Origin of the sequence: Alteromonas sp. S005 (assembly GCF_036864475.1) — a bacterium.
In the GTDB taxonomy this organism is placed as follows: domain Bacteria; phylum Pseudomonadota; class Gammaproteobacteria; order Enterobacterales; family Alteromonadaceae; genus Alteromonas.
The window spans coordinates 57,672-115,342 of record NZ_JAZETN010000011.1; the positions used below are offsets into that span (position 1 = coordinate 57,672).

A 57,671-nucleotide genomic window follows, 5' to 3' on the forward strand; every position below is an offset into this window, starting at 1 on the left:
CTTCTGACAGAGTAAAAGCGCTAAAAGCGGGTTTCAATAACTACGTATCTAAGCCGGTTGATGGTGAAGAATTGCTAACCATTCTGGAAATGTATTTACCAGAAACATCGCACTAACGGCGTTTACTAAAATTATCTATGCGAACTGTTATTACCTACCAGCGGCGAAGCAGCTGCTGGTAGACAGTTTTGTCTAGAAGCGACTCGCGGGCTGATACACTTTCTTTAACAGAGAGTACTGTACGAGCCTCCTCCAACGATGCATACTGCTCACCGTCTACATAAAATACGCTGCTGTTAGAGGTAGGCTTACCGTCAAGAGAGTAGGCGGTGTTTAGCAAGTCAGCGGTTGTAGTTATGCTGCTGTGCCCAATAAAATCAGCTATGCCATCGCCATCCACATCCTTTGTTATCCACGCTAGTGCAAGAGACTGATTGAATTCTCCGTTATTCTGCAGCGTCGATACGGCCTGGTTAAATTTTTCAATAATGCTTTCAGCCCTCGCAACATTTTTACTAAGAGCTATTTGAAACCCTGTTTTTGCCAAAGGCTTTGCTGAAAAATGCAGTGTTTCTTCACTATCGTTAGCAAGCAAAATGTTTAGTTCCTGAGCGAGGAGCTGGGTGGTTATTAAATAAGGTGCTCTATCATCGGCAAGTTGGCGAAAGGCATCAAAAGTTGTGGGGTTGCGCGACCACTTTATATCTTTAAGCAATCGGAATGAGGGCGTGTTAGCAAAGCGGTTTTCAATGGCAACCCGATTGCCTTTTAAGTGTGGAAAAAGTCTAACTTCCTCTACGTTTGCCTCTTTACTTACCGCATAAAGATGAATAGGCAAGTAGACATCGGAAAGCACATAGTTGCTAATATCTTCGCCCAAATTCACGTAGGCAAACTCACCGTCTAGTTTTCCCGTTAAGACAGAGCTGCCTAGAAAAGCCTGACGCATAACCTGAAGCTGAATATCCAGCCCTGCTTCTTTGAACACCTTTTCAAGCAAGGCATTAATTCGAGCAGGCTCACCATCATCGCTAATGTAGGTTTCAAAGGTAGCGGCACCCAAAGTCGTGGGGGCGGCATGTAAAAGCGAAGTGTTAACAAAACAAATTGCTAGGCTGATACCTAACAAGGAAAGGCGTCGAGTGAAAAAAGAAAGCGAAAACGCGCTGAATTTTACCAAAAGTGAACTCCGAACTGCCATCATGCATTTACTACACTGTAATGCAGTTAGTCACGTAATTCCAATAAACACGCATTGGCTTAAATTAACAAAATGTAAGTCACATCAGTATTTTGTGCAGTATGTGTTGGGCTAGGTGAGTACTAACGGCACTCGTGACGATAAGCCTGTTTCGCTAATGGCTTACTGTCACGAGTATTAGCTTAAGCTAAATAAACTAGTCGCCGAAGCTTCCCGCGGGACCAGGGTAAACCACAACGCTTTCAACACCGTCTTTGTTCACGCTAGCAACGCCAAAAAAGTAGTTGTCGATAACGACGTTCTCAAGCATGGCCTCGGTCACATTGCCCACATACTTACTATATTCCCACTGCGGTGCATCGGTATGACGCCAATATATTTTGTAACCTTTAAGCTGAGGATTTTGTTTTGCATCCAGTGCATCCCACTTTAAGAAGGTTGAAGGCTGAACAGCGCCCGCAATTTGTACGTTTGCAGGTGGATTCGGTGCCCACGCCATCGCTGCAAGAGAAACCGCGTTTAGACCGGTAAGCTTAGCTGCGTAGTCAAAGTCAACGCCATCTAAGGTATCACCATAGGCAATCCCATCTTCTACGCGAAGGTCTTGGTGTTGGCGGGTATAGTTTTCGTTAGTCTCCATAATACGAATACCCGGATAGCCCAAGTCGTTAAACGGGCGATGATGTCCACCACGGCCAAAGCGGTCTAGGCGATAAATCACCATAGTGTCTAAGTTCTCAATGTACTTATCCGCGATTTTATCGATATAGCGGGCAAGGTTTCGGCTTGGTGAGTCTACTTCACCACCGGTAAAGCGGCGCATGCGAGCGTCTTTTTCGGTTTCGGTCACGCGTGTACCTTCGGCAAACAAGCGAGCGGTGGTGTTGTTAATTACGCCATTAACGCCTTCAATGTTGCCGATCATGTCGTTGTTTAGGACCGCTTTAATTCGCCATCCGTCTTTTTGGGCTTGCTTTGCCATGATACGTCCGCCGAAAAGCCCTTGCTCTTCACCTGATAATGCTGCGTAAACAATACTGCCGTTAAACTTATATTTCGACAACACCCGCGCGGCCTCAAGAGTACCGGCAACGCCCGAGGCGTTGTCATTTGCGCCCGGCGAATCAGAGGTGAAATCCATGACATCAGACACTCGTGAATCAATGTCGCCTGACATGATCACGTAACGATCCGGGTCAGTACTACCACGTTGAATAGCGATAACGCTGACCACTTCTACAGGCTCTGGAATACGTTTCTCACCGCTAATTACTTCTGATTGGTAGTACACCTCTAAGCAGCCACCGCACTCGGCTGAAATTTTATCAAACTCAGATTTAGTCCAGCGACGCGCAGCGCCTATACCACGGGTGTCAGACTCGGTTTCAGAAAGGGTGTGGCGAGTACCAAAATTGACTAACTTAGTAATGTCTTTTTCGATATTTTCAGCGGAAACACCGTCGGCAATATCGTAGAGTGCTTGCTGCTGCTCGCTCTGGGCGTGAGCGGCGAAACAAAATGTGCTACTCAATAAAACAGTAGATACCAGTAGGCTATTTTTTCTTATTTTTACGCTTATCTTAGCGAGTGAGGATAGGTTTTTTATCATTGTTCTCTCCAGTGTTTATCTTTTAACCATAACCAATACGTGGCTTGGCTACAATTGGAGTAACCGATTTAAACTAGCCAACTGTCGCAAGCTTAAAACTATCTATTCTTTACTTTCTGGTAAAAAGTAAAGATGGTAGTATAATAAATGAACAGTTGAGAGGTGTGGAGATTAAATAACAATGGCTAAAGTTAGTATGAAACGGCAGATAACGCTACCCGCAGAGTTGTGTAGCATTGCAAATATCTATGCGGGCGATGATGTTGAAAGCTTTGTTGATCGTCAAGGTGTTATCTCTATTGTGAAAAAACAAACTGGCGCAGCAAAAGGAATTTTGAAAAATATCACTGTTAATCACAGCTTCAGTGATGAAACGTCTCTCCAGAGCGCGATAGAGAAATGATAGCTATAGATACGAATGTCTTGCTTCGTTACTTACTACAAGACGACGAAATGCAAGCTTTGCAAGCAAGTAATTTGATTCTTAACTCTGAGAAAGTCTTGATTACAGATGTGGTATTAATTGAAACTATTTGGACGCTAAAAGGTAAGCGCTACAGTTTAAATAAAGAGAAAATTATTCAGGTTATTCATGCACTATTTGCCGAGCCAAATATTGTGTTTGAGGATAATCAGGCAGTCTGGGGCGCATTGAAAGATTTTATCAATGCTAAGCCAATAAAAGCGGGCGGGAAAACCAAGCAAGCAGACTTTCCTGACGCTCTCATCATTAATAAAGCCAAACGTCACGCGCAACTATATAAGTTTAACCTCACCAAAGTGTTTACCTTTGACAAAGCGGCTCAGGAGATTGAAGGTATGATTGATCCCCAATACTCCTGATAAAGCGCCAGCGACGATTCGATGGCGGTAGGTTTTAACAAGCCTCGTATACAAATGGCTTAAACAAACGCAAACGCATCGCCAAACAGGTTCTCAACCTTTAAGCCGCGCTGAGTAAAATCGTCGCGTACTACTTTTGCCATTTCGAAGCGACCGGCAACATATACTTGAACGTTCGCAAAGTCAGCATGGTCTGCCATTACCGCATGATGCACCCAGCCCGTTCTGCCTTTCCATTCATCACATGCAAACTCAACAACTGGCACAAAAGTGAAGTGCTCATTTGCCTCAGCAAGCGCTGTTAGCTCATCGGCTAGATATAAGTCATCCGCATGCTTCCCGCCCCAATAAAGGGTAAGTGGTGTTTTGTCACCGCCGTTAAGGTGCTCTTGCAGAATGGAGTAGGTATACGAGAAGCCAGTACCACCAGCAATAAGCACCATCGGCAGGCCATTGCTTTGCAAAAAGGCATTGCCATTACCCACATTTACAGTAATTTCGCCATCTGCACGCATGCGCTCAAGCACTTCGCCGGCGTAGCTGTTGCCAGGCTCTGCGCCAATGTGTAATTCAATGCGGCTGTTATCAAAGGCGGCGTTAGCAATTGAGAACGGACGCATATCTTTTTCGCCCATCACTACCATAGCGTACTGACCGGCCTTAAATTCCACAGGGCTTTCTGGCGTTAATTCAACTTTTTGAACCACTTCGGTTAAGGGCGTGATGCTTGCAACCTTACACTTAATTTCTGACATGTATTCTCTTTAAACCTTCTTGCTTAGCGTGTCGCCTTTTTATGCGCTTTAATACAAGCGCATGCTCAATACAAAATAAATAGCGCTAAAAATAATTGCTACATAATACCAAGACTGTCCCAAATATCATCAACCCGTTTTTTAACGTCTTCGTCCATCACAATAGGCACGCCCCATTCACGGTCGGTCTCTCCCGGCATCTTGTTTGTTGCATCCATGCCCATTTTAGAGCCGAGCCCTGAAACCGGTGATGCAAAATCTAAGTAATCGATAGGCGTATTTTCTATCATTACTGTGTCGCGGGCTGGGTCCATACGTGTAGTAATTGCCCAGATGACATCGTTCCAGTCGCGGGCGTTAACGTCATCATCACACACTATCACAAATTTGGTATACATGAACTGACGTAAGAACGACCACACACCCATCATCACCCGTTTCGCATGGCCAGGGTATTGCTTCTTCATGGTAACTACTGCCATACGATAAGAGCACCCTTCGGGGGGCAAGTAGAAATCTACGATTTCAGGGAACTGCTTTTGTAAAATAGGCACAAACACTTCATTAAGCGCGACACCTAGGATAGCTGGCTCATCGGGTGGACGGCCGGTATAGGTTGAATGGTAGATTGGATCTTTGCGGTGGGTTATGTGGGTGACGGTAAACACAGGGAATTCATCAACTTCATTATAATACCCGGTGTGATCGCCATAAGGACCTTCAGGTGCAGTTTCGTCCTGAGCTATATAGCCTTCAAGCACAATCTCGGCGCTAGCCGGAACTTGCAAATCGTTACTGATAGATTTAACCACTTCGGTTTTATCACCGCGCAGAAGGCCTGCAAAAGCATATTCTGAAAGTGTATCGGGTACAGGAGTAACCGCACCTAAGATGGTGGCTGGATCTGCACCAAGCGCCACAGACACAGGGTAGGGTTCGCCCGGATGGGTCTGACACCACTCACGAAAATCAAGGGCGCCACCACGGTGTGATAGCCAGCGCATAATGAGTTTGTTTTTGCCAATAACCTGCTGACGGTAAATGCCCAAATTCTGGCGCTTCTTATGCGGCCCTTTAGTAACACTTAAACCCCAGGTTACCAAGGGCGCAGCGTCACCCGGCCAACAGCGCTGTACCGGAATTTTTGACAAATCGACGTCGTCACCGGTAAGCACTACTTCCTGACAAGGGGCTTTTTTTAACACTTTAGCAGGCATGTTCAGCACCTGTTTGAACACAGGTAACTTTTCCCAAAGATCTTTTAGCCCTTTTGGCGGCTCTGGCTCTTTTAAGTAAGCCAGCAGTTTGCCCACTTCGCGCAGCGCTTCAACAGAGTCTTGCCCCATGCCCATCGCTACGCGCTCTGGCGTACCGAATAAATTGGCCAGTACCGGCATATCGTGGTTTTTTGGGTTTTCAAACAGCAACGCAGGGCCGCCAGCACGCAATGTCCTATCGGCAATTTCTGTCATTTCAAGATCGGTATCAATGGGCTGGCTAATGCGTACTAACTCGCCTTTTGCTTCAAGCTGGCGAATAAAGTCGCGTAAATCTTTATACTTCATCTGTTATGGCGTATCCACGTACGTTATTTATGGCAAGAATATACCATTTTAAGTCAAAGTCCGATCAGTAAGCGGTGTGAAACCAACATTAAACGTTCTACAGACAAAATAACCTTTACAGTGGCGTCATTTAGGTGTGATATTGGAATATGTTATGAAATTTAACAATTGCGGGCCAACGGTACATGGCGCGCGTATAATTACACAAGCCCTTGTATTATAGTGCTTTGTGATAACACGCAGCAGTAATGTGCGTATTAAAACCTTAATAACCCTTTCGCCTAAGGTGGTTACATGAGTTCATTCGATCAGGACATGCTAGACGAGTTAAATTTGCTACTGAAGTTTCCTGCAGACAGTCTGCTTCAGGGGTTGAAAATCCATCACGATGCTAGTCAAAGTATGGTGAACGCAGCATCAAGGCTGTATTCGAAAGGCTTAATCACCCAGCCTGATGGCGGTTACCTAACTGATTTAGGTATTGATTTAGCCGACCACGCCCGTCACATTCAATCGGCCATGTGCCCGCGAAAAAGTAGTCATTAGCCTAAACGTTTTTTGCTATACCCTTTAACCGAGAGGTCAAAGTTAAAATAACTTTGCCCTCTTGCGATTATTTATGCAAAGAAAAGTATGTCTTAGTTAAGTTAATCTATACTAGGTCGATAACTGAACTAAGTATGTGTGACCAACCTTTATTGCTTAGCTATGAAACGAATTATATCTACCGCTTTATTAATCTGTGTATCCGTAACCGGGTTTACTGCTCATGCGCTTGAGGGGGAGACGATAGAGGAGCTTCGTGCAGTTCAGCTCTACAGCCAAGACGCGCTCATTGACATGATTAACGCGAATACGCACCTAGATAAAGTGGTAGAAGACAGATGTCAGCTTGTTCAAGACATTGAAGCTCGCGCCGATGTGCTAAAAATTCCAGCCTACCAATTTTTATGGGGCGATATGCTGGCGTGGGGGGTGTGCGTAGATGTCGAACCTTCTCGTGGGATTGGCTATATGGAAGACGCAGCAAATCAAGGTTTGCCTGCTGCACTTGAGCAACTTGGACGTTATTACGCAAAAGGTACGCTGGTACAGCAGGATAAAGCACGTGCAGTGGTGTATTTACGGGAAGCTGCAGCCCTTAAAAACCTGAAGGCGCAAATTCGTCTGGTTGAATTGTTTTTAGAGGGGCACGGCAGCCCTTACGATTACGAAGAGGCGTACCACTGGCTGTATAACTCGGTGACAAACGACAAAACACAGCATCAGCAAATAGCGTCGTATCTTGCTCGTTTAGAAAAACTCATGCACCCCAAAGCTGTGCGTGAAGCAAAGCGCCCTTTGGATAGCTAAATATTACCCGTACGTAATCGATAGCAAACGTCTAAATCATTAAGAGAGTTTGCGGGGGCTTAGCGTTTCCGCCAGCCTGTGAGCATTGGGCGAACTAACTGAATATTTCCCATATATTGCACAGCAAACACCGCAACAATATGCACTAGCACGCATGCGTAGAGGGCATCGGCCATAATGCTGTGTACCCATTCCAGTGTACTATTGCCGAACATAGCATCTATTTCTTCCATCATAAAACCGGTAACTCCTAAACCCAGCAGTAGTGTGATAACAGCTATTATCATCAACCAGCCAAACGGGTTGTGACCATGGTGAGTGGGAATTTTCTTTTGTTTTACGTGTTGAATATGCTCAGCGAAGGCGTGTTGATGCAGTGACACATTAGAAAAGCTTGCATATTCAGTGGCAATCCTTTTACTTCGTGGAAGCTTGGCTGACAAAAAGCCCCAGCCAACACGCATGGATATAAGTGCTACCGCGATGTAACCAGCTATTTCGTGATAAAGGCGACCTGGCTCCACAATAAAATAGTTAGTCACAAAGGTAGCGACAAGGCCCCAGTGGCATAGTCGCACTATCCAATCCCAAATATAAATATCCGAAGGCGTATCTTTAGGTCTGTACATTAGATATCTTTCTCAAGGTAAAACAAAAACGCTGCAATAGATTGCAGCGTTTTTCTCGAGTATCAAAGCAACCGATCTATAAGTCGTTTGCTAAAGCATACTTAGTGCATTTCTTTTTTAACAATGCTGCCATCAACTGGATTAAAGTAAATTTCTACTTTGTTTTCTTCTTTATCGAAACCATAGATTTCGTAGCAGTTGCCGCCCGTTACTTTAAATTCGTTAATTTTGTAGCCCTGCGCTAACAGCTGAGCCTGAAACGCATCTTGGTTTTGCCATTCAGCTTCAGGCGCAGTTGTACACTGCGTAGTCCCGTGCTCTGCACTACAAGCACTTAAAAGGGTTGCAGCGCCAATAGCTGTAGCCATCATTAATTTTTTCATTGCAGTCTCCATTTCGCTTTTTAGTTAAAAGTTATTTCTGTCCTACGTGGAATGAGTGTACTTAGTTTGCTCTATGATTCAAAGGGGCGTTTTTTGCTATGCCAATTATCGCGGCGTAGATTTTTCCAATCGCATATATCTGTCACAAAATTGCCTTTCATTTGTAACCTATATTTCATCGTACCGTCTTAAAAGCGCTCTACATTCTTGTGCTTCGATGATTCTAAAAAGTAAGCAACATCGCCAATCTATCGGTGAATTGCTAATAAAAACACATAAAACACCCTATAAGCACACGAAAGGAATGATTTAATGCGCCCTCTGTATTCACGTCCGGTTTATTCACGCTCTTTGCTCGCCACAACCATTGCGTTTGCTTTATCAAGCGCAGCAATTGCGCAAGAAGTAACGCCCGACACGGAAAGCGAAACAGATTATATAGAAGAGATTACTGTAACTGCACAAATGCGAGAGCAGTCCGTAATGGATGTGCCAGTTACTATGGATGTTATAGGCAGCGAGTTTCTGGAGCGCACCAATATAATGGAGCTTGATGAGCTATCTCGTATTTTGCCTAACGTTCAAATTCAGGAACAAGCCGTAAGCTTACCGTCTTTCAATATTCGCGGTGTCACCGATGATGTTTCGTCAGTGTCGGCTACACCTCGCATTTCGGTATATCAAGATGGTTTCGATATCAGTAAGAAAACCGTAGCCAGTGTTGCGCTTTACGATATTGCTCGCGTAGAGGTTCTAAAAGGCCCACAGCCAACCTTATTTGGTGTGGCGGCAGCCAATGGCGCGGTAAGCATTCACTCTAATCTTCCTACCTTTGAACAAGAAGGCAAAGTGCAGGTTGGCTATAACTCAGAGCAGGGCCAAGAAGTAGAGTTTATGTATAACCAGCCTATTAATGATAATCACAGTTTCCGTATTGCTGGGCTTTACCGAGAGATGGACGGCATTGTAGAAAATAATGCGTGTAGTGCTGACTCTTACTATGGTAATGCAAACATGTATAACCACTTAGGTGAAGAAGTGCCGTGTAATGACGAGGATCTTCAAGGAGTGTCGGTGCAAGCACTTCGCGCAACTTGGCTTGCAAGCTATGAGAAGTTAGAAATCATTGCGCGCGCAGCTATGGAGTATAACGACCAGCCGGGCATCGCCTTCAAATCGGGCTCTATTGCCCCCAATGGTGGAGATACTAGCCCTTTTACTGATGCTGAATTTAGTTTAGGTAGCGAGTTAGGTATTGAGCGTACGCTTCAAGCCTATGATTTAACTGTAAACTACGATTTTAACCAAATGCTTAGTCTACATGCCGATGCCTATTATAAAGATGTAGATGTGAGCGAAGGCTTTGATGCAGACGGTTCTGCGCTTCGTATTCAAGATGCTTATTTCGATAACGACGCCACGCTTCAGGGTGCATCAATGCGCTTAGTATATGATTCTGGTGATAAGCTGGCCGCATTTGTTGGTGCGTCGATCACCCAAGACGATTCTATTTTACCGTATTATGTGATGGTAGACCCGTTTGTGCGCGGCACTTTCGACGCAGTGAGAGCACAGCTTGAAGCCAATTCCAACATTCCACTTAACCAAAATATCGCTACCGATGCGTCGTTAGAAGACATTGAAGCACTACGTGCCATGTTGGTGTCGCAACTGTTCAATGAAGATGGTTCACCTATTTCAAATCCTGCGCTGCCACCTATTTTTATACAAGGGCCGTTCACCTTTGAAGCTGAGCTAGACATTGCATCCTATGTTGCTGAAGTGTCGTATTACGTGACCGACAATGTTAATGTTACGGCTGGCGTTCGCTATATCGATGAAACCCGCTATACGCGTAATACCTTTACTACCGCAGACGGTGCGTTCACTTTCGATGCAGAGCGCGACTTTGACGATACCTTGCCACGCTTTGCCGTAAGCTACGATGTTAATAACAACTGGAACTTATATGCGAACTACGCCAAAGGCCGTCGTTCACCGGTTGTGGATGCAAACGCGGGTGGTGTTAACGTCACCAAGCCTGAAATCGTAGACAGCTATGATTTGGGTGTTAAGTATCAAAGCGCCAACTTCCTATTCTCGGGAGCCATTTTTACCTACGAATACAGCGATTATCAGCAAAGTTTTACCGATGCAGAAACCTTGCAGTCTATTACCGTAACGGTAGGCGACTCGACCATGTCGGGCATTGAAGGCATGGCGACCTATAACTACAGTGAAACGCTGACGCTAACAGCAAGCCTTGGTTTCCTTGATGCTGAGTTTGCAGACAATACAGCCGATGGTTCTGAGTTCCAGTACGGCGGCAATAAGTTCCGCTTAGCGCCAGAGGTTAGCGGCGCGATAAACATCAACAAAGTATTCAACATGAATAACTTCGACATTGATGTTAACTGGCTTACCAGCTTCCAGTCAGAAGTGTTTTTTGAAAGCAGTAATTATCCTGGCCTTTCTCAAGATACTTACTCACTAACCGATGTGTCGGTGAAGCTGCTTCAAGACAACAGCAAGTTTGCCTATGAGTTTTACGTGAACAACCTGTTTGATAAAGAGTTCTTGATTGATGCAGGTAACACGGGTGGTGGCTTGGGCATTCCTACCTTCGTTCGCGGTATGCCTCGTATTGCCGGTGTGCGCGTTTACTACGAGTTCTAGAAGTAGTTACAAATTAAGGCGCTTAACTTGGTTAAGCGCCTTAATCTAAATAAATACCAATTACTACGCGTTTATCTCATAACTATGCGTGTTAACCACTTTTCCTGACTTGGTTAAAATCGCATCCACATAATGCCAAGTGGCTTTTGCGCTGTCTTCGCTGACGGTTAGTGTCATAAAGCCGCGCTGGTGAAGATTACAGTACTGCAAATCTTCAATAAGAAGCGGTAGGTCATCGGCAAGCGTTTTTGCCATTTCATCATCCATACTTAAGTAATGTTCCATACCTGGCGATGTCACGCCTGGTGTAGCAAGCTCAACACCCACTTCTGTGCCATCTTTCAGGGTTAACTTATTGTGCCAAGCGTTATGTGTATCCCCAGCAAGGGCAATAACTGGCTTACCGATGGATTTTAGCTGCATCAAAACCTGTTCCCGCTCAACGGGGTAGCCGTCCCATGCGTCTAAGTTGTAAGGCATTACGGTATTGATAAGCGCAAGCTCTTGTTCACTAAGTGCGCCACCTTGCATTTGTTTGCGCTTGATATTTGCGAGCCTATGTACATGAGCAGGAATTTCTTTTCGTTCAACGCCGTTAAAAATAGATACAGGGAAGAGCATGCGGCCAATTAATAGCTGCTGGCCTAATACCTGCCATTTAGCCTGGCTTTGCTGCATTGAAGAATGTAGCCAGTTGCGCTGCGTTTCACCAAGTAAACCGCGATTCGGGTTACTGATGTCTTTCATGAAGCCAGCTTGGTCAAACGCTTTTGTTTCAGCATCGCGATAGTCGCCGTACTCAAGCTGCTTGTCGCGGGCAAGAACGCGGGTGTCGAGCATGTATAAGTCAAGAAGCTTACCAAAGGTAAACTGGCGATAAATTTCTAAACGTTCGGTGCCAAAGGGCGGGCGTATAGGTAACCACTCATAATAAGCTTGAACAGCTGCCGCGCGTCGTTCATAAAAGTCACCTTCATCTTCTTGGTGATTTTCCGCGCCGTCTTTATAGGTGTCGTTTGTAATTTCATGATCATCCCATACAACAATAAATGGCTTATTTTGATGCAACGACAGCAAGCCTTCATCTGTGCGATACAGCGCATAGCGATTGCGATAGTCGGTTAGCGTATAAAGCTCGGTATCGTTATCAGGCGCATAGGTACGGCCAATCTCTTTTGCATGCTCAGTGGCATAACCTTTACCGTCATACTCATAAATGTAGTCACCAAGGTGTAATACATAATCGATATTGTCGTTTTTCGCCGCTTCCATATAAGGCGTGAAAAAGCCGGCAGGGTAGTTAGAACAAGAAAATATGCCGAACGTAACGTCAGACACATCGGCCTCAGGCAGCGTGCGAGTTTCGCCTACTGGGCTTGTATTATCAGCGCTTTTAAAACGGTAAAAATAGCGGCGAGCGGGACTAAGGCCTGTTACGTCTACCTTTACGGTAAAATCATGGATTGCTTTCGCTTCAACTATCCCGCTGCTTACTATGTCAGTAAAGTCGGCATCGCTCGCCATTTCCCACAAAATATCGGCTTTGGCTAAACCTGAGCCAGAATCTGTTGTCGGCACGGCGCGTGTCCAAATAATCACGGCGTCTTTTAATGGGTCGCCACTGGCCACACCATGAGTAAAGGTTGCGTTGGTTTGCGGTTGGCTGTTTGCTGAAGTGCTAACGGTACAGCCTGCTAGCCCTGTAGACACCGCCACACTCGCGCCTGCGAATGACGACAGCTTTATAAACGTTCTTCTATCCATATGCCTGCTCTTTATAGGTTTGTAAGGTAACTGGTGATGTAACTGTTTTGTTGAACGCTCATGCAACAAAAACGAAAACCCATTTTTATACTGAGTGTTTGTGACATACAGATGTCAGGCTGAGAATCCATAATAACAGTCAATGTTTTACTGCAAATACTGTTATACTGTGCAGCAAATAACCACATGAACCAAAAATGGCTTATGTGTCTAAACAACCATATTTATGTTTTCTACAGGGCTTTGAAGAACTAAGCCATAAACGAAAACACATTGAATAAAATACGAAAGGTAAATTTAAAATACATGAGTGATGATCCGCATTATCAGCGCGAGAAAGAAAAGTACGAAAATCCGGTAGCCAGCCGCGAATATTTAATGAGTTTATTAAAAGAACACGACAAGCCTTTGTCGTTTCTTGATATCTGTAACTTGGTGAACGCCTTCGACGAAGAGGCGCGAATTGGTATTCAGCGCCGACTACGTGCTATGGAGCGCGAAGGTCAGGTGCAATTTACCAAGCAGAAAAAGTACATACTTCAAAATCGTGATGAACTCATTAAAGGTCGAATTATTGGTCACCGAGATGGTTACGGTTTCTTGCGTCCTGAAGACAAAAGCGGTGACTTATTTATTAGTGCAGGGCAAATGAACCTGTTCCTCCACGATGACGTGGTAGAAGCGCGCATTAGCGGTACTGACCGTCGCGGTAGGAAAGAAGCGTTTGTAACGCAAGTCATTGAGCCGCGCAGCGAGCCTATTGTTGGTCGTTATTTTGTTGAGCAGGGCTTTGGCATGGTAGTGCCAGACGACAGCCGTTTGCAGCATGAAATTGTAATTCCTCCAGAAAGCACTAACGGTGCCCGCATGGGGCAGGTAGTAGTGGTAGAACTTACTCAGCGTCCACGCCGTAAAATGAGCCCGGTGGGTAAAATAGTTGAAGTACTTGGCGAGCATATGGCGCCAGGTATGGAAATAGAAATGGCGCTTCGCACGTTTGATATACCACACCAGTGGCCGAAAGGCGTGACTAAACAGGTTGAAAAGCTAACAGACCAAGTGCCCGATGAAGCCAAAGAAGGTCGCATCGATTTACGCCAGCTTCCCCTAGTTACCATAGACGGCGAAGATGCCCGCGACTTTGATGATGCAGTATACTGCGAGCCGTTAGATGATGGCGGTTGGCAACTATGGGTAGCCATAGCCGATGTAAGTCACTATGTTAGAACAGGGTCAGCCCTTGACGATGAAGCGCAGCAGCGCGGTAACTCGGTGTATTTCCCTGACCAAGTTATTCCAATGCTACCGGAAGTACTGTCTAACGGATTGTGTTCACTCAACCCTGAAGTCGACCGGCTTTGCATGGTGTGTGAGATGACCATTAGCGCGAATGGTAAACTGGAAGAATTTCAGTTTTACGAAGCGGTAATGAATTCACATGCCCGGTTAACCTACACAAAAGTATGGAATATTCTGCAGGGTGACAAAGAGCTACATCAGCGTTACGAGCCTCATGTACCTCATTTACGCAACCTTCACGACTTGTACCGTGCGCTAAAAAAAGCACGTGCTAAGCGCGGAGCTATTGAGTTTGAAACTCAAGAAGTGAAGTTCGTGTTCAACGCCCAGCGCAAAATTGAAAATATTGTGCCGCTAGTGCGTAACGATGCGCATAAGCTTATTGAAGAGTGCATGATCATGGCAAACGTGAGTGCGGCTTTAATGTTAGAAAAGCACGAAGCGCCAGCATTGTACCGAGTGCACGATAAGCCAGATGCAGACAGACTTACCGCTTTTACCAGCTACTTAAGTGAAATTGGCATCCCTCATGCCATTGTAGAAGATGCAGAACCCGCCGCGTTTACCGATGTAGTGCTTAAAACCCGTGGTCGCGTAGATGAGGAGCTTATTCAAACTATGCTGCTGCGCTCCATGAAGCAAGCGGTTTACGATGGCGAAAACGTAGGTCACTTTGGTTTGGCATTAGAAGCCTATGCGCACTTCACGTCACCTATTCGTCGCTACCCTGATTTAGTAGTACACCGCGCGCTGAAGGGCATTATTGCTAAACAGCAAGGTAAAAAAGCGGTAAGCGGTGCTAAAAATTACACCGTAGAAGAAATTGAGCAGTTAGGTGAACAGTGTTCAATGACAGAACGCCGCGCTGATGATGCTACCCGGGACGTGGCCGACTGGCTTAAATGCGAGTTTATGCTTGATCACGTCGGTGACACTTTTGAAGGTGTGGTGAGTTCGGTCACTAACTTTGGCCTATTTGTCCGTCTTACTGAATACCATATCGACGGCTTAGTACATATAACATCTCTAGATGACGACTATTATCATTACGACGATGTGAAACAAGCGTTGGTTGGAGAGTCGGGCCATCGCCAGTTCAGACTGGGCGACACAGTAGAGGTAACCGTCGCCGCTGTAAACCTTGATGAAAGAAAGATTGATTTATTACTCGATAAGTCTATGCTGCGCAGCACTAAAGGCAAGAAGGTAAAAGTGAAGACAGCTAAAAAGTCTTCAGACAAACCTACTCGCTTTGATAGCAAGCCCCGCTCTGGAAAAGACTCCCGTTCTGATAAGAAAGGGAGCAAAGGTAAAGGCGGCTCAAGCTCGTCTGGTCGTAGCGGTGGAAAATCGTCAAGTCGCGGCAGCGCAAAAGGCGGTAGCAGCGGCAAAACACTGTCATTGAATAAAAGAGGTAAGCGTTAAATGGCGCAGCAAGAATGGTTATACGGTTTACATGCCATGCAGTCGGTACTTGAGAAAGAGCCGGAGCGTGTAATGGAAGTGTGGGTTCTAAAAGGGCGCAACGATGAACGCTTGACCAACATTGTTAACCAGGCGCGCCGTTTCGGCATTTCAGTTCAGTTCAGTCAGCGTAAGGCGTTAGATGATAAAGTGAACGGCGAACAACACCAAGGCGTTGTTGCTAAAGCGAAACCTGCCCGCGTAATGGATGAAGCAGACCTTGATAAAATACTTGAACGAGAGTCGCAGCCGCTAATTTTGGTATTAGACGGTATCACTGACCCTCATAATTTAGGAGCATGCTTACGCACGGCTGATGGTGCGGGTGTACACGCGGTAGTTGTGCCTAAAGATAAATCGGCAAGCTTAAATGGCACGGTAAGGAAAGTAGCCTGTGGCGCAGCAGAAGTTATGCCGCTAATTCAAATTACGAACCTTGCTAGAACCTTGAAGCATCTTCAAGATAAAGGGCTATGGATTGTCGGCACAGCCGGAGAAACTGACAAAACCCTTTATGATGTTGATCTGAAAGGTCCTACTGCATTAGTAATGGGGGCAGAAGGCAAAGGTATGCGTCGACTTACAAAAGAAACCTGTGACGAATTGGTTAAGTTACCTATGGCTGGCAGCGTAACAAGTTTGAACGTGTCGGTAGCAACTGGCGTTTGTTTATACGAAATCGTAAGACAGCGTAGTTTGTAAACACCGGCAGATTGTATAAGCAGTTTTCCTGCAATTACTGTAATAATGTCATTGAAAAAAGCGCGTGAGCCGAGGGGGTCACGCGCTTTTTGCTTTTAAGTAAAAATTATAAGTGTTTAATATTTTGTTACATTTGAATTTGTAAAATAAATGTTAATTATGAATTTTTATTCCTAACATGAATCTGCTCGTAGAACACATTGGGCGTGCTTTTCACTAAGTGTGGTGTTTTTTTAAGTATTTTAAAAGGTATAAAAAATACTTACCAGGGTTAAGGCAACATACTCAACCATTTGATTTGCCGCCTAATATGAGCTCTGTAGCTAACCTGCTTATCGGTGGTTATCTACAAACCTGGCAAACGGGTAGGTCGTTGCAACGCTGTTGCGTCGGTTGTCATGGATGAGCTTTTCGTATGAGGTAATGGTTATACCTGTATGTCATTTAATAACAAATAGCTTCAAAAGCACGGATAAAAACAGTGCTGAAGTTTATAAGACAGATAAAACAGGAAATAAATTTTGAACTCAAAATTAAATAAGAAACACACATGTCTAACAGCAGCTGCACTAGCTGTATCCTTTGGCTTAATGACTAACTCTGCAGTGGCAGCAGGCGAAGGTCTAGTCAAAGTCAAAGAAAAGCCGCAAACGCTAAAACAAGCGCTAGGCAAAAAACTCACTATTGACCGCCTTGTAACGGTGGATCAAGAGCGTTACATCATTAAGTTCAAAGACGAAATGGTAAGCGAAACGGTCGAAATAAGCGCTTCAAACGGTAAGTTACAAAGCGCAAAGGCGAAATCTAAGTCGAAGAAACCTTTCGATATCGCGTCTGCTAAGTCTGAAGTTAGAAAAGCAGGTGGTTCAATTAAAAAAGAGCTTAAGAAGCATAAAATGGTGGCAGCTACTATGAGTAAGTCTGCGCTGAACAAGCTTCGCAAAAACCCAAATGTAGAAAGTATTGAAGTGGATGTTCGTCGTAAGCCTATGGCACAAACCACGCCTTACGGCTACACCATGGTACAAGCTAATCAGTTTGGTCAGTCAGACACTACAGCTCGCAAGGTATGTATTATTGATACGGGTTATAACCTAGGCCACCCAGATCTTCCTGGAACCAACGATGGTGTTACGGGGCAAGCAAATAATAGTGCAGTTGGTAACTGGTATAACGACGGTAACGGTCACGGCACCCACGTAGCGGGTACAATTGCTGCGTACGACAATAATGAAGGTGTGGTAGGTGTTTATCCGGGTGTAGATATGCATATCGTTAAAATCTTTAACGATAATGGCCAATGGACTTATGCGTCTGACTTAATCGGTGCAATAAGTCAGTGTCAGGATGCAGGCTCAAATGTGGTTAACATGAGCTTAGGTGGCGGTAGTTCTTCTACTACCGAGCGTAATGCTATGCAAAGCTTCACTGATGCAGGCATGTTGCTAGTAGCCGCGGCAGGTAACGATGGTAACAGTGCAAAGTCTTACCCAGCTTCTTACGATGCAGTAATGTCTGTTGCAGCGGTAGACTCAAACGAAAACCGCGCAAGCTACAGCCAATATAACGATCAGGTTGAAATAGCTGCACCAGGTAGTGCAGTACAGTCTACTTATCCGACGAATACTTACGCAGCGCTAAGTGGTACATCTATGGCTACGCCACACGTAGCCGGTGGTGCAGCACTGGTGTGGAGCTACTTCCCGCAATGTTCTAACAATCAGATACGTAATGCGTTAAATGCAACGGCCGAAGACAAAGGCAGTGCAGGTCGCGATAACTTCTATGGCAATGGTTTGATGCAGTTAGCTGATGCGTATAACTACTTAAACACTAACGGCTGTGATGGAAGCGGCACTGGTGGCGGTGGCGGCTCTGAGCCAGGTGTAGAGCCAGTTTCAGGTCAGCTTACAGGTCTTTCAGGTACTCGTAGAAATTGGGATCGTTACACTTGGACTATTCCAGAAGGCGTAACGCAGATGGTTATCCGTACCTCCGGTGGAACAGGCGATGCTGATCTTTACGTGAAGTTTGGCTCACAGCCAGAAACCAACAGCTACGATTGCCGCCCTTACCAAAATGGTAACAGTGAAGTATGTACTTTTGATGCGCCAGCATCAGGTACATGGCACATCGGTATTCGCGCGTATTCTTCATACAGTGGTGTAACGCTATCTTACTCGTATGAATAAGTAACACCGTCTCCCAATGACACTTTTAAAGCCTGCTTATGCAGGCTTTTTTCTGCCTTTTCTAAGAGCTTCCGCCAATAAACACTTTATCAAGCGTACTTTAAAGCTGCCGTGACCTGTCAACTTTTATAAAGAAAAGTCAGCTTTGCAAAGATAGCGTAAAGCCCTGAACTAAGACCTTCTCAGATAGCCATATCGCTGTATTGTGCGAGCGAATAAAAGCACTTGTTACGTGTGCCAGCTTGCGTTAACGCAGTCTTAAACCAATAAAGAACAACTTCAAAGGACATACAATTTATGCAATTGACCTCTCACTCTTTGCGCTTTGGAACTTGGTTCCGTGCAGCGGCAATAGGGCTTGTGGCGCTACTAGGGCTTACCGCATGTGGCGGCTCAGACAGCAGCAGCTCAGATTACTCTTATGCGTACATACAGTTTTATAACGCTTCTCCTAACGGCGCGAATGTAGAAATGCGAGAGGTTGATGGAGATAGCTTTGGTTCAGCTCAGTTTGGCGACGCAACATCCATGTTTTCCATGGACGAAGACGAATACGAGCTGGAGTTCATTCGTACAGACTCTGACGACCAAGAAGTTTATATCGACGAAATTACGGTGAATTTAAAAAACAGCTATAAAACCATCGTTGTTATGAGCGGTGATTTTAGCAACCCAACTTTTACCACTTACTCTTATGAGCGTGAAACACTGGAGGACCATTTTCGCTTGTTTGCGCTCTCTGTGGCCGCAGATGATTCATCGTATGATTTTTATATGAGTGAATCAGGCGATCCTTTAGAAGCGGCTAACTTTCTCGGTACCGTAACGACGGGCGACATGGTGGAGCTAGAATACTGGGATGCTGATGACGATAGCGATTACTTCGACGAAGGCGAGTACACGGTTTATCTTACCGAGCCTGGCAGCGACGACGTGGTATTTGAATCACAAACATTGGATTTCGTGTATGAAACTGAGTATCTAATGACCCTTCGTGATGTAAGTGGTGCTATTCAAGAAGGGCTTGTGGTTGACACAGTATTAAACTCCTCAACAGTAACAGCGCTAACTGACGTGGAGGCTGATTCGCAATATCGTATATACAACTCAACAAATTTAGATGCCGAGCTAAACGTTACCTTTGGCGGTAATACAGATGAAGAAGACGTGAGCTTTACACTTGCAGCGGGTGAGTTGTCTGAATTTAGCGCTATTCGTTATGGTGACTACCGCGTTACGGTTACCGATCCTTCTGGCACAGTCACATCGCTTAGCAATAAACTAATCACGCTTAACCAGGGTGAAAGTAAAGCTATTCTTATCTATAACATAAACAATCAATTAGGCGCCGCAACCTTTGTTGAGAGTGGCTTACCGCAGGCTTATGATAAGACCGTTAACTTCATTAACCTAGTCAACGACTTCGATGATGTGGACTTCTACTTAGTACGAAACGACGAAACCATTGATACAGCAGAATACGATGTGCAGAACCTAGAGTTCGCAGAAAGCACCAGTGAAGTCCTGCCATCTGATTACTACGAAGTAATCGCGGTGTATGAGGACAATAACGAAGAGCAGGTACTTCTTGATAGAACGGCCTTGTTTGGTTTCACTGAAGAGGAAAACTATATCGTGACGGTAGAGCCTGCAGAGACGCCAACAGGCTATGAGATTAAGGTGCTTTATTAAGCGGTTACTGCCTCAGTTATACTAATTGACGAGAGAAAAAACTTTCATATCTTGAAATATCTCATAAATTTAAAAGGTCAATGTCTTTAGGTTGACCTTTTTTATTTGCAGTTTGGGAGGGCTTCAATCCTCATGAGTATAATTCGAGACCTACAAAATATATCTAATGACAGGGTGATGTCTTTAGATGAATAATTAGAGAATTTACTGCGTATTGGTACTGCGATTCTTCACCTAGAGACAGGAATTGTAAGTAATATTAGAGGTGACCGATACTGTGTGCGAAGTGTTGTTACCCCTGAGGATTCTATACCAAAAGGCGCTGAATTTTCCCTTTGTGACACATATTGCGCCGATGTTGCAAGCGCCGACTCGGTGGTTGCCTATAACGACATCAATATTGACCCCGGTGCTTCCCACCCGTGCTTTGATAAATATACGCTAAAAAGCTATCTCGCTGCTCCTATTCGTGTATCTGGCGAGTTTTATGGGACAGTAAACTTTTCATCGCTTTCTCCAAGAGAAGAGGCATTCAGTGCCTTGGAAACAGACTACCTATTGCTCCTATCCACATGGATTGGCAATGAACTTGAACGTCAGCAAGCGCTAAATAATGTGAATGCGCAGAAAGCCATTTTAGAAGAGCGAAACTCACTACTTAGCCAAATAACCAATTTAGCGGGCGTGGGTACTTGGGAATTAAACATAAACAGTGGCTCGCTAGTGTGGTCTGGCGCGCTAAAACGAATGCTGCATATACACAGCGAACGCATATTGAAGCCAGATGATGTGGTTAACTTTATTTTTGACGAAGCACAGCGAGAAAAGTACGTAATTCAATTTCAGGAAATGATAAAAACAGGGAAAGGTTTTGAGTGTGAACTCGAAGTGAAAACCGATGCCGGCGAGCCTCGATGGCTTGAGAGTAGAGCCCATCCAATAATGGAAAATGGGCGCTGTATTAAAGTGATAGGCGCCACCGTTGATATCACACAAATGCAGATAGACAAGGCAGTGCTTCAGCACAAAAGTGAACTGGCAGAGAGCGCTCTCAAAGCGCGAGGTGAGTTTCTAGCGAACATGAGCCATGAGATTAGAACGCCTATTCATGGCGTACAGGGAATGCTAGAAGCGCTCACTGCTACGCCTCTTAATGCTAAACAGTTGGAGTTAGCGTCTATCGCATCGCAAAGTGCAGACGCTTTACTCAATATTGTGGACGGTATTTTAGATTATTCTAAGTTCGGTTCAGGAGAAGTTTCGTTTGATGAGACGCCTACTAGCCTTACCGAGACCATTGAAGAGCAGCTACCAATGTTTTCTAGGCTTGCTAATGAAAAAGGGTTGGAATTTAGCGCAAATATAGCTGCAGTGAAGGGGCTTACTTTTCTTGTAGACAAACTAAGAGTGGGTCAAATCCTCATTAATCTTCTCAACAATGCATTTAAATTTACCAAAGAGGGGAGTGTAGCGTTTGAGGCAAAATGTACGCGGTACGGAAAAGGTCGCTACCGAGTAAAGTTCATCGTGACCGATTCGGGAATTGGCATCAGTGCCGAGCAGCAGAAAATAATATTCACGCCTTTTATACAGGCTGAAAGCTCGACCATGCGTCGTTTCGGTGGAACCGGGTTAGGGTTATCAATCGTCAAACAAATTGTTGAACGCTATAACGGAAAAATTGAAGTCAGCAGTGAACTAGGCATTGGTGCGCGCTTTACAGCAACATTAACGCTAGACGATGCAAACGCAGTCGCGGAAAAAACCTTTGGCCGGGATTTTGTTTATACCCCAAGTAGGGAAGAGCTAAGTAGGGTCAAAGCGCTAATAGTTGAAGATAACGAAATTAATCAACTGGTGATAAAAGAGCAGCTACGCGAAATAGGGCTCGAGAGTGACTTGGCTGTTAATGGCAAAGAAGCGTTAGAGAAAGTAGGGCGCTCTATTGCAGAAAAGAATCCCTACGCCATTATACTCATGGATTGTCACATGCCGATTATGGATGGATTAGAGGCAACTGAGCAGATAAGGAACTTGAACCATGAGGCCGCTGAAGTGCCAATAATAGCGTTGACCGCTAATGCATTAACTGGCGATAAAGAAAAGTGCTTGAAATCTGGCATGGACGACTTCATATCAAAACCTGTTGGTGTAAGCCGTTTAAAAGAATGTGTTTTTCGGCACTTAAGTAAGCAGTTTGAAAACAAGGTATCTGCGCTAAAAGATCCTGCTTGATAACCTATGACGTGGTTATCAGCCTCGGCTTTTAGTCGGGGCTTTTTTATTGCTCACATAGTTTAAAAATAATTCAATTTACCGCTATCACTTCCCAAAGTTTTCTGTTATTATTTCGCGCCCTTTTTATGGGGGTATGTACATAAAAGCAACGACATCCAGTTGTTTTTAGCAGCACTAACGACTCGGGAGAGTCTTAATTTAAGAGCGGAGCACTAACATGATCCAAATGCAAACTAACCTGGACGTTGCAGACAACAGCGGCGCTCGCAGGGTTCAGTGTATTAAGGTTCTTGGTGGCTCGCATCGCCGTTATGCAGGTATCGGTGACATCATCAAAGTTACTGTTAAGGAAGCAATTCCTCGCGGTAAAGTTAAAAAAGGTGACGTACTGAATGCAGTGGTGGTGCGTACTAGAAAAGGCGTTCGTCGTGCAGATGGTTCTACCATTCGTTTTGACGGTAACGCGGCTGTTATGCTTAATGCAAACAAGCAACCAATTGGTACGCGTATCTTTGGCCCGGTTACCCGTGAGTTGAGAAGTGAAAACTTCATGAAAATCATCTCATTGGCCCCAGAGGTACTATAAGGAGTCACGATAATGGCTAATAAAATTCGTCGTGATGATGAAGTAGTCGTATTAGCGGGTAAAGACAAAGGCAAGCAAGGCAAAGTTCTTCGCGTGCTTATGGCTGATAACCGTGTAATTGTAGAAGGCGTAAATCTTGTCAAGAAGCACACTAAGCCAAACCCACAACTGGGTGTAGCTGGTGGCATCGTTGAGAAAGAAGCTTCTATTCACGTTTCTAATGTTGCGATTGTTAACCCGGCAACGGGCAAAGCAGATCGCGTTGGTTTCCGTTTCGAAGACGAGAAGAAAGTACGTTTCTTCAAGTCTAACGGCGAACTTGTTTAATTATATTGGAGAGTACGATGGCGAAACTGCATGATTTCTATAAAGAAACAGTAGTAGCTGAACTTGCTAAGCAGTTCGGATACAAAAGCGTCATGCAAGTCCCTCGGATTGAAAAAATCACTCTAAACATGGGTTTAGGTGAAGCAGTTGCTGACAAAAAGGTACTTGAGAATGCTCAAGCTGACATGACGGCTATCGCCGGTCAGAAGCCTGTTGTTACAGTTGCTAGAAAATCAGTAGCGGGTTTTAAAATCCGTGAAGGTTATCCGATTGGCTGTAAAGTAACCCTACGCGGCGAGCGTATGTGGGAATTCCTAGAGCGTTTGATTTCAATCGCTATTCCACGTGTTCGCGATTTCCGTGGTTTGAATCCTAAATCATTCGACGGACGTGGTAACTACAGCATGGGCGTGCGTGAGCAAATCATTTTCCCTGAAATCGATTTCGATAAAGTGGATAAGGTTCGCGGTATGGATATTACTATCACTACCAGTGCGAATACTAATGACGAAGCACGTGCTCTGCTGGACGCGTTTAACTTCCCATTCAAAAAGTAGGGGTGTAGGGTTATGGCAAAAGAATCAATGAAGGCACGCGAAGCTAAGCGTACTAAGCTAGTAGCTAAGTATGCTGAGAAGCGCGCCGCACTTAAAGCGATTATCAGCGATGTTAACGTTTCTGAAGAAGAGCGTTGGGACGCTGTTCTGAAGCTACAACAACTGCCACGTGACTCTAGTTCTTCACGTCAACGTAACCGTTGCCGTGTAACTGGTCGTCCACATGGTTACCTACGCAAATTCGGTCTTAGCCGTATTAAGCTTCGCGAAGCAGCGATGCGCGGTGAAGTCCCTGGCCTTAAGAAAGCCAGCTGGTAAGGAGTAGCTGATAATGAGCATGCAAGATCCTATCGCGGATATGTTTACCCGCATCCGTAACGGCCAGATGGCACAGAAAGTTTCTGTGACTATGCCTTCTTCAAAACTTCGCGTTGCAATTTGTGAAGTATTGAAAGCTGAAGGTTATATCACTGACTTCGCTGCTTCTGGTGACGTTAAGCCTGTTTTAGAAGTTACGCTTAAGTACTTCGAAGGCAAGCAAGTAATTGACACTATCGAACGTGTAAGCCGTCCTGGTCTGCGCATCTATAAGAAAAAAGATGAGCTTCCAAAGGTTATGGGTGGTTTAGGCGTAGCTATCGTGTCGACTTCTAAAGGTGTGATGACTGACCGTGCAGCGCGTAACGCTGGCATGGGCGGTGAGATCATCGGTTATGTAGCATAACGGAGGAGTTGAAATGTCACGTATAGCAAAAGCCCCAGTAGACGTTGTATCAGGTGTAGAAGTTTCTATCTCTGGTCAAGAAGTTACTGTTAAAGGTAGTAAAGGCACTTTGACCCGCGTTTTCAACGACGCTGTAGAAGTTGCACAGGAAGAGAACCAACTTAAAGCACTTCCACGTGAAGGTTTCGCTGACAGCTGGGCACAAGCAGGTACTGCTCGCTCTATCCTAAACGCAATGGTTCAAGGTGTTTCAGAAGGTTTCGAGAAAAAACTTACATTGTTAGGTGTTGGTTACCGTGCACAAGCACAAGGTGCCAAGCTAAACCTTACACTAGGTTTCTCTCACCCTGTAGTATACGAAATGCCTGAAGGCATTACGGTTGAAACTCCTAGCCAAACTGAAATCGTCGTTAAAGGCGCCGATAAGCAGGTGGTTGGTCAGGTTGCGGCGAACATTCGTGGTTACCGTCCACCAGAGCCTTACAAAGGTAAAGGTGTACGTTACGCTGACGAACACGTACGTCGTAAAGAAGCTAAGAAAAAGTAGGTGGGTGATACGATGGATAAGAAAACAGCTCGCATTCGTCGCGCTACTCGCGCACGAGCAAAAATTCGTGAACTGGCCGCGCATCGCTTGGTAGTTAACCGTACACCTCGCCACATCTACGCTCAGTTAATCGCTCCATGCGGTTCTGAAGTGTTGGCAGCGGCTTCAACTGTTGAGAAAGATCTTGCGAAAGATCTTAAGTCTACAGGTAACGCTGAAGCAGCGACGGTAGTCGGTAAAGCAATCGCAGAGCGCGCGCTTGAGAAAGGCATTAAAACAGTGGCTTTCGATCGTAGTGGTTTCCAATACCACGGTCGCGTTAAAGCATTAGCTGATGCAGCTCGCGAAGCTGGTCTTCAGTTCTAGGAGTTTATAATGGCTAAACAAGACGTTCAAAATGGTGAATTTCTAGAGAAATTGATCGCTGTAAACCGCGTTTCTAAAGTGGTTAAAGGTGGTCGTATCTTTAGTTTCACTGCATTGACAGTAGTGGGTGACGGTAACGGTCGCGTTGGTTTTGGTTACGGTAAGGCACGTGAAGTACCTGCTGCAATCCAAAAAGCAATGGAAAAGGCACGTCGCAACATGGTTGACGTAGACCTTAACGGTCACACGTTACAGCACCCGATTAAAGGTCGTCACTCTGGCTCTAAAGTTTACATGCAGCCAGCATCTGAAGGTACCGGTATTATCGCCGGTGGTGCGATGCGTGCAGTACTTGAAGTAGCTGGTGTACAAAACGTACTTTCAAAATGTTACGGCTCTACAAACCCAATCAACGTTGTACGTGCAACAATCAACGCGCTGACAGAAATGAACAGCCCGGCGAAAGTTGCTGCGAAGCGTGGATTGTCTGTAGAAGAAATTTTGGGGTAATCAGACATGGCAACGATTAAAGTAAAGCAAACTAAAAGTGCAATTGGCCGCTTGCCAAAGCACAAAGCTACGCTTAAAGGTTTAGGCCTTCGTAAAATCAACCATGTTCGTGAACTGGAAGATACCCCAGCCGTTCGTGGCATGATCAACCGTGTACATTACATGGTTGAGATAGTGGAGGAGTAAGACATGCGTTTAAATACAATTTCTCCAGCCGAAGGTTCAAAGCCTACTGGTAAGCGTTCTGGTCGTGGTATCGGCTCAGGTCTTGGTAAAACAGGTGGCGTAGGTCACAAAGGTCAAAAAAGCCGTTCAGGTGGCCGTGTTAAGCCAGGATTCGAAGGTGGTCAGATGCCTATCCAGCGTCGTCTTCCTAAGTTCGGTTTCACTTCACGCAAGAGCTTTGTTACTGATCAAGTAACACTTGCGGAAATCGCGAAGGTTGATGGTGACACTGCGTCTCTTGAGACTTTAAAAGCAGCTGGACTTGTTAAGAAAGAAATCCAGTTCGTTAAAGTTGTAAAGAGCGGTGAAGTTTCACGCGCTGTTACAGTAAGCGGGTTGAAGGTTACTAAAGGCGCTAAAGAAGCGATTGAAGCTGCTGGCGGTAAAGTAGAGGAATAAGCTAGATGGCTAAACCAGGATTGGATTCAGGCGCTAAAAGCGGCTTGAGTGAGCTTAAGGCAAGATTGTTGTTCGTACTTGGTGCGATTGTTGTATTCAGACTAGGTTCTTATGTTCCTATCCCTGGCATCGATCCAGCGGTACTTGCTGACTTGTTCGAGCAACAAAAAGGCACCATTGTAGAAATGTTTAACATGTTCTCTGGTGGTGCGCTTGAGCGTGCATCCGTTCTGGCTTTGGGCATTATGCCATACATTACTGCATCCATTATCATGCAGTTGCTCTCGGTGGTTCACCCACCGATGGTGGAGCTTAAAAAAGAAGGCGAAGCAGGCCGTCGTAAAATTAGTCAGTACACGCGTTATCTAACGCTTGTATTGGCTATCTTCCAATCAATTGGAATTTCGACTGGTTTGCCAAACCTGATTAATGGATTGGTGATAAACCCTGGCTTCGGATTCTACTTTACGGCAGTAGTGAGTCTAGTCACAGGAACTATGTTCCTTATGTGGTTAGGTGAGCAAATTACCGAACGAGGTATTGGTAACGGTATCTCTATATTGATTTTTGCTGGTATTGTTGCCGGTCTGCCAACAGCGATAGGTCAGACAGCGGAACAAGCAAGGCAGGGCGACATTAATTTGTTGTTCCTACTGTTGATTGGCGCAATTGTTATCGCTCTTACATACCTAGTTGTATTTGTAGAGCGCGGACAGCGCAGAATTGTGGTAAACTACGCAAAACGTCAGCAAGGCCGTCAGGTTTTTGCTGCGCAAAGCACCCATTTACCGCTAAAAGTCAACATTGCTGGTGTAATTCCACCAATCTTTGCTTCTAGCATTATTCTGTTCCCGGGTACCATCGCAGGATGGTTCGGACAGAATGAATCAACAGCGTGGTTGCAAGATGTAGCGCTTATGCTATCTCCTGGTCAACCGCTGTACGTGATGTTATACGCAGCTGCGATTATCTTCTTCTGCTTCTTCTACACGGCGTTGGTATTCAACCCGCGTGATACAGCAGATAACTTGAAGAAATCTGGCGCGTTCATCCCAGGCATCCGCCCGGGTGAGCAAACGTCACGATACATTGACAAGGTAATGACTCGCCTTACACTGGCTGGCGCACTGTACATAACCTTTATTTGTTTAGTGCCTGAATTCATGCTAATTGCTTGGAATGTTCCGTTCTACTTCGGTGGTACGTCGCTTCTAATTATCGTAGTAGTTATCATGGACTTTATGGCACAAGTACAGACACATTTGATGTCGAGTCAATATGAGTCTGTGCTGAAGAAAGCTAACCTTAAAGGCTACGGCCGATAAGTTAGCCCCTTAATATTGATAGAAAGGGGAAAGATGTAATGAAAGTTCGTGCATCAGTAAAAAAGATTTGCCGTAACTGTAAAGTTATCAAGCGCAACGGTGTTGTGCGTGTAATTTGCAGTTCTGACCCAAAGCATAAGCAGCGTCAGGGCTAATCAAAGCGGTACAGAATATTTGCAAAGCTAAGTAAGCAGAACCTGAATTATACTTGTCAGGTTCTGCTAGTTTTGTTTAAAAGTATTTTGAACCTAAATTTGCAATTTAGTCGACGGATAAGTATCCTATCGGGCTTTTTAGGTCGTCGACAAATAAACAAGAGGAGTGCTGTTAATGGCCCGTATCGCTGGCATTAACATTCCTGAGCACAAGCATGCTGTAATCGCTATCCAAGCGATCTATGGCGTTGGTCCCACACGTGCGAAAAGCATTTGTGCGGGTGCTGGTGTTGCAGAAAATACAAAAATCAAAGAGCTAGACGAAGCTACTATTGATAAGCTTCGTGACGAAGTGGCTAAATTCACCGTTGAAGGTGACTTACGCCGTGAAGTCTCTATGAGCATCAAACGTTTGATGGACCTGGGTTGCTTCCGTGGTATTCGCCACCGTCGTAGCTTGCCTCTACGTGGTCAGCGCACTAAAACTAATGCGCGTACCCGTAAAGGTCCTCGTAAGCCAATTAAGAAGTAAACGGGGAGTAAGTTATGGCTAAAGCACCAGCTCGTAGCACGCGTAAGCGCGCTAAACGTCAGGTTGCAGACGGAATGGCTCATATCCATGCGTCTTTCAACAACACAATTGTGACTATTACAGACCGTTCAGGCAATGCACTAGCATGGGCGACATCTGGTGGTTCAGGTTTCCGTGGTTCACGTAAATCTACCCCATTTGCTGCACAGGTAGCTGCTGAGCGTGCAGGTGTTGCTGCACAAGAATACGGTCTTAAGAACCTTGAAGTATTCGTTAAAGGTCCAGGTCCAGGCCGTGAGTCTGCGATCCGTGCTCTTAACGCTACAGGTTATAAGATCACAAACATTACCGATGTGACCCCTATTCCTCACAACGGTTGTCGTCCACCGAAAAAACGTCGCGTTTAATCGACGGACAGTTGGAGAAAGATCATGGCAAGATATTTGGGTCCAAAACTCAAACTTAGCCGTCGCGAAGGAACTGACCTGTTCCTAAAAAGCGGCGTTCGCGCAATCGATTCTAAATGTAAAATCGATACAGCGCCTGGTCAGCACGGTGCCCGTCGTGGCCGTCTGTCTGACTACGGTGTTCAGCTGCGTGAAAAACAAAAAGTTCGTCGTATGTACGGCGTTCTGGAAAAACAATTCCGCAACTACTATAAAGAAGCTGCACGTCTAAAAGGCAACACAGGTGAAAACTTGCTACAGCTTTTAGAACAGCGTCTTGATAACGTAGTTTACCGTATGGGTTTCGCTAGCACACGTGCTGAAGCACGTCAGCTAGTTAGCCACAAGGCGATCATGGTAAATGGTCAAGTTGTGAACATCCCATCGTTTAACGTTTCTGCCGAAGACGTGGTTTCTGTTCGTGAAAAAGCTAAGAAGCAAGCGCGTATCGTGGCTGCTTTGGAACTGGCTGACCAACGTGAGAAGCCAACCTGGATTGAAGTAGACAGCAGCAAAATGGAAGGCACTTTCAAGCGCGTTCCTGAAAGAACTGACCTGTCTGCGGAAATTAACGAACAGTTGATCGTCGAACTTTACTCTAAGTAAAGCTAACTAAAGAGGAAGCATTGTGGGTTCTGTGACTGAATTCCTAAAACCGAGATTAGTTGAGATCGAAAACGTTTCTCCTACTCGTGCCAAAGTAACTTTGGAACCACTAGAGCGCGGCTTTGGCCATACTCTAGGTAACGCCCTACGTCGTATTTTACTGTCATCTATGCCAGGATGTGCAGTTACCGAGGTAGAAATTGACGGCGTTCTTCACGAGTACAGCACCAAAGAAGGTGTTCAGGAAGACGTAATTGAGATTTTGCTAAATCTTAAAGGTTTAGCGGTTCGCCTTGAAGGTAAAACTGAGGCAACCCTAACTCTAGTGAAATCTGGCGCTGGCCCTGTTGTTGCTGGTGATATTCAGCATGATGGCGACGTAGAAATTGCAAACCCTGAGCATGTAATTTGTACTTTGACTGGCGAAGCTGAAATCAGCATGCGCATTAAAGTAGAAATGGGCCGTGGTTATGTACCAGCTTCTACCCGTCGCTCCTCTGAAGAAGATGATCGTCCAATTGGTCGTTTGTTAGTTGACGCTTCATACAGCCCAGTTGAACGTATTGCTTACACTGTTGAGTCTGCACGTGTTGAACAACGCACAGACCTAGACAAGCTAATCATCGACATGGAGACGAACGGCACTTTAGATCCTGAAGAAGCGATCCGCCGTTCTGCTACTATCCTAGCTGAACAGCTAGATGCATTCGTAGACCTACGTGATGTATCTGAGCCAGAAGCGAAAGAAGAGAAGCCAGAATTCGATCCGATTCTGCTTCGTCCAGTAGATGACCTAGAGCTGACAGTACGTTCTGCAAACTGTTTGAAAGCAGAAGCTATCCAGTACATTGGTGACCTGGTACAGCGCACTGAGGTTGAGCTACTTAAAACGCCAAACCTTGGTAAGAAATCGCTAACTGAAATCAAAGATGTTCTAGCATCTCGTGGTCTTTCTCTAGGTATGCGCCTAGAAAACTGGCCGCCAGAGAGCATCGCTGAAAAAGATTAATCAGGTTTTTATCAAACTGATTTGTAGAGAAGGATAAAACTATGCGCCATCGTAAGAGTGGTCGTCAGTTGAATCGCAACAGCAGCCATCGTCAAGCTATGTTCAAAAACATGGCCGGTTCTTTGGTCAAGCACGAAGTGATCAAAACTACGTTACCAAAAGCGAAAGAATTACGTCGCGTAATCGAGCCTCTAATCACTATGGCTAAAGAAGACAGCGTTGCAAACCGCCGTCTAGCTTTTGCCCGCACTGGTGACAAAGAGGTTGTAGGTAAACTATTCAACGAGCTTGGTCCTCGTTACGAAGCTCGCCCAGGCGGTTACACTCGCATTCTTAAATGCGGTTTCCGTGCTGGCGACAATGCCCCAATGGCATATGTTGAGCTAGTTGACCGTCCAGTTGTAGAAGCTGAAGAAGAAGCAGTAGAAGCAACTGAAGAGTAATTAATACTCGATTAGAAAAAGGGGCCTGAGTGAAAACTCAGGCCCCTTTTTTTTTACTCAAAGAATAATGGGGTCAGAGTCGCAACTCTGACCCCATTATTCTTTTCACCTCGCAACTTACCAAGTAAACAAATCTGTTTCTTTATATTTTTACTCATTACTTTGGCTTGTTGTTTGCTAAAGCCTACAGGTAAGTATTCAAACCGCGCATTGAAAATACCGTTCACTGCGAAGCTTTCGTAATTCATGAGTCTAAGTTTTTCATAGCAAGGAAGTTTATGTTAACCGTTTCATCGTTCACGCAGTCGCTTTCATCAACACCTTTGTTTAGTAAAACACTGTCTACCGCCTATGAACGGTTGAGTTCAGGGCTAAGAATAAACCAGGCTGCAGATGACAGTGCCGGTTTACAAATATCAAACAGATTAACGTCGGAGTCCCTTGCGAAAAATCAGCTTCGCCGTAACTTAAATGACGGTATTAGTTATGCGCAAATAGCGGAAGGCGGGCTGCAAGAATCTGCCGATATCTTGCAGCGTATGCGGCAATTAGCCATGCAGTCTCAAAACGGCATAAACTCCGATGCGGATAGACGCGCGCTTGATAAAGAGTTCCAGCAGTTAAAAAACGCACTCAATGGCATTGCCTACAATACCGAAGCATTTAACCGTTTGCCTTTGCTAGGCGATAACGACTTGTTGTCTGATAACGTATCATCAATAGGTGATACCTTTGTAAAGGGTAATACAGTCCAATTGAGCAGTGGCTTACGCTCTGTAGCGTACATTCCCGCTGGTTCAACAAATATATCTATAGATATTGATAGTTTTTCAGCAGACGATGATCTTCAGGTATTTACAACTAGCGGTAGGCACCTAGTTGGTACACCACTGTCTGACAATGTGTGGAGTACTAATAACGTAAACTCAACGAGTGACATCAAACGTTTTTTATTCCTACCAGAAGAAGGGTATGCACCAACGGCAAGCTACGATGGTAGTTCTTTAATTACTAGCGGTTCTGGTACGATTAACGGAACAACGTTCACTTTCTCAGGCGATCAGCACCCAGGCATCACAACAGAAACCTTAACCATCGACAATACTAACGAACCGCTTATTATTTCAGTAGTGGGGCAAGGCGTATTTAATGCAACAGTAGATTGGGATACGTTAGGTGCTCCGGGAAGCGGAGGGAACAGTTTTCAAGCTGGCCCTGTTAATATTACCGCCACTAATTCGCTGAGCGATGGCACTGACTATATAAACCTTACAAAAACGCCAGTGGGTTTATCTGATCTGGACATGGTAGAAAGCGATGTGCTTACTTTTGAAAATGCAGAGGCTGCATTGCAGCAAATTGATAACGCACTAGCATATGTCAGTGAGAGCCGTGCTTTTTATGGCGCAAAAATGAATCAAATGCAATCGGCACTAAAAGTAAACGACCGTATGCACGAAGGCTTAATGGCAGCCCGTTCACAAATCCTCGATACTGATTTTGCTGCAGAAACCGCGAAATCCACACAGGCGCAAATCATAGAGCAAGCAAGTATTTCTGTAAGGGCACAGGCTAAGTCAAGTGATGAACAGGTTTTGGGGTTGTTGGGGTCTATTGGTTGAAAATAATGTGAGACTGTAACTAATTTTGTGTAACTGCCTATCTCAATTTACTCTATAGAGAGTTAAGGATAGGCAGATGAACATGAATAAGAAAGAGCTTGAAGCTTTCGCAAAGGAAGCGGCCAAGGGAATTAAAACTCCTGAGGACTTAAACGAATTTAGTCAGATGTTGAAGAAAATCACCGTTGAAGCGGCTTTGAACGCAGAAATGGATGAGCATCTTGGCTACGAGAAAAATCAAAAGTCTACGTCATCAAACAGTCGCAACGGTAAGAGCAGTAAGCGAGTTAAAACCGAAGATGGTGAGTTTGAACTCGATACACCTCGTGACCGTGAAGGCTCCTTTGAACCTAAACTCGTTAAAAAACATCAGTCTCGCTTTACGTCAATGGACGATAAAATCCTCTGGCTTTATGCACAGGGCATGAGTACTCGTGAAATCGTCAATGCGTTTGATGAATGGTACGGTGCTGAGATATCGCCAACATTGGTTTCTCGCGTCACTAATGCGGTTATCGAGCAAGTGGTCGAGTGGCAGTCACGCCCGTTAGATGCTATTTACCCCATCGTTTACCTCGACTGTATCGTGGTGAAAGTACGCCAAGATAAACGCATCATCAACAAATCTATCTTCCTGGCCTTGGGCATCAATACCGAAGGCCACAAAGAGTTGATGGGCATGTGGATAGCCGAGAATGAAGGCGCTAAGTTCTGGCTAAACGTGCTAACCGAACTTCAGCAGCGCGGCGTAGAAGACATCCTTATTGCTTGTGTAGATGGTCTGAAAGGCTTCCCTGATGCGATTAATTAATGCTGTGTTCCCACAAACACATATTCAACTCTGTATCGTTCACATGGTGCGTAACTCACTGAAATACGTGTCATGGAAGGACTATAAAGCTGTCACAGCGGATTTAAAGGGCGTATACCGCTCAGCAACAGAAGATGAAGCTCTGCTTGAACTAGAACGGTTTGCTGAAACATGGGACGGCCAGTACCCTCAAATTGCTAAATCATGGCGGACGCACTGGCATAATCTCAACACCTTATTTAATTACCCAGAGGACATCCGCAGGGCAATTTACACCACCAACGCCATTGAGTCGTTGAACAGCGTTATCCGCAAAGCTATTAAAAAGCGGAAAATCTTCCCCAGCGATGATTCAGCAAGAAAAATGGTGTATCTAGCAATAAAAGACGCCAGTAAAAAATGGTCGATGCCGATTCAAAACTGGCGTCAGGCGATGAGTCGATTTATTATCGAGTTCGAGGAACGTCTCGAAAAGCATATTAACTAATGGCAGTTACACAGAATCTGTTACAGGCTCAATAATGTTTCATTAAACCTTTGTTGTATTAGGACTCTGAATTTTAATGACAACTTACTACGAATGCCTTTATCTCTCATTTTTTGGCTGACTAATATTTTCTGAACCAAAAAAATTTCCATATCCCATCATTTTAAAGCGGACCATTGTAATTACCTATACTAAAAGTTTACAATTGTACCCTTAATAATGTGAACCCATGTCACCAGCAGATATAAATTTTTGCACTTCTCCCAGCGATGGATAAATCGGTCGTTGTAAGAAATTTTGCAGTTTAAGAGTAAATAAAATGGAAAAGCTTTTACTACCATCAACATTAACTTTTGATGTCCCAAATATCGATGTTATGTTTATGGAAGACGTTTCAATAAACATGGACGAAACAACATGGAAAGTGTTGCCATTCGAAGGTTATCTTTTTTATTCCATTTTAAGCGAAAGCTCGCTATCTGATATTGAAGATATGTGGTGCAATTACATAGATGCCTTGTACTCACTTTACAAAGCGAACCCTCACCACGTGAAGTTCGAATCTCTCGATTATGAATGCGGGCTATTAGAAATAGGTCAAGTAAAGCTGGCAGGGGTAAGCCTCTTATTAGCAAAAACTTATTCTTCACCAGAACTTAGCAGAGCTCGGAACTTATTTACTACGATTGTAAAGCAAAACACAAAAACTGATTATCTGGAATTTCGAACCTTCATTGTAAACTCTGACTGGTTTGAAGATATAGACTCAGTTAAGGCTGAAAGCAAGCAGCAGATAGACTCACTTCTAAGAGAACTTGAGAAGCTTCAGCTTAAACATGAAGCCTTGTATGACAAAAGTTTACAGAGCTCTACAGAACTTGAAACCTTGAAGCTACAAAAGGTTGAACTGGAAAAGAAAGTTAAGTGGCTCCGTGCCAAAAATTCGGAATCCGAATTATCTGCGGCGAAGCTACAAGAGGACTTACAAAAAGAATTAAAAAATGCAAATGAATCAAACAAAAGACTTCGTGCTAAAAGTTTAGAGTCCGAATCATCCGCGGCGAAGGTTCAGGAGTATTTGCAAAAAGAATTAGAAAATACGAAAAAGCTTAACGAAGAACTCCAAGTTAAAGATGAGCAAGCTCAATTGGCCTTGTCAGAGGCAAATAAGAAGGAAGCGTACCTAAGAAGAAAGATAGAAGAGCTAGAGAGTAGCGAGAAGGCTAAAAGTATATCAATCACTCGGCTGGAGGCTACAATTGAGGAGCTCGGTAAAGACTCAAGGTCTGTTAGTATTCAGTTAGATAGAGAACGCAAAAACAATGAAAGTTTGAGGCGACAACTGGATTTGAAAGAGATAGTAATCTTGAATGCAAGAGGCGCATTACGCTCTTTTGAAAATAACAAAGCATTGAAGGCTTCAAAATCTCTTAAATCAATATTCTCAAAAGTTTTAAATAATTCTGAGGGAGAGTTGAAGGCTAATATTCGACTCTTAGAAGATTCAGCATTGTTCAACAAAGAGTGGTATTTGCAGAATTATCCAGATTTTCAGAAGACTCATGAAACACCAGAAGAACATTACCTCACTCTCGGATATCTTGAAGGTAAACAACCAAGTGAGCATTTTGATGGTCTATCCTATCTAAAAGCTTACTCTGATGTTGCAGAGCAAGGCGTAAACCCACTAGTCCATTATTTAAAGTGTGGTAAGAAGGAAGGACGGGTTTACCAAAGTAACTTATTAGAATTAAATGATGGCAATAAAAATGACTAACAACCTTCTAGAGTTAGAGAACGTAATCTGGTTGGGTTGTGGTGATTGCTCTATCAATAAAAAGTTAACGTTATATTGTGAAAATCTACTTCTGGTAGATGCTTTCGAAGCCGCAGTTTATAACCAGTTGAGTGAGAATGTAGTTGCGTCTCAGGTCTATAGAAAAAATTCTTTTGTCGCAGAATCACAAACCAAAAAGTTCCATCTGATTTCACCCTCTAAGTTTTCAACGAGCGTTGAACTGGAGAGGGTGTTTCAAATGTTACCGGGTTGCAAACATCTAGAAACCCTTGAGATGGCGCCTAAGGGGATCTCAGAAATAATTAACGAATCGGGTTTAGAATTTGAAACTTATTCGAACTGCTTAATCATCGACTTCGATGGTTTGAGCACGGCCCTCCTCACAAACTTTTTTGAAAGCCCTATAAGTAATAAATTCTTGTACATAGTAGTGCGGCTCTCAAGGGCGGAAGGAGCAAAAAGTAAACCTTATCACTATGTGAACCTGATGCGGTCATTTGGTTTCAGTGTTGCTGAATTACTCGAAGAAGATTTCGGTACCCTTTATTTTTTCAGTAAAGAACAATATCAACTTGCAGTAGAAGCACTTGAGTCTAGTGAAAAGTTTGAAAAAATTAATAAATTAGAGAAAGGCCTTTACACGCTTATCGGGCGGGCTGAGGAGATATCAGAAAAGAGTTCACACTATTTTGAAACTTTAATAGAAAATTCAAAAGGCAACGTAGAGCGTATCAATCGTGTTGAAAATAGCTTAAATAAACTTTTCTCCAAAGTTGAGAGAATGGCAGACTCAACTTCGAGTTCTTTAAGCAGTTTAACTGAAAAAATAAAAGAAAACGGTAAGAGTACAGTTGAAATTGAGAGGGGCTTAAGTGTTCTCGCGGTGCAAGCTGATTTAATTAAAAACTCAACGTCAGAGACACTAAGTGAGCTTGCTGAAATCGTAAAACAAAATAATGCCCATTTAGATAGGGTTGAGAAAGGCTTGAGCGCACTTGCATTGCGGGCTGATGAAATGAAGGACTCAACCTCAAACTCGTTCATTAGTTTAGAAAAAAGTTCAACAGTAAAATTTGAGCAGATCGATGAAGCATGGCGGGGCGTTAGTGAACTTTTAACAGATGTAGAGACGTTACTAAACATTAATTCAACCTCCCTAAGTAGTCTAGTCGAAGACTCAAAAATCAATTTTGAAAGCCTGCCAAGTGTCATAAGAGAAGAGCTACTCTCAAACAATAAGGCACTAAGTCAAAGTATTGATATCCTTGTTAAAGGTAGAGCCGCTAACGTGGTTACCCAGCTAGAAGCATACGATACTATAAAACGTTTTCTACAGTATGGTGTAATTCCTGTTCATTTCCATGGTTGGCCAGTGAGTCCAGATATAGGTGTACGCCTAATCGACATGATAACCACTCAAAAGTTTGATTTGATCATTGAATTTGGCAGTGGAACATCCACATTGATCATGAGTAGTGCTCTTGCCAAGACAAGCTCAAATCAAAGTCGTTTTGTAAGCTTCGATCACTTGGAAAAATACTACAACAGCACTTTGAACATGCTTGAAAAGCACGGTGTTGAAGAATTCGTAGATTTATGCTTTGCGCCACTCACTAATTATGAGGCTGATGGTAGTACTTATATGCATTACGATTGTGAGAAAAAACTTGAAGAAGTATATAAGGAAATTAGGCCTGCGAATGTCCTTGTACTTGTAGACGGACCTCCTGGTGCGACAAACAGACATGCGCGTTACCCAGCTTTTCCCAAAATAGTAAATATCTTCGAGCAGTCTAACCTAACTATATTTATGGACGATTACTCAAGAATTGATGAAAAAGAATGTGTAGAAATGTGGGAGAAAGAAGCTGACCTTAAAAATAGACCTTTTGACGTAACGTCACTGTCAGCAGAAAAAGGCTTAGCGATTATAAAAGTTGGAAAAAGAGAAGTTTAAAGTGAATAAATCAGTAAAAATTCTGAATTTGCTTGAGAAAGCAAAACAATATGGAAATGATTTCGGAGCGCTCAAGTTTTTATTGAGTCATTACACTAAAGAAAACTTATTGCAAAAAGCTGATTGTGTATTGGATGGCTTTGAGCCCAAAGTAGCAAAATATATCAATATTCACACTTTGGCTTATGATCTATGTAGAGCGCCTTTAGCTCAAGAGAAAAAAAATTTGCTGAAGTATATGGACGGGCTTCGCTTTGTTCAAATGTCAGAGACTTACTTGAACCAAGTAAAGTCATTCGCAATTAACTTTTCAAATTTAGATAAAGACGAGAAAAATCATTTCGCGAAGCACGTAAGAAACGCATTTCTATTGAGCCAAGACGAAGAGTTGCTTGAGTTAGTGAAGGTAAACCACCCCCTCATTTTACCAATGCTTTCAATACCGACTAAAATATCTAGCAACCTAACAAAATTCTCTTCAAAGGACTTTTCCCAGAAGGTACAGCAGAACAACGTTATCTTCGATAATTTCGACAATAAAGAGTTTTTAGAAAATTTAGAGCTTGAATCTTTTGAGCACATTCAGCACAGGTTGGGTCTTGGGTTAAATAAAGCTAGGCTTGAAAATGCTGAGAGCTATCAATCAGCATTAAATGGTTTGCTAGCACACTATGATTTGTCAAACGTCGTGTCTTTATCGCTCAATGAAAATGTTTTAGATTCATTAGTGTTTGAAAGGCCAAATGTTAAGAGAGGTCCGCTAGTCTCGATAATAATGTCATGCTTTAACTCAGATAAAACAGTGGGATACGCGATTCGCTCTCTGTTAAATCAAAGCTACCAAGATATTGAAATTCTAGTGTGTGATGACAATAGCGATGATCGTTCTCTAGAAATAATGAAGTCTTTAGCGTTAACCGATAGACGTGTCAGAGTTTTCTCATCAAGAGAAAATCAAGGTACTTACAACATAAGAAATGCATTGATTCCCCTCTGCCGAGGAGAGTTCATTACTTTTCAAGATGCAGATGACGTAGCTATTCCTCAGCGGATTGAGCGACAAGTAAATGATTTAGAGGTGTCTGAATCACTTGTAACAAGTTGTCGCTGGATAAGAATTTCACCAGAGGGAGAGGTCATATTTTTTCCTGATGGGCTAATCAACAGGTTTTGTGTTGTTTCTACAATGGTTAAAAAGGAAGTGTTTAGTATACTGCCTAAGTTTAGACAGTCGCTTGTTGCCGCAGATACTGAATTCCATGAATTGTGCTTGTTTATGCTTGGTGCCGAAAACGTTAGAGTTCTAGATGAACCGTTGATTCTTGGGCTGTGGGGAGATGGTTCTTTAACAAAACGCCCTGGTTTAGCTGCGGAAAATACTGGCTGTGTAGCACATAGGCGTAGAGCTTATTCAGATATTGCGGCGAGACAGAGAGTTATAGGCAGCCACATAGTGTCTGACGAAGAGGTCGATAATGTTCTGAGAGACCAGGGAATATACAGAGAATATCATGGTGTTCAGTGTGAAGGGGAGGCGATATGATTATTGCATGTATGTGTACTTTTCCGGCGCGTGGTGAATTGATTTTACCTGCGATTGACTCTCTCTATAACCAAGTTGATAAAATACATCTATGCCTCAATGATTACAAAGAGATCCCGCCCTTTTTAAATAAATATAAGAAGTTGGAAGCAATAATTCCTGACACCGATCAAAGAGATGTTGGTAAGTTCTTAGATATTGATGTAGATGATGAAGACGTTATTTTATATGTTGATGATGATATTATTTATCCAGAAAATTATGCATCGGTAATGTGTCAAAAGTTAGCAAAAAATGATGAAGCAGCATATGGACTTCATGGTGTTATTTACCCAGATGCCTATGATGGTGATGTAGGGCTTCGTAGGGTGTTTTCATTTCCAAGGGCGTTAGAGAAGGATCGTTTAGTTAACCAAATTGGAACAGGTACTGTAGCAATTAAAGCTAAAAATAGGCCCCGACATGAGTTTATGAAAGGTTCTCAAAAATACGTAGATGTTAGATTCGCTGTGCACTGTTCTAAAAAGGAATTGCCCATAGTTTGTATTGCAAGAAAAGAAGAGTGGTTAAGAGAAATTAAGCACGGGCAAACGATCTTTTCCACATTTACTACCAAGTGGCCCTTAAATGTAACCAAAGAAGTTCAATTGCTAACTGGGTATTCTAAATTATTTTAGTGTCTCGCTACGAGTTCAATTTCAAATCACTGGAAAAATATGTATTCACTAAACAACTGGGATTTTACCGAAAAGCCTGTTTCAAACACCTATACTATAAAAGTAGATGGTGTAAGCATTGCCTATACTTACATACGTAAAAATGCTTGCAGTTCTTTTAAAAAGTTTTTTTCTCATTTTTCTCATGGATGCTTTTCTGAATATAAAACAGATTTAGCGGCCTTAAATCAACTTCATGTGGAGAGTTCATTAGATAAGCTTTCTTCATGTGATTTTAGAATCTTTGTATTTAGGGATCCTATAGATAGAGCTATTTCTGTATACAAAAATAAGTTCATTCAAAATACTGGAAACAAGGATATTTTCCAAAGTTATGAGAAAATTACTGGAAGGGATGCATTTAAGGCTAGTTTCGAAGAATTTATTTCACTATATATTATGAACCAGCAAGTAAGCGAACGAGAGTTAGATCCTCACCTTTACTCTCAACATCTTCATTTGCGAGATATAAATTACAATGCTGTTATTCCCATGAACTCCTTGTATGATTCAATGCAGTTAGTCGTTGGAGCTGCTCTAGCTCAAAAGTTTTTCGAAAAGCCTGTCAATGCGAGCACTAGTAATATCGAAAGCGAGAGAGAGAGGAATGTGGTTACTCAGTCTGCTGAAGAGCTAAATCAAATTTTTAAAAGCGAAAAAAGAATTCCTAAAAGTGCTCTTTTTAGAACTCCTACAATCGAAGAGCAACTGAAAGCTTTTTATGTAACAGATTACGAGCTAATCAATAGCTTAAAGGATAATAGCAAATGATTTTTTTATACACACGATTTAGCTTGGTCAATAAAAATATGACAAAGGCTTGGAAAACGAGTACTTTAACTGTTCAGGAGCAAATCGATAATGTTGTCGCAAATGACGAGCGCTTGCGTGGTCGATTAAAAATTTTTCTTGATAGAACAGTTAAAAATATTGAAAAAGCGCATATAGAGGGCGCACAAGTAAGGCATTTCGTTTTTGCTTCTACTCTGATTAGTTCGTGGGCACAAGACCTATTGTCTAACGCAGAAAAGAATTATAGTTGGTTGAAGATAATCTGGGTAACATATGAAGAAGATTTTAATATAGTCGAAAGTACCAGAGCATTAATAAGCGAAGAATTTCAAGGAAGAAATCAAGGAGGGGTATATTCTCTTCTAAGATTAGATGACGACGATATTCTAGCACCTCACTTTTTTGAGTATATATCAAGATACGCTGTAGATGCTTTTGTCGGCAAAGCAATATCGCTACCAGCTGGTGTTAATGCATTATATGATTCAAAGTTGGATACATATACACATTTTGTTGAAAGCTATGATGAAAAAATTGCAATCGGGCTGGGTTTTATAAACCATTGCAGTGAGACCGGTGAGCACAGAATAAAGTCTGCTGTTCCCAATGTTTCTCATAAAAAGATTGATAGGCAAGTACCACTTATATTAGACGGAACTATAAGTTACTGCTGGATAAGATCTCTTCACGAAACGAATGATACCTATGTTCAAAGGTTGGGAGACGGGGTTGAGATACCTATTATCAACAAAGTCAAGCTATCAGAACATCCCTTGTCTAAAGATTTGGTAGATAAATACTTCGTATTCTTGTAGTAATTAAATATGAAAATTATAGTTGTGGGCACATCAAATTCGGTAATCGGGAACAAGGGTTTTATACAATCTCTCCGCCTACAACATGAGGTCATTCAGCTCTCGTGTGGTAGGGTACCTTTTTTTTACCATCTAAAGACTTTGATAAAAAATAGAGAACTAGTTGAAAATTGTGATCTGCTGATACTAGATCATTACATAAACGATGTTAATGTTTACAGAGGGATTCTAAGTGATGAGTATCAGCATTTGTGCGAGGAATTTTACAGATTTCTTAGTACATTGAATGTTAATATTGTCAATGTTTTCTTTCCCGTAATTGGTTTGAGAGATTACAAGTTTAATTCTTTCTATGATACCGTTTTAGAACTTTGTCGTTTGAATTCTATATCTGTAATTGATCTTAACGAGCTCAATTTTTCTAAAGGTCATTTTAAAGACAAAATACATCTAAGCCATCGTACATCTTATTTCTTCGGTATTATTTTAGGAGGTGTCTTAGCTAGTCATGAATATAGATTAAAGAAAAATAGACCTTCAGGGGGAGAGTGCAAAAACAACCCCTTTTCAATTGTCAATATTCCAGAAATTGTTGGCAATTCTACCGAGTTTAAGAATGACCTTATTCATATTGAATATGCAGATATTGAAAAAGATTTTTGCATTAAGTGTGATATTAAGCAAAAGTTATTGGGTATAGGATATTTTAGATTAAAAGGCGCTGAGGGTTCATCAGCGTGTATCATTAACGATAAGCATAAAATCGCGTTTTCTGGTTACGGTTATTTTTTTGAAGCTTTAGATTTTGATGTGCATGGTGATGTTGTCGTTTCTCCATTTTTTTCGGAGACTGGCTGCTTGGATACATTGATGACCAGAGGCAAGGTAGATGGGCCATTCAAATACTTATATCTAGTTGATCTTCTTTTCTACAATGGTGAGCGTTTAGAATATATCGCCGCGAATAGAATGGTGTTTGATTTGGATGTGTCTAATCTAATTGAACTTTCGAACGTATTTAATAGGTTCTATGCTTTCCCTTCGTTGTCCGCTAAGTCAATAGACCTAATTAGAGATGTTGCAGTTCGTATGGAGGTCGAAGATACAGGTATTGCACGCGAACTTATGCTTTTGGCAAGTATAGCTAGGCCGAATGGTCCATTTATAAAGAAAAAGTTAGAAGAGTATAACTTGTTGACACAGTAGCTCAAAAACTGAGTGAACGATAATATCGAAGAGACAGTGGTAGTAGAACGTTAACTATATAGTTATGTTGAGATAAGCCCTAATCAGCTTGCTTGAATTGTATAGCACTTGGTTCGCTACTAGTTTGAAGTTGTAGGCGAATTGCTATTTAATTTAAACGACTAATCAAGACTTTATCATAAGAATTTATCTGATCTAGACTTCATGTTAATTGTCGCGCTCTTATTATACAAATTTTCTTTGCCTAAGAGGACTGTAACGTAGCTTTCCATTTACTATTACCCGAATTTACGTGATGAATATAATTTTTAACTTGAAAGAAAACGAATCGCTTTCTGAACATGAATGCAAAAAAATTGTAGCTCTTCTGCGAAATCATGTAGCCGAAGATATATGTCTAAGTATTAGTGTAGAGCCTCAAGTCGGATGGGACAGTTCCGAGCTTTCAGGTACGCTAACTAGGGAGTCTTTGCTTCATAATTTGATAGAACTGCAACAAGACGCACTTGAGTTAGAAAAGCAAGTAGTTTACTTTAAGGAGCGAAACAACTACTTAGAAGAAAAAGTAAGTTGGCTTCGAAGTAAAACTGGTGAAAGTAATTTTAAACCTTTAAAGTCAGTGCTTGACTCTAGTCCTTCGTTAGGTGATTCAGGTTTACAGTCCGCGTTAGTTCGAGTAATTAATACTTTGGAGTCTAAAGCCAGTGAAAAAGCGAGCTTGTCGTTTTCAAAGTCTAAACGCGTGAGGAGAGACAAAGCTTTAATTGCTCGAAGTGAGTACTTCGATAAGGTGTATGTAACAACTCAGTTAAGGATGTTAGGCCTTCAAGTAAAAGACCCCCTGGAGTTTTTCATTTCTTTCGGAGCTGAACTCGAACTTTCTCCTTCTGAAAAGTTTGATACCAAATCTTATTTGGCGATGAATCCAGACGTAAAAGATTCAGGTGTTAATCCTCTTCTTCATTATATAAAACATGGTAAAGCCGAAGGCCGAGTTCTTATATAGTAAGTTCAGGCATTTTTTAATCAAGCACCCCAGATACAACGAACCATGGAGATAATATAGTGGTTAATGACGTGCTGCTTTCAGCCAATAAAGCGTTTTCAGAACAAAACTTTAGCGATGCACGCGCCATATATGAACAGTGTTTTCCATCGAATGTAAAAGAACTTGCAAACATCTTAGTGGATAAACCTGTTTTAAAGCATGTTTATAGAAACTATTTATATTCGTTAGCCTTCGGGGGGGATATAGATAAAACAGAACGCCTGATGTATGAGTACAAAGCAGCAGACCCGCACGATACAATTATAACCACTACAAAAGGTCTTCCAGCGCTGGATAGTCATCAAGATTCCCCGCTACTAAGCATAATTGTACCTATCCATAACTCTGGCCAATATTTAGATTTCTGTATTCAATCTATACGTGAACAAGAATTTACTGATTTTGAACTCATATTAATCAATGATGGGTCAACAGACACCTCTTCAGAGATTATTGATCGCCATGCAGCAGAAGACTCTCGAATTATAGTGTTAACTAATCTTCAAGCGTCCGGAAACCCAGGCACGCCTAGAAATCAGGCATTGTCTATAGCAAAAGGTGTCTATGTTGGTTTTGTCGATAGCGATGATTGGATCAATAGAGATTTTTACTCAGAATTAATGAGTATGGCGCTAGAAAGTAATGCCGATATCGTTTTTTCTGGTGGGTTTAATAATCATGAAGCAAGCGGAAGAGTAAGTAAGCGAACCTATACCGCTGAAGGTTTTGACGATCCGACTAGCTCCAGGTTTAAAACCCATGATAGCTTTATGATATGGGATAAAGTGTTTAAGCGCTCAATGTTAGAAATGTTCAACATTCGCTTAGGCGAAACAAAAGCTGCTGTAGATGTACCTTTTGTATTCGCTGCTTATTACTATGCTGCCAACGTTGTTTTCAACGATGAATTCATTGGTTATAACTACAGACGCGAGTCAGAATCATCGGTAACGGTAGCTCATCGTAAGAATTCGAATTGTGAATTTGAGTTTCAGGCGTTCTCGAATGTAAGAGCATGGGCTAATGAGAACAACGTTGCCGATTATTACTACGCAACTATAGATATTAAGCTTGTGAGCTCGCTGATGTATACATTAAAGATGGTGAGCGATGAATATTTTGATGGCGTTTTTGCAAAAGTAAAATCACTTTTTACAGACGTGGATGCGGTGTCATTTAAAGACTATTGCGTGCAGAATCAAAAATGGTGGCTATACAAAGAGTTTTTGAAAGTACGCGATCATAGCGCAAAGGATGTGCAAGCATATCTTAAAGAGAAAGAAGAAGCCGCTAAAGCAAAGACAGTCGAACAATTAATTACACCTCGCTACCAGCTTGAAGGAAAAAACGCGGGCATCATGTTTTTTCCTTGTTGGTTAACAAATAATCCATATCAAAAACTATTCTATCAAGCATTGAATGAAAATTTTGACTTAGCAATTGAAGGCTATGATCAAAAAGGTCTTCGCAAAGAGCTAATCGACAGAAAAAAAGGCAAATTTAAGTATGTTCACCTTCACTGGTTACATAACTTTTTTGACTTTGAAGATCCATCTGTACTCTCGAACACTTTAGAAGCGTTGAGTTACGCAAAACAAAATGGTTTTAAGGTTATATATACTGCACATAACATTTGCTCGCACGACTCTGAAAACGCCGAAGACGAAAAACGTTATAGAGAGCAGATACTTTCGTTTGTAGACCACTCGCTAGCACACGGTGAAGTAGCAAAACAGCGCTTAATAACAGAGTTTGAGGTGCCTGAGAATAGTGTCGAAATCGTTCCTCACGGTACCTATGGTGATTTCTACGGCGAGAAGATAGATAAAATTCAAGCGAAAGAGAAGTTCGGCATCCCAGCTCAATCTACTGTTTTTCTATTCTTCGGAAATATAAAAGGTTACAAAGGCATATTTAACCTTCTGTCTCGCTTCCACAATCTGCGTGAAAAGAGTGATGATATTTACCTTATAATAGCAGGACGAGTGTTAGACCAAGAGCTTATGCCGGAGCTGACTAAACAAACGATAGATGCAAATATTCTGTTTAGGCCAGGCTTCGTCCAAAATGATGAGGTTATAGATTACTTTTCTAGTGCTGATTTGTGCGTTTTGCCTTATGAACAAGTTTTAACTTCTGGAGCGGCAATGCTCAGTGTGACTATGCGTTGCCCAGTTCTCGCTCCCTCAATTGGAATTCTTCCAGAAGTGATTACTCCTGAAATTGGTCTTTTGTTTGATTCTTTTGATGGTATGCAAGATCAAATGGAAAAGATGGCCAATGGGGAAGTAAGCGTTTCTCAAGCTCAACAATTTGATAAAGCGCTAAACATTTATGATTGGACAAACTTGGTTAAAAGAATCAGTTTTCTTCTTAGGAAATAGTCACTAGGGCGTTATAGGAATACGGTATTAAAAAATGGAAAAAGTTGATTTAGCAGTAGTTTTCTATGAGAACGAGGTTGACACGTTAGGGTTACTTGCGAAGTCTATCGAGCTTTATTGTGACACTAGCTTAGTAGATAAAATTTACCTAATTAATAATGCCGTCAATCCTTCAGCGGGTCGTAAAGCGTTTGATACGGAAGTTCTACCATTCTTCGATAAGTTCAAAGACAATGTTCGTATCATAGACGCGGACAAACTAGGAATTAACCTTTCAAAAGGTGCCAACCCTTATTTGTCACAGCAAGCACTGAAATTGTCTATAGCGACTATGTCGGATAAAGGTCACTATTTGGTTCTAGATGCTAAATGCCATTTCATTCGAGAACTTAAACGAAGAGACTTATTTAACGAAGACGAAAAGCCAGTGTCTCATCATCAGGTTCATGGTGGGTACGTAAAGGCTTGCTTGAAAGAAGCATGTAATTACTTTGATGTTGATGTCGACCTTGATAAGCCTGCCTTACCAACAGTGCCACCTTACTTGATGATTACTGCTTTAGTTCGTGATTTGCTAGCTGAAATTGAAAAGCGAGAAGGCACCGGGATTTATAATCTTATATCGGAGAATGAGAAACTTGCAGAGTTCTTAATCTATTTTGCATATTTAACTTATCGCGGTGGGCCTGAAAAATTTTATTCTATTGGCACCAAACCATACGCGACATTGTTTACCAAATGGCCTGAATCTGACAAAGATATATCTCGAGTTTTAAACAGCACGTCAAACGACAGTGTTTGGATGTTCTCTGTTCGCGCCAAACGGTTTGCTCAGTTAAAAAATAACGAAATAGATTTTATAGCTAACCTTTGGGCTGAGCGAGGTTTGTTTGACAACAAAGCATTTGCTAAAGAGTTTATTCTTCAAAAGGGTAATTCAACAACTACTGTCACAGAGGTTAAAGGGCACCCTGCTGGTGATGGAAAAGTTGTTGAAGGGAGAAACCAACGCCTTTTCATCGCAAATGATTCTAACGACGTAATAAAGCAGCATCGTGGCGAGAAAATCCTAGGTATCAATCAAATAAAAGCTTGGCGTAGAGTGATTGAAACGAGAAAAGCAGTTTGTTCCAGCATGGGGGCCCAGTATAGGCTTATGGTGGTCCCTGATGCGCACGCTGTGCATAAAGGTGACCTGCCACAGTTAGACAATATTGATGCTATACGACCCATACACCAAATAAGCTCAGAACTGTATGATTATTCAAGTTTTATCTATCCGCTAGAAGAGTTGATCAATGCATCTGAAGAAGCAGAATCTTACCATCCAGTCGACTCCCATTATACCGCTTATGGTGCATACGTTTGCTACAGGCGCATAATGGAAGATCTGAAAATTAATATTCCTATATTAATGGAAGATGACATAGCGTTGATCGAGAAAGAGGGAAGCGGTGACTTAGGCGAGAAGTTTAATCCTCCTCGCATTGCCAAATTTACCGAATGTTTTGTCAAGAATGGAAAAGCAAACAAGATTTGGAACAACGGTGTGACAAACCGGGGTCACATGTCGGTTTGGGTGAATTCTGATCAAACGTTGCCGAGTTGCGTTCTCTTCACTGATTCTTATGGATGGAAGATTCAGCGCTTTTTGGCCGAGTCATTTAGCAGACTATACATAGTTCATAGCCCGCTAATTGAACATGATGCACTAGATGTATTTAAACCAAATGTTGTTATTTCGCTCATGGCCGAACGCTTTTTGATTTATACGCCGAAAGATATATTTGATAAGTCTGCGCTAGAATTTGCCAATGAGAAGGGAGGCGACATCAAATCTTATGAAGAAATACTTTCATTGTCGAAAGTGTGATCTAAATCGTTTAAAAAATAAAATTGTGGTAAAGGCATTGGCATAAATAAACAAGTATGACAAAAACCTTTTTTTTAGCCACTGGAGCCTGAGTTACCATGAATGTCTAGTCAATAATGGTTAGCGAGTTTTCAAAAGCTCAAGTGATAAAATCTACAATAATATTTTCGGCAGAATAATTGGTAAAGAAGGTAAGACGATGAATTCAGGTGCTATTAAGGCGTATGTTATTAATCTTGACTGTGATATTCAGAACTTTGAAAAAGTCGAGAGCATTGCTAGCGGGCTCCCTTTCAATATTGAAAGAATATCAGGTATCAGAGGAAGCTCTATTCCTAGATTTATAGTAGAAAAAACGGTTGTAAATCATGAGATAGATCTCCAGATGGGAACCGTCGGCTGTTTTCTTTCACATGCTAGGGCATGGGAAAAAATAGCTGAAGAAGGAAGCGGTTTTGTATTTGAAGATGATATCATTTTTCAAAATATTGATACTATTTCTGAGTTGGCTTCAGAAATGCAGGCTTATGACTTGATTTTTGTAAACGACAGGATGTGTGGTGAAGCGAGTGCAGATAGCGATGAGAGGAATTGTATAAACTCCTTGAAGCAGGAAATTTTAGCGAGGGCAGAAAGAAACCAGATAGCCTGTGGGGGTGACGGATATTATTTGTCACAAGCTGGTGCCCAACGCCTTCTTGAACTCGTTAAAACCAAAGGGGTATTCAATGATGTAGACTGGTTCATATTTTATTGTGCTATGGCAAATAATAACTTAGACGAAATTCGCGAAAACCGAACTTTCCACAGGAAATTATCTTTTTTCAAAGGTACTTACGACTTATTAGAGCCTATCCTCAAAGGTGGTGTGCTAGGAAAGCCGATTGTTGCACACGCACCGACTCAAAGCCGAAGAATAATAGAAAATAAAGCTAACTAAATAGGATGTTGAATTGTTTCAATTAGACTTCCGCAGCTTGCATTTAAGCTTTATTTCATAATGAAAAATTTTCTATCTAGAAAAAAAAGCGAACTTGCTTCTTTTATGAGATTGCTCCGCATGGAGCAGCTAATTAGGCGAAGTAACTTGTTTGATAGTGATTACTATCTGCGCCGCTACAATCTAAATCCCAACGCTAATACTGTACGTCATTATTTACAGGTAGGGGGGGATGCAGGATATTTTCCAAACGAGTGGTTTGACACAAAATGGTATAGAACAAACTTCGAAGATGTGGCGAATAGTGGGTTAAACCCCTTTGTACATTATATCCAGCATGGGCGTAATGAAGGGCGTGCAACCAACAGAATTCAATTTCATTCGCAAGAAATAAATGGGCTTGGCGCGGATAAAGAACATATACCGCAGCTGTTGTGGCGTGGATTGTCTGAATCATCTCTAATTCGACTCAAAGAAATCTACTCAACGCCTTCAGTGGAGGAGACCGTCAGGTTCTTTTCCATTTGGCATACTGCTAGATGGTTCTATTATTTAGGAGAGTTTAAAAAGGCTCTCAGTTTGTCGCGCCTTGTGGTCAAACAAATAGCGCCTGACGTTTATGGTAAAAGTGGCGCGCTTATGCATGCTTTATGTCTACAAAAGAATGGCAAGTATTTAGAGTCTGAAACCTTTATAAGAGCTCACTATAAAGATAGTAACTTAGACGAAGATATACTCTTGGCGTTATCCAATTGCGCTGGTTCTGCTGATGAAAAACTTTCTATTCTTAATAAAATTTACCAAAGGCATGGTTTAAGAGGCCTAACTTTAAAAAGTCACGACGAGGAACTCTCGTTCAAAAATTTGGCAACAGAGAGTGAAGAAGATGAATGTATAAGCACGGAACTTGTAAGCGTAATTGTTCCTTGCTTCAATGCGGGAAAAACAATCAAAACTGCTTTAGAGTCGCTCTTATCTCAGTCATGGAAAAACTTAGAAATAATCGTAGTTGACGATTGCAGTGAAGATAATACGGTATCAGTAATAGAATCGCTGTCTAGAGAATTTCCGCAGATAAAACTTATTAAACAATCTCAAAACGGCGGCGCTTATCGTGCTCGAAATGTAGGCCTTACCGCTGTAAAGGGGGCTTTTATTACCACGCATGACGCGGATGATTGGTCTCACTCTCAGAAAATACAGCTACAAATGGAGTACCTTTCTCAAAACGAATCTGTCATGGGAGTGTGCACTCAGTGGGTAAGAGCTACGCCTACACTTAATTTTGAGCATAACTGGCGGCTAAACCCCAGGTTGATTCATTGGTCTCACTCTTCTTTTTTGTTTAGACGCGCCGTTTTCGATGAATTGGGCTATTGGGATTCAGTTTTAGTGGGCGGTGATACAGAATATATTTGGCGGGTAGAATCACACTTCGGTTTTCATTCAGTAAAGAAAATTCACTCAGACATTCCCTTGGCATTTGCTTTGGACGATGAAAACTCGCTAACTAGGAATAAAGCAACTCATATAAAAACAATGTACCAAGGTATGCGCCATATCTATCGGCAGGCATGTCAGTGGTGGCACTCAAAAGAGCCGTCTAACTTGTTCGTAGATATTGATGGTGATCGTAAGTTTCCAGCTCCCACTACAATGATCTCTAAGAATCTTTATGAAGTGGCTGGCGATACAGTTTTTGTTGGTGATTTTAGTGAAGGCAGGCTAGAGATTGAACTATATGAAGCCATAGCTTCTACTATGAGCAGCGGTAAAAAAGTTTTCCTATATCACTTACCACGGCCGCGGGAAATTCAGAGACAATTATCTAGCGCTTTTTTTGAACTATTGTCTAGGGATAATGCAGAAGCATGTGTGTTCGGCATGACTATATCTGTTGATTATGTGTGCTTTTTAGACCCAGCTCTTTTGCTTGAAATACAAGAGGAGTTAGCGATACTTACCTCTAATAAAGTGGTCGTTTATGATAAAAGAGGGCAAGCGCAGAGTATTGAAATAGCGTTGAGCTTTGTTACTGCTCATGAATCGGTGGAAGTAAAAACTACAGATAGTTTGGACTCACTGCTAGCGTACCTAGAAGATAAGAAGTCGTAGCGAATGATGAATAAAGAGTACTTTGATCCCGAGTGGTATCTTAAACAGTACCCCGATGTTGCAGCTGCAGGGATTGACCCTAAACTACACTTCGACAAACACGGAAGGCAAGAAGGACGTTTGCCATGCAATATTCCTTCGCTATCCTTTGAGAAGGCTTTATGGCGAAATGCAAAAAACTGTGACGTAATACTCGATTCTTTGCACAGCGCTGCAGAATACTCAAGCATCAACGGAATATATGGCGCTAAAGTACTCGTCGATTACTACCTCTTCACAGAACAGTATCTTTTAGCAAAAGAAGAGTCGGATAAACTTGTTATCAACAGCAGCCTATCAGAAAAGCTTTTTAGTAGAGATGAATTGTCGCTGATAAGGTTTTCATCTTTGTTTGGGGCAGGTTTAGAAGCTGAAGCTAAGCAGGTTGTAAAAGACCCTCATTGGTCAAATTCTTCAAAGTGGCTCGCGGCCAGTATGCTGTCGGAGTCGCGGAAGATTGTTGAGCTTAATAGGCTTTATAAGAATACTGGGCTAAAGGAGCTAACTACGAATAAAGCAGAAGCAACGTTAGATGTTCTTTCAACAGCACTAACATCTGTCTCTGCTTTTACATGGCTTAAAGCACTTGTGAGCAAACCGAAAGTCTCAATTATAGTCCCGGTCTTTAATGCAGCGAAAGTCATTTCTACTAGTATCAACTCTCTACTCAATCAGTCATGGAAAAACATTGAGATAATGGTGGTTGATGATGCTTCCACTGATAACAGCTATACCGAGTTGAAGCGTTTGTATGGCGGGATTGAACGTGTACGGGTTATCAAAAACAACAAAAATAAAGGCGCATACGCTACAAGAAACTTAGGAATGTCTATGGCTAACGGTGACTTCCTTACCGTCATGGACGCTGATGACTGGGCTCACCCCCAGAAAATCGAAAAACAAGTAACCCCTTTACTCTTCAACCGTTCTTTGAAAGGAACTGTTTCGCACTGGGTTAGATGCACAGAGGGCCTTAAATTTTCAAGGTTAAGGGCTGGTAACTCTTGGGTGCATAGAAATGTGTCTTCTCTACTCGTTCGAAAAGATGTTGTTGCCACTCTGGGAGGCTGGGACGAGGTTAAAGTAAATGCTGATACTGAGTTTTATGAAAGATGTCTTGCCAAGTTCGGTGAAACCGCGATAAAAGAAGTAATGCCTGACGTTCCTCTCTCTTTTGGACGAACCCATGCGTTATCACTTACGCAGAATGCAGAAACTCACTTGGTCACCCAGTATGGTGGTGTTAGAAAACAGTATATGGATTTCGCTCGAGCATGGCACAAGAATAGCCCAGATTTGAAGCTTTTAAGAGACGGCCAGCGTCCTTTTCCTGTTCCTCCTAGTATGCTGCTGGCTTCTTCTAAACCTTCATTTGTAAAAGAAAATGCAGCGAGTTTTCACAAATGGAGAAAAGCACTTGACGAAAATTGGTACGCGCAAGTTTACGACGATGTGAGTTCTATGGGGCTTGATATCCATGATCATTTCTGGGGTAGAGGAGAAAAAGAAGGGCGTTACCCATCTCCATTATTTAACCCTCAGGCTTATGCTTACAAATTTGAATTACCAAATACGGCGTCACCAACCTGGCACGCACTACATAACAACAGTTGGGACTTTTCTTCGCCTGTATCAATCACAGGGTTTGCAAAGTGTGAAGGAATAATTCACGTCGCTCTTTTTGGGCATGCCGTATCTGAAACGGTCTTCGGTGCAGAAAGAAGCTTAGTTGATATTGCTGAAGCAATGCAGCAGGCGAATATTTCGATAACGCTATTTTTACCGTCCTGCGCTAACATTAACTACATCGAGGAGCTAAAACAATTCGTTAGCAAGATAGTATTCTTGCCTTTACCTTGGGCTAATGGAAGGGAAGAGCCGATTCAGCCTATAGCGCAATATTTGGAGTCATATTTCCTAGACTGTGGATATGACTGTGTTTATGTTAACACGCTTACACTAATAGAGCCTTTAAGTGCTGCCAAGAAGGCTGGTATCCCAACGGTTATGCATGTGCGAGAACTTGTTGAGTTTGATAATGATTTAGCGGATTTACTTCGAGAGTCACCGCAACATACTCATGCAAGAGTCATCGCGAGTAGCGACTATTTTATTGCTAACTCTGAAGAAACAGCCCGTTGGCTAAATGAACCAGAGCGAACTACTGTTATCTACAATTGTGTCGATACCGCCCCTTCACAAGACCTCATGCCTTCGGACTCATTAAAAATATGCATGCTAAGCAGTAATGTTAAGAAAAAAGGTGTTGAGGACTTTTTTGAAGTAGCAAGCTTATGTAAGGGGGCTAGTAATATTCAGTTTACGATTTACGGGCCCATTACTAATGAAGTTATCATGGCAGCGAAGCGATTTGGAGATGCAAATATTACTATTGCAGGCTATGTCGAAAAACCGAAAGAGGCCATGGCTGAACACCATATTGTGTTAGCGCTTTCTCACTTCAAGGAATCTTTTGGTAGAACTGTGGCAGAAGGTATGTCATTGGGACGAGTTGTAATTGGTTACGATTGGGGGGCCGTTAGTGAACTTGTCGACAAGCAATCTGGTGTTCTAGTCGACTATAAAAGCACTACGAGCATTGTAGATGCAATACTTGGCTTGAATCGTAACCCTGAATTAGTGGCGTCGATGGGTAGCTTTGCTGCTAAAAGAGCTAACGAACTTTTCTCTCGCGATACCTTTGGTAAAAAGCTCGCAAACCAGATAGTTATGATCTCTAAGAAACCTGCTAAACTAGAGGGCTTTTAATTATCGATTTTTATGCTTACAACAACATGTTAAATACCCTATTTTGTCATTTGGCCACTTACTCACAGTTTAACGTGGCGTGGTGGACTCAGCTGTAGAAGATTAGTTACCTATGTCTTATAAAACCCATCCGTTTTGGCGTGTGGAGAAACTATTATCGCCGGACAAGAATTCTGAAAGCCGGCCTCACCCTAATATTACTGTTCTGTCTCACCACATTCCAAAAACTGCTGGAAGTTCTCTCAGGGTTGCATTTGAACAGGCTCTTGGTACTAGGAATGTTTACGGTATTTACGCAAATACCGGGGCAAGTGCTATGTCGAAAGGTGACGAGATATGGTTACCTGCAAAAGCTAAGGTGCTTCACGGGCACTTTAAGCCGCATATTAATCATACGCAAACTTTTCCAAACGCTATTAGAGCCGTATGGGTTCGCGACCCGCTAGAGCGTTTATGGTCGCTAGTAGGCCACCTATTGGCACTTAAGGAGAGGCATCCTCACTATATCTTGTTAAAATCAAAGCTGCCAGAAGCTAGCTTAAAGTCACAAGAGACCATAGTTAAGGAGTTGGTTCTTAATAACACTATTGAAGCGTTTACAAATACCTATAGTCGGTTTTTCAATTCTGTGCCTATTGACGAATTTGGCTTTGTAGGCTCAAAACATAAATATGAAGAAGGTTTAGAGCAATTGTCATGTTTGACCAAGTTAAAGTTAAAAACATTGCAGGTAAACAGGCGAACTAGCCAAACATATCAGCTACCAAGTAGTATTACCCGGCTTGAATCTTATCTTCATCATGAATATGAAATCGTAGGCGACTTTTTATAAAGCCGTAAGAAAGGAACTTTAGTGGCAGTGTATTCAATAATTACCCAGCGAGTGGATAGCGCATCATCCCATACACTTCGATGGCATCTCGATTTTCCATCTAATAGCCAAAGTATTGATGGGAGCGAATTAGCCCATGACGGGCTGTTGTTCCAAGGCTGGTTATTGAACGAAGGAAAGTCAGCAGCATCGCTAGTTATTCTGAATGGTGACGAAGTACACTCAATACCAATTAATCGCACCCGTCCAGACGTAGTTTCAAGAGTGCTAAAGCAAGAACCCGAAAACCACGATTTACTTCATTGTGGTTTTTCTGAGCGAATTTATCTCAAACATTCAACGTTTACGTTAGGTCTAATTCAAGATGGCAAATTCACAGAGCTAATGAATGGTAGTGTCGAAGGTAAATTTCAGATCTTAGAAGGGAAAGATGGCTGGCTTTTTCTTGATAACGATACCAACAAGAGTATTGAGCAATATACTGGGAAACTTAAATTATCCCGCACAGCTCAAGCTGAGTGGAAAGAATACCTAGTATCGCTAAATGACTTTTCCCGCTCATGTGGGACACCCGTCTGCTTACTTGTCGCGCCCTCTAAGGAAATGGTATACGAAGAGTATTATCCTTATCGTTTTTCCAAGAAAGCGCCTATTCAAAAGCTTAAAGAGTTGATACCCGAGTCGCTCAATTTTATTTTACCGATAGAAGAGCTTCGAAATTTAGAGCAGCGCTCATTTAGGGTGTGTGATACGCACTGGACTCTTCATGGTGCAAGGCTCGCTGCTCAATTGGTTGCAAGTAAACTGTCCTCTCGAAGCATTTCTGACCTCAATGTCTTTTCTAACGATACCTATCAGATCAGAAAAAGCTGGGGGGATCTGGGCTCAAAAGTGTATCCGCCCCAACAGCACGAGGAAGACAGTATTACGAATTTTAATTACAGACGCTGTGTCGTTTTTGACAATAACGTTGACAACTTTGGTCGCATCATTGTTATGTTCCATCAGCACGCTGTGTCTGATAAGACTTTGTTATTATTCGGTTCATCTTCCTCTTATACTATGTTTCACTACCTATGCCGCTTGTATACTTCCGTCGTTTTCATACATACGGCAGGCAATGTTGATCATAAAATTATTGACGTTGTGAAACCTGATTGCATTTGTGTTCAGACAAATGCGCGGTTTGTCGTAAAAGCGCCTAAATTTAATGACTCGGTGGTTAATTACATAGCGCAGAAAAAAGAAAGTGGGAGATTAGCAACGGCATTTACGGCTGAAGTGTTACCAGACGCGAGTGCTCGATACATAGAGTATTTCAGGCAACTTTTAGATTAAAAGAGTGTTCTTCGATACCCACTCCTATAACAAGTTTAGATAGTTTTTCGCATGCAACTTTTCTCGTGGCAGTGAAGGTTATAGATGAATTTCTTACCGTATAGGTTGGAGACCTTAAATTAAAGTTGAAACAGCAACGTTTTCTAGAAACACTCTTAAATAATCGTTACTATTTTAAAAGTACAGCACACCATCGGTGTGATTAATCAAACAATAGCGTAGAAAGAAAATTTATGTGTGGAATAGTAGGTGCAGTAGCCGAAAGGAATGTGGTTGAAATACTACTAGAAGGGTTAAAAAGGTTAGAGTACAGAGGGTATGACTCTGCTGGCGTAGCCTTGTTGGACAAGGATGGCAATTTAAAGCGAATTCGCAAAGTTGGTAAGGTCAAAAATTTAGCTGAAGCTTTAGAAAATGAAACAGCTTTAGGTACAACTGGTATCGCCCACACTCGATGGGCTACTCATGGTGGCGTTACTGAATATAACGCACATCCGCACTTCTCATCCAGCCGGGTGGCAGTGGTGCATAACGGCATTATTGAGAATTACGTAGCTTTACGTAAGAGTTTAGGTGAAAAAGGTTATACCTTTTCAAGCGATACCGATACCGAAACCATTGCGCATATAGTTCACGAAATGCTTAACGACGGTAAGTCTTTATTAGAAGCTGTTCAGAGTGCAGTAACACACTTTACTGGGGCATACGGTACAGTAGTTATCGACAAAGAAGACCCTAACACAATGGTAGTGGCGCGTTCAGGTAGCCCATTGGTCATCGGGCTTGGCTTGGGTGAAAACTTCATAGCTTCAGATCAATTAGCATTACTACCTGTAACACGCCGCTTTATCTTTTTAGAGGAAGGTGACGTAGCGGAAGTTACCCGTCGAGAAGTAACAATTTTTGATAAATCTGGTGTTCGGGTAGAACGTGAAATTATCGAATCGACTGTTGAGCATGATGCGGGTGACAAAGGTGGTTACCGTCACTACATGCTAAAAGAAATTTATGAGCAGCCAGCGGTTATTAGAAATGCGCTTCAAGATAGAATAGATAATATTCACAACATTGATGCGCTATTTGGCGATGGTGCAGACGATATCTTAAAACAAGTGAAGCATGTACAAATTATTGCATGTGGCACGAGTTATCATGCTGGAATGACAGCGCGATATTGGTTGGAGGAGCATGCAAATGTTTCTTGTTCAGTAGAGATAGCTTCAGAATTTAGGTATCGCAAATCAGCCGTTCATCAAAACAGTTTGCTTGTTACGATTTCTCAAAGCGGAGAGACGGCAGATACATTAGCCGCGTTGCGTTTGGCTAAAGAATTGGGTTACATGTCTGCACTTACAATTTGTAATGTGCCAGGTTCGTCGCTAGTGCGCGAGTCAGACCTTGCGTTTATGACTCTTGCCGGTGCTGAGATTGGCGTTGCATCAACTAAAGCGTTTACAACCCAAC

General features: G+C 42.6%; 52 protein-coding genes and 1 pseudogene (2 of these 53 cut by a window edge). 46 read left to right on the forward strand and 7 right to left on the reverse strand.

Translation table 11 applies throughout. The features are described from left to right. Window positions 1–116, forward strand: partial view of an ATP-binding protein gene (locus tag V7R55_RS13320; RefSeq protein ID WP_334059892.1) — the 3' end only. Its footprint begins 2,608 nt before the window's first position; the window shows 116 of its 2,724 coding nt (coding positions 2,609–2,724); its start codon lies off the left edge, out of view; the stop codon is at window positions 114–116. Window positions 117–154: 38 nt separating this feature from the next. Here the strand turns inward: V7R55_RS13320 and V7R55_RS13325 are convergent, their stop codons facing one another. Continuing rightward, the gene (locus V7R55_RS13325) at window positions 155–1,180 is read right to left on the reverse strand and encodes a substrate-binding periplasmic protein (RefSeq protein ID WP_334059893.1); all 1,026 of its coding nucleotides are present in this window, start codon (window positions 1,178–1,180) and stop codon (window positions 155–157) included. Between the two features lie 217 nt (window positions 1,181–1,397). After that, window positions 1,398–2,810 (reverse strand): M28 family metallopeptidase, encoded by a 1,413-nt coding sequence (locus tag V7R55_RS13330; RefSeq protein ID WP_334059894.1) that lies wholly within the window; start codon window positions 2,808–2,810, stop codon window positions 1,398–1,400. A 181-nt stretch (window positions 2,811–2,991) separates the two neighbouring features. On the opposite strand from V7R55_RS13330, the gene V7R55_RS13335 reads away from it, so the two are divergent. Next, window positions 2,992–3,213 carry an AbrB/MazE/SpoVT family DNA-binding domain-containing protein gene (locus V7R55_RS13335; RefSeq protein ID WP_334059895.1) on the forward strand — a complete coding sequence of 74 codons (222 nt, stop codon included), beginning with the start codon at window positions 2,992–2,994 and terminating at the stop codon, window positions 3,211–3,213. Continuing rightward, window positions 3,210–3,653 carry a PIN domain-containing protein gene (locus V7R55_RS13340; RefSeq protein ID WP_334059896.1) on the forward strand — a complete coding sequence of 148 codons (444 nt, stop codon included), beginning with the start codon at window positions 3,210–3,212 and terminating at the stop codon, window positions 3,651–3,653. The genes V7R55_RS13335 and V7R55_RS13340 overlap by 4 nt, the downstream gene beginning before the upstream one ends. 59 nt (window positions 3,654–3,712) lie before the next feature. Here V7R55_RS13340 and fre read toward each other — a convergent pair whose 3' ends face one another. Continuing rightward, window positions 3,713–4,408 carry an NAD(P)H-flavin reductase gene (fre, locus tag V7R55_RS13345; RefSeq protein WP_334059897.1) on the reverse strand — a complete coding sequence of 232 codons (696 nt, stop codon included), beginning with the start codon at window positions 4,406–4,408 and terminating at the stop codon, window positions 3,713–3,715. A gap of 98 nt (window positions 4,409–4,506) precedes the next feature. Beyond that, window positions 4,507–5,973 (reverse strand): 4-hydroxy-3-polyprenylbenzoate decarboxylase, encoded by a 1,467-nt coding sequence (ubiD, locus tag V7R55_RS13350; RefSeq protein WP_334059898.1) that lies wholly within the window; start codon window positions 5,971–5,973, stop codon window positions 4,507–4,509. Window positions 5,974–6,267: 294 nt separating this feature from the next. On the opposite strand from ubiD, the gene V7R55_RS13355 reads away from it, so the two are divergent. Together V7R55_RS13355 and V7R55_RS13360 are read left to right on the forward strand one after the other, a co-directional pair. Continuing rightward, window positions 6,268–6,519, forward strand: a complete 252-nt coding sequence (locus V7R55_RS13355) for a TIGR02647 family protein (protein ID WP_118491853.1) — start codon at window positions 6,268–6,270, stop codon at window positions 6,517–6,519. Between the two features lie 162 nt (window positions 6,520–6,681). Further along, window positions 6,682–7,326, forward strand: coding sequence for a tetratricopeptide repeat protein (locus V7R55_RS13360; protein WP_334059899.1), 645 nt, complete (start codon window positions 6,682–6,684; stop codon window positions 7,324–7,326). 59 nt (window positions 7,327–7,385) lie between these two features. Here the strand turns inward: V7R55_RS13360 and V7R55_RS13365 are convergent, their stop codons facing one another. Together V7R55_RS13365 and V7R55_RS13370 are read right to left on the reverse strand one after the other, a co-directional pair. Further along, window positions 7,386–7,955: a cytochrome b/b6 domain-containing protein gene (locus V7R55_RS13365; RefSeq protein WP_334059900.1), complete on the reverse strand. Its 570-nt coding sequence runs from the start codon at window positions 7,953–7,955 to the stop codon at window positions 7,386–7,388. 101 nt (window positions 7,956–8,056) lie between these two features. Continuing rightward, window positions 8,057–8,338, reverse strand: a complete 282-nt coding sequence (locus V7R55_RS13370) for a PepSY domain-containing protein (protein ID WP_014950922.1) — start codon at window positions 8,336–8,338, stop codon at window positions 8,057–8,059. Window positions 8,339–8,650: 312 nt separating this feature from the next. Here V7R55_RS13370 and V7R55_RS13375 point away from each other — a divergent pair, with 312 nt between their 5' ends. After that, window positions 8,651–11,014, forward strand: coding sequence for a TonB-dependent receptor (locus V7R55_RS13375; RefSeq protein ID WP_334059901.1), 2,364 nt, complete (start codon window positions 8,651–8,653; stop codon window positions 11,012–11,014). 63 nt (window positions 11,015–11,077) lie between these two features. On the opposite strand, the gene V7R55_RS13380 is transcribed toward V7R55_RS13375, so the two are convergent. Beyond that, complete coding sequence (locus V7R55_RS13380) at window positions 11,078–12,778, reverse strand: alkaline phosphatase D family protein (RefSeq protein ID WP_334059902.1); 1,701 nt, start codon at window positions 12,776–12,778, stop codon at window positions 11,078–11,080. A gap of 306 nt (window positions 12,779–13,084) precedes the next feature. On the opposite strand from V7R55_RS13380, the gene rnr reads away from it, so the two are divergent. The 40 genes and pseudogenes from rnr to glmS form a co-directional block, all read left to right on the forward strand. After that, window positions 13,085–15,502 (forward strand): ribonuclease R, encoded by a 2,418-nt coding sequence (gene rnr / locus V7R55_RS13385; protein WP_334059903.1) that lies wholly within the window; start codon window positions 13,085–13,087, stop codon window positions 15,500–15,502. After that, complete coding sequence (rlmB, locus tag V7R55_RS13390; protein WP_334059904.1) at window positions 15,503–16,243, forward strand: 23S rRNA (guanosine(2251)-2'-O)-methyltransferase RlmB; 741 nt, start codon at window positions 15,503–15,505, stop codon at window positions 16,241–16,243. Window positions 16,244–16,764: 521 nt separating this feature from the next. Then, window positions 16,765–18,435 (forward strand): S8 family serine peptidase, encoded by a 1,671-nt coding sequence (locus tag V7R55_RS13395; protein WP_334059905.1) that lies wholly within the window; start codon window positions 16,765–16,767, stop codon window positions 18,433–18,435. A gap of 297 nt (window positions 18,436–18,732) precedes the next feature. After that, complete coding sequence (locus tag V7R55_RS13400; RefSeq protein ID WP_334059906.1) at window positions 18,733–20,127, forward strand: DUF4397 domain-containing protein; 1,395 nt, start codon at window positions 18,733–18,735, stop codon at window positions 20,125–20,127. A gap of 279 nt (window positions 20,128–20,406) precedes the next feature. Beyond that, window positions 20,407–22,362: a GAF domain-containing hybrid sensor histidine kinase/response regulator gene (locus V7R55_RS13405; protein WP_334059907.1), complete on the forward strand. Its 1,956-nt coding sequence runs from the start codon at window positions 20,407–20,409 to the stop codon at window positions 22,360–22,362. A 220-nt stretch (window positions 22,363–22,582) separates the two neighbouring features. Next, entirely contained in the window at window positions 22,583–22,951 is a 369-nt protein-coding gene (gene rplN, locus V7R55_RS13410) for a 50S ribosomal protein L14 (RefSeq protein ID WP_012519228.1), read from the forward strand. A gap of 12 nt (window positions 22,952–22,963) precedes the next feature. Beyond that, complete coding sequence (gene rplX, locus V7R55_RS13415) at window positions 22,964–23,278, forward strand: 50S ribosomal protein L24 (RefSeq protein ID WP_269918887.1); 315 nt, start codon at window positions 22,964–22,966, stop codon at window positions 23,276–23,278. Window positions 23,279–23,295: 17 nt separating this feature from the next. After that, window positions 23,296–23,835, forward strand: coding sequence for a 50S ribosomal protein L5 (gene rplE / locus V7R55_RS13420; protein ID WP_012519226.1), 540 nt, complete (start codon window positions 23,296–23,298; stop codon window positions 23,833–23,835). Between the two features lie 12 nt (window positions 23,836–23,847). Then, window positions 23,848–24,153, forward strand: coding sequence for a 30S ribosomal protein S14 (rpsN, locus tag V7R55_RS13425; RefSeq protein WP_012519225.1), 306 nt, complete (start codon window positions 23,848–23,850; stop codon window positions 24,151–24,153). 13 nt (window positions 24,154–24,166) lie between these two features. Beyond that, complete coding sequence (rpsH, locus tag V7R55_RS13430; RefSeq protein WP_012519224.1) at window positions 24,167–24,559, forward strand: 30S ribosomal protein S8; 393 nt, start codon at window positions 24,167–24,169, stop codon at window positions 24,557–24,559. A 13-nt stretch (window positions 24,560–24,572) separates the two neighbouring features. After that, window positions 24,573–25,106, forward strand: coding sequence for a 50S ribosomal protein L6 (rplF, locus tag V7R55_RS13435; RefSeq protein WP_334059908.1), 534 nt, complete (start codon window positions 24,573–24,575; stop codon window positions 25,104–25,106). A gap of 12 nt (window positions 25,107–25,118) precedes the next feature. Continuing rightward, entirely contained in the window at window positions 25,119–25,472 is a 354-nt protein-coding gene (rplR, locus tag V7R55_RS13440) for a 50S ribosomal protein L18 (protein ID WP_014950908.1), read from the forward strand. 9 nt (window positions 25,473–25,481) lie between these two features. Then, entirely contained in the window at window positions 25,482–25,982 is a 501-nt protein-coding gene (rpsE, locus tag V7R55_RS13445) for a 30S ribosomal protein S5 (protein WP_012519221.1), read from the forward strand. A 6-nt stretch (window positions 25,983–25,988) separates the two neighbouring features. Then, window positions 25,989–26,168 carry a 50S ribosomal protein L30 gene (gene rpmD, locus V7R55_RS13450; RefSeq protein ID WP_012519220.1) on the forward strand — a complete coding sequence of 60 codons (180 nt, stop codon included), beginning with the start codon at window positions 25,989–25,991 and terminating at the stop codon, window positions 26,166–26,168. Window positions 26,169–26,171: 3 nt separating this feature from the next. Next, on the forward strand, window positions 26,172–26,606 hold the full coding sequence (gene rplO, locus V7R55_RS13455; protein WP_012519219.1) for a 50S ribosomal protein L15: 435 nt from the start codon (window positions 26,172–26,174) through the stop codon (window positions 26,604–26,606). Window positions 26,607–26,611: 5 nt separating this feature from the next. Continuing rightward, window positions 26,612–27,931 carry a preprotein translocase subunit SecY gene (gene secY, locus V7R55_RS13460; RefSeq protein WP_012519218.1) on the forward strand — a complete coding sequence of 440 codons (1,320 nt, stop codon included), beginning with the start codon at window positions 26,612–26,614 and terminating at the stop codon, window positions 27,929–27,931. A gap of 38 nt (window positions 27,932–27,969) precedes the next feature. Further along, window positions 27,970–28,086, forward strand: a complete 117-nt coding sequence (rpmJ, locus tag V7R55_RS13465) for a 50S ribosomal protein L36 (RefSeq protein ID WP_012519217.1) — start codon at window positions 27,970–27,972, stop codon at window positions 28,084–28,086. Between the two features lie 175 nt (window positions 28,087–28,261). Continuing rightward, complete coding sequence (rpsM, locus tag V7R55_RS13470; RefSeq protein WP_012519216.1) at window positions 28,262–28,618, forward strand: 30S ribosomal protein S13; 357 nt, start codon at window positions 28,262–28,264, stop codon at window positions 28,616–28,618. Window positions 28,619–28,632: 14 nt separating this feature from the next. After that, window positions 28,633–29,025, forward strand: a complete 393-nt coding sequence (rpsK, locus tag V7R55_RS13475; protein WP_012519215.1) for a 30S ribosomal protein S11 — start codon at window positions 28,633–28,635, stop codon at window positions 29,023–29,025. Window positions 29,026–29,049: 24 nt separating this feature from the next. Then, entirely contained in the window at window positions 29,050–29,670 is a 621-nt protein-coding gene (gene rpsD / locus V7R55_RS13480) for a 30S ribosomal protein S4 (RefSeq protein WP_012519214.1), read from the forward strand. Window positions 29,671–29,689: 19 nt separating this feature from the next. Further along, window positions 29,690–30,679 (forward strand): DNA-directed RNA polymerase subunit alpha, encoded by a 990-nt coding sequence (locus tag V7R55_RS13485; protein ID WP_334059942.1) that lies wholly within the window; start codon window positions 29,690–29,692, stop codon window positions 30,677–30,679. A 41-nt stretch (window positions 30,680–30,720) separates the two neighbouring features. Further along, a complete protein-coding gene (gene rplQ, locus V7R55_RS13490; protein WP_012519212.1) occupies window positions 30,721–31,122 on the forward strand; it encodes a 50S ribosomal protein L17 in 402 nt (133 codons plus the stop codon). A 278-nt stretch (window positions 31,123–31,400) separates the two neighbouring features. Further along, window positions 31,401–32,744, forward strand: a complete 1,344-nt coding sequence (locus tag V7R55_RS13495) for a flagellin N-terminal helical domain-containing protein (RefSeq protein ID WP_334059909.1) — start codon at window positions 31,401–31,403, stop codon at window positions 32,742–32,744. An 82-nt stretch (window positions 32,745–32,826) separates the two neighbouring features. Then, window positions 32,827–34,042 (forward strand): annotated as a pseudogene (locus V7R55_RS13500) (IS256 family transposase). 319 nt (window positions 34,043–34,361) lie between these two features. Continuing rightward, window positions 34,362–35,819, forward strand: coding sequence for a hypothetical protein (locus tag V7R55_RS13505; protein ID WP_334059910.1), 1,458 nt, complete (start codon window positions 34,362–34,364; stop codon window positions 35,817–35,819). After that, on the forward strand, window positions 35,812–37,797 hold the full coding sequence (locus V7R55_RS13510) for a hypothetical protein (RefSeq protein WP_334059911.1): 1,986 nt from the start codon (window positions 35,812–35,814) through the stop codon (window positions 37,795–37,797). The genes V7R55_RS13505 and V7R55_RS13510 overlap by 8 nt, the downstream gene beginning before the upstream one ends. 1 nt (window position 37,798) lies before the next feature. Further along, window positions 37,799–39,340, forward strand: coding sequence for a glycosyltransferase family 2 protein (locus V7R55_RS13515; protein ID WP_334059912.1), 1,542 nt, complete (start codon window positions 37,799–37,801; stop codon window positions 39,338–39,340). Beyond that, window positions 39,337–40,017 (forward strand): hypothetical protein, encoded by a 681-nt coding sequence (locus V7R55_RS13520; RefSeq protein WP_334059913.1) that lies wholly within the window; start codon window positions 39,337–39,339, stop codon window positions 40,015–40,017. The genes V7R55_RS13515 and V7R55_RS13520 overlap by 4 nt, the downstream gene beginning before the upstream one ends. Window positions 40,018–40,056: 39 nt before the next feature. Then, window positions 40,057–40,827: a sulfotransferase family 2 domain-containing protein gene (locus tag V7R55_RS13525; RefSeq protein ID WP_334059914.1), complete on the forward strand. Its 771-nt coding sequence runs from the start codon at window positions 40,057–40,059 to the stop codon at window positions 40,825–40,827. Then, window positions 40,824–41,663: a glycosyltransferase gene (locus tag V7R55_RS13530; protein ID WP_334059915.1), complete on the forward strand. Its 840-nt coding sequence runs from the start codon at window positions 40,824–40,826 to the stop codon at window positions 41,661–41,663. The genes V7R55_RS13525 and V7R55_RS13530 overlap by 4 nt, the downstream gene beginning before the upstream one ends. 9 nt (window positions 41,664–41,672) lie before the next feature. Further along, the gene (locus tag V7R55_RS13535) at window positions 41,673–42,869 is read left to right on the forward strand and encodes a hypothetical protein (protein ID WP_334059916.1); all 1,197 of its coding nucleotides are present in this window, start codon (window positions 41,673–41,675) and stop codon (window positions 42,867–42,869) included. A 295-nt stretch (window positions 42,870–43,164) separates the two neighbouring features. Next, the gene (locus V7R55_RS13540; protein ID WP_334059943.1) at window positions 43,165–43,875 is read left to right on the forward strand and encodes a glycosyl transferase family 1; all 711 of its coding nucleotides are present in this window, start codon (window positions 43,165–43,167) and stop codon (window positions 43,873–43,875) included. A 179-nt stretch (window positions 43,876–44,054) separates the two neighbouring features. Beyond that, window positions 44,055–46,301 carry a glycosyltransferase gene (locus V7R55_RS13545; RefSeq protein ID WP_334059917.1) on the forward strand — a complete coding sequence of 749 codons (2,247 nt, stop codon included), beginning with the start codon at window positions 44,055–44,057 and terminating at the stop codon, window positions 46,299–46,301. Between the two features lie 34 nt (window positions 46,302–46,335). Continuing rightward, complete coding sequence (locus tag V7R55_RS13550) at window positions 46,336–48,174, forward strand: DUF6492 family protein (protein WP_334059918.1); 1,839 nt, start codon at window positions 46,336–46,338, stop codon at window positions 48,172–48,174. 199 nt (window positions 48,175–48,373) lie between these two features. Further along, on the forward strand, window positions 48,374–49,114 hold the full coding sequence (locus tag V7R55_RS13555) for a glycosyltransferase family 25 protein (protein ID WP_334059919.1): 741 nt from the start codon (window positions 48,374–48,376) through the stop codon (window positions 49,112–49,114). 120 nt (window positions 49,115–49,234) lie between these two features. Further along, a complete protein-coding gene (locus V7R55_RS13560) occupies window positions 49,235–51,229 on the forward strand; it encodes a glycosyltransferase family 2 protein (protein WP_334059920.1) in 1,995 nt (664 codons plus the stop codon). Window positions 51,230–51,232: 3 nt separating this feature from the next. Further along, window positions 51,233–54,037: a glycosyltransferase gene (locus tag V7R55_RS13565; protein ID WP_334059921.1), complete on the forward strand. Its 2,805-nt coding sequence runs from the start codon at window positions 51,233–51,235 to the stop codon at window positions 54,035–54,037. A 112-nt stretch (window positions 54,038–54,149) separates the two neighbouring features. Next, a complete protein-coding gene (locus tag V7R55_RS13570) occupies window positions 54,150–54,869 on the forward strand; it encodes a hypothetical protein (RefSeq protein WP_334059922.1) in 720 nt (239 codons plus the stop codon). A gap of 21 nt (window positions 54,870–54,890) precedes the next feature. Further along, window positions 54,891–56,207 carry an alginate O-acetyltransferase AlgX-related protein gene (locus V7R55_RS13575; RefSeq protein WP_334059923.1) on the forward strand — a complete coding sequence of 439 codons (1,317 nt, stop codon included), beginning with the start codon at window positions 54,891–54,893 and terminating at the stop codon, window positions 56,205–56,207. 233 nt (window positions 56,208–56,440) lie between these two features. Then, window positions 56,441–57,671, forward strand: partial view of a glutamine--fructose-6-phosphate transaminase (isomerizing) gene (gene glmS, locus V7R55_RS13580; protein ID WP_334059924.1) — the 5' portion only. 602 nt of this gene lie beyond the right edge of the window; 1,231 of the gene's 1,833 nt are visible here — the first part of the coding sequence; it begins with the start codon at window positions 56,441–56,443; the stop codon falls past the right edge of the window.

Excerpts from the sequence above, each read along its gene's own strand:
- V7R55_RS13330 (WP_334059894.1), bottom strand. The coding sequence starts at position 2,810 with ATGATAAAAAACCTATCCTCACTCGCTAAGATAAGCGTAAAAATAAGA.
- V7R55_RS13335 (WP_334059895.1), top strand. The coding sequence starts at position 2,992 with ATGGCTAAAGTTAGTATGAAACGGCAGATAACGCTACCCGCAGAGTTG.
- V7R55_RS13340 (WP_334059896.1), top strand. The coding sequence starts at position 3,210 with ATGATAGCTATAGATACGAATGTCTTGCTTCGTTACTTACTACAAGAC.
- fre (WP_334059897.1), bottom strand. The coding sequence starts at position 4,408 with ATGTCAGAAATTAAGTGTAAGGTTGCAAGCATCACGCCCTTAACCGAA.
- ubiD (WP_334059898.1), bottom strand. The coding sequence starts at position 5,973 with ATGAAGTATAAAGATTTACGCGACTTTATTCGCCAGCTTGAAGCAAAA.
- V7R55_RS13355 (WP_118491853.1), top strand. The coding sequence starts at position 6,268 with ATGAGTTCATTCGATCAGGACATGCTAGACGAGTTAAATTTGCTACTG.
- V7R55_RS13360 (WP_334059899.1), top strand. The coding sequence starts at position 6,682 with ATGAAACGAATTATATCTACCGCTTTATTAATCTGTGTATCCGTAACC.
- V7R55_RS13365 (WP_334059900.1), bottom strand. The coding sequence starts at position 7,955 with ATGTACAGACCTAAAGATACGCCTTCGGATATTTATATTTGGGATTGG.
- V7R55_RS13370 (WP_014950922.1), bottom strand. The coding sequence starts at position 8,338 with ATGAAAAAATTAATGATGGCTACAGCTATTGGCGCTGCAACCCTTTTA.
- V7R55_RS13375 (WP_334059901.1), top strand. The coding sequence starts at position 8,651 with ATGCGCCCTCTGTATTCACGTCCGGTTTATTCACGCTCTTTGCTCGCC.
- V7R55_RS13380 (WP_334059902.1), bottom strand. The coding sequence starts at position 12,778 with ATGGATAGAAGAACGTTTATAAAGCTGTCGTCATTCGCAGGCGCGAGT.
- rnr (WP_334059903.1), top strand. The coding sequence starts at position 13,085 with ATGAGTGATGATCCGCATTATCAGCGCGAGAAAGAAAAGTACGAAAAT.
- rlmB (WP_334059904.1), top strand. The coding sequence starts at position 15,503 with ATGGCGCAGCAAGAATGGTTATACGGTTTACATGCCATGCAGTCGGTA.
- V7R55_RS13400 (WP_334059906.1), top strand. The coding sequence starts at position 18,733 with ATGCAATTGACCTCTCACTCTTTGCGCTTTGGAACTTGGTTCCGTGCA.
- rplN (WP_012519228.1), top strand. The coding sequence starts at position 22,583 with ATGATCCAAATGCAAACTAACCTGGACGTTGCAGACAACAGCGGCGCT.
- rplX (WP_269918887.1), top strand. The coding sequence starts at position 22,964 with ATGGCTAATAAAATTCGTCGTGATGATGAAGTAGTCGTATTAGCGGGT.
- rplE (WP_012519226.1), top strand. The coding sequence starts at position 23,296 with ATGGCGAAACTGCATGATTTCTATAAAGAAACAGTAGTAGCTGAACTT.
- rpsN (WP_012519225.1), top strand. The coding sequence starts at position 23,848 with ATGGCAAAAGAATCAATGAAGGCACGCGAAGCTAAGCGTACTAAGCTA.
- rpsH (WP_012519224.1), top strand. The coding sequence starts at position 24,167 with ATGAGCATGCAAGATCCTATCGCGGATATGTTTACCCGCATCCGTAAC.
- rplF (WP_334059908.1), top strand. The coding sequence starts at position 24,573 with ATGTCACGTATAGCAAAAGCCCCAGTAGACGTTGTATCAGGTGTAGAA.
- rplR (WP_014950908.1), top strand. The coding sequence starts at position 25,119 with ATGGATAAGAAAACAGCTCGCATTCGTCGCGCTACTCGCGCACGAGCA.
- rpsE (WP_012519221.1), top strand. The coding sequence starts at position 25,482 with ATGGCTAAACAAGACGTTCAAAATGGTGAATTTCTAGAGAAATTGATC.
- rpmD (WP_012519220.1), top strand. The coding sequence starts at position 25,989 with ATGGCAACGATTAAAGTAAAGCAAACTAAAAGTGCAATTGGCCGCTTG.
- rplO (WP_012519219.1), top strand. The coding sequence starts at position 26,172 with ATGCGTTTAAATACAATTTCTCCAGCCGAAGGTTCAAAGCCTACTGGT.
- secY (WP_012519218.1), top strand. The coding sequence starts at position 26,612 with ATGGCTAAACCAGGATTGGATTCAGGCGCTAAAAGCGGCTTGAGTGAG.
- rpmJ (WP_012519217.1), top strand. The coding sequence starts at position 27,970 with ATGAAAGTTCGTGCATCAGTAAAAAAGATTTGCCGTAACTGTAAAGTT.
- rpsM (WP_012519216.1), top strand. The coding sequence starts at position 28,262 with ATGGCCCGTATCGCTGGCATTAACATTCCTGAGCACAAGCATGCTGTA.
- rpsK (WP_012519215.1), top strand. The coding sequence starts at position 28,633 with ATGGCTAAAGCACCAGCTCGTAGCACGCGTAAGCGCGCTAAACGTCAG.
- rpsD (WP_012519214.1), top strand. The coding sequence starts at position 29,050 with ATGGCAAGATATTTGGGTCCAAAACTCAAACTTAGCCGTCGCGAAGGA.
- rplQ (WP_012519212.1), top strand. The coding sequence starts at position 30,721 with ATGCGCCATCGTAAGAGTGGTCGTCAGTTGAATCGCAACAGCAGCCAT.
- V7R55_RS13495 (WP_334059909.1), top strand. The coding sequence starts at position 31,401 with ATGTTAACCGTTTCATCGTTCACGCAGTCGCTTTCATCAACACCTTTG.
- V7R55_RS13505 (WP_334059910.1), top strand. The coding sequence starts at position 34,362 with ATGGAAAAGCTTTTACTACCATCAACATTAACTTTTGATGTCCCAAAT.
- V7R55_RS13510 (WP_334059911.1), top strand. The coding sequence starts at position 35,812 with ATGACTAACAACCTTCTAGAGTTAGAGAACGTAATCTGGTTGGGTTGT.
- V7R55_RS13520 (WP_334059913.1), top strand. The coding sequence starts at position 39,337 with ATGATTATTGCATGTATGTGTACTTTTCCGGCGCGTGGTGAATTGATT.
- V7R55_RS13525 (WP_334059914.1), top strand. The coding sequence starts at position 40,057 with ATGTATTCACTAAACAACTGGGATTTTACCGAAAAGCCTGTTTCAAAC.
- V7R55_RS13530 (WP_334059915.1), top strand. The coding sequence starts at position 40,824 with ATGATTTTTTTATACACACGATTTAGCTTGGTCAATAAAAATATGACA.
- V7R55_RS13535 (WP_334059916.1), top strand. The coding sequence starts at position 41,673 with ATGAAAATTATAGTTGTGGGCACATCAAATTCGGTAATCGGGAACAAG.
- V7R55_RS13540 (WP_334059943.1), top strand. The coding sequence starts at position 43,165 with ATGAATATAATTTTTAACTTGAAAGAAAACGAATCGCTTTCTGAACAT.
- V7R55_RS13550 (WP_334059918.1), top strand. The coding sequence starts at position 46,336 with ATGGAAAAAGTTGATTTAGCAGTAGTTTTCTATGAGAACGAGGTTGAC.
- V7R55_RS13555 (WP_334059919.1), top strand. The coding sequence starts at position 48,374 with ATGAATTCAGGTGCTATTAAGGCGTATGTTATTAATCTTGACTGTGAT.
- V7R55_RS13560 (WP_334059920.1), top strand. The coding sequence starts at position 49,235 with ATGGAGCAGCTAATTAGGCGAAGTAACTTGTTTGATAGTGATTACTAT.
- V7R55_RS13565 (WP_334059921.1), top strand. The coding sequence starts at position 51,233 with ATGATGAATAAAGAGTACTTTGATCCCGAGTGGTATCTTAAACAGTAC.
- V7R55_RS13570 (WP_334059922.1), top strand. The coding sequence starts at position 54,150 with ATGTCTTATAAAACCCATCCGTTTTGGCGTGTGGAGAAACTATTATCG.